Genomic DNA, 57,671 nt, shown 5'->3' with positions numbered 1-57,671 from the left:
CAATATTCAGAGATTTGGTTTGCTGTAATCGTTGATTTCCTGGAGAGGACAACCTGATCAGAAGTTCTCCAAAACTTACTATCTTTTTCATCCTATCTTTATTAATCTACCATCAATTTCTTTGATACTACCACACCATCAATCTGTGCTTGAATAAGGTAGATACCTGATTTTAATTGAGCTGTATTAATTGTTATTTCATTTCCTTTAGCAGGAATTGTTTCTATCGTTCTTCCTGCAATATCCAGTAATTTCAAGTTGTCGATAGTGCTATTCCCTTTGAAGAATAATTTCACATTGCCACCTTTTGAAGGATTTGGATAAAGGAGAATTTGTTCTTTTAATTGTTCTGCTGCAATGCTTGTTGGAGGCTCTAAACTATTGAATGATCTTTCGATGGGAAGACTGAAATTATACACTCTCATATTCACACTACTGATATGCCCTCCATTATCTGGGAACTGAATGCTTACAGTATTACTTTCTTCCAATGTTTCATAGTCTAAAGGAATTTCGATCACACCAAAGAAAGATCTTCTTTGCGTTTGCAAATCACCTTGGATATTTTGAGGTACATCAACCGCTTGACCGTTTACTTTTACCGTCGGTTTTAAAGAAAGACCATGTGCCCTGCCTAAACCAATTCTAAGTTTTGCTTCACCATTCTCTACTAAATCCATTTTAGAGAAATCAAAAGTCATTGCCTCAGTTGTGATAGGTTGGTAGTATGTCGATGCAAAGTATTTTGTCTCGTCAGAAGTCTCATTCACATCTACATTTGATTTCAACTCATAGCGGATAATCATTGTAGATTCTGGTTTCAACGAAGCTTGTGCAGGTGCTACATTAAATGTATTTTCCTCCATTACAGGTTTTCCTCCGTTGCTATACAGGTGTCTAATTTTTACATTATCCACATTGTCATCTCCTAATCCCGCTACGTTTAATTCTACCAATTGATTTTCTAAGGTCAAATTATTCAGAATTACATAAGCGATATTTCCATCTACATAAGCATCTGATTGAATATCAATATTCTCAGAAATATGATCTACTCTTGTTCCTTCTACCTCAGACCAAAGCTCATAGAATTTTACCAAATCTGTATAAATCCAAGTTCCTGAAAGACTGCCCGGCTCATCTTCTCCTCTTAACAACCTCCAGTTATACGGCACATCACCCACAGTACCCCAAGTTGCTTTTAATACGACAAACGGAAGTGCTTTGGCAATGGTGTTGGTTCTGTCCATAAAAGTCATCAACATTGAATTCGTTGAAACTAAATAGTACCAATCTCTTTCCGAAGACCACTGCTTGTTCATCATAGAATGCACTTGAGCTCCGTATTCTGATACTAAAGTCGGTTTTACTACCCCAAACTTATCATAACTTGCATGATCCATCATGTCCAAGGTTGCTTCTAGGTTACTTCCTTTTCTCATGATTCTTTTATTCTGGAATGTCGGCCAGTCGTAAAGGTGAATTGACCAGAAGTCCATATTTTCACCCGCCATATCCATAAACTTGTTCCAGCGCTTCTCCCATCTTTGGAAGTTATCGTAATCAAAGTTCGGAAAGGCCGTTGTAAATCCACCTACTTTTTGGGTGGGGTTTACCTTCTTCACCTCTTTGGCAATGGTGTTGTGATATTTAAAGATTTTCTCTAACCCTTCATCTGTTTCACCGCAGTCTTCACAACCAAACATTTCATAAACCGGCTCGTTGATCACCTCAAAATATTCTGGGGCAATCTCTGATCCTGAACCGTAAAACTCTTTGATAAAATGAGCACAATATTCACCTGTAGCCGTACCAAATGGCTCGTCTTCTGTATCTGCTTGAGAAAATGCCCATCCTTTGTTGGTCAATTTACCGTCAGGCCAGAATGGATGGTATTGAGTGGCTAAAATGTGCGTTTTATTGCGATCAGCATAACTATAATACGCCGAATTGTTTAAGTAATTATTTCGATGTTTCTCCCCTTCTATTCGTACTTCATCCAAGTTCACAAAACCAGGACGGTTAGGATCTTCATTTAATACTGAATTGATGTTCCAAGTAATATTTCCTGTATTTCTACCAAAGTATACATTCTTCTTATTCATGAAATCATCTTTGATATCAGACGGGCTAGAACTTCCATACCTTGTCCAATCGTTTTCACGAATACCGGCGTGAACACCAATAAATTTTTCTCTTTCAAAAGTAGACACTTCCCCCACTGTATGCTTCACATTAAAGTTGACATCTACTTTTGATGTCTGTGCCAACAGTGGAATGGATAGTAAGGATAATATTGTAAAAGTAATATATCTCATATTGTTCATTTGCGTTAGAAGTTGATTGAGGAAGTGGTTAAAGCTGAGTTTAGGTATAACTGTGATTTTTTTAATGAAGAATTAAGAATGTAGAATGAAGAAAAGTGGATCGTGTTGTGGACCTTAGAATGGTTTTTATAGTGGTTCGGTGGACGTTGCAATGCAACGTCCCTACTACCAATCTTAAAGGATATTCTACCAAAATTGTAGGGAAGCTGTATTACAACATCCACTGAACCCAACAAGGACCACCTTTTCTACATTCTTAATTCTTCATTCTTCATTCTACATTCAAAATGCCCTATCTAGTAGCCTTTGTCTTTTTCGACGTTTGCTCATTTTTGGCAGTATGAGATGTTTTTCTCTTACCATGGAAACGTCTGATATGTTGGTAATCATATGAAACATAACGGTGCGTAAGACCCCATCCGAAAATTGAGAAAGGCTCGTCACTATTTAAGCTTCTGTTCAAGCCCATTGCGTGAGGTGCACCTGGAATTACCGCTTGAATGTTGAAGTTGATACCGTCGTTGGCATATTGTACTGTTCCTTTTTCAGGTCCGTCTGTTGTGATCAATGACATGATACCGTCTTTGTATTTGAATACACAGATTTCGTGACCTGAATTTGAGATAGGGTTATATTTTGATTTCACATAAGGTCCTAACGGATTGTCAGCAATCGCTACACCATGACGGATTTGACGACCACCGAAAGTGATTGCTTCACCCATTTGCTCACCTTTGTAGTATAAATAGAATTTACCTTTGTAAGGGATGATACATGGATCGTGTACTTTATGGCTATCGAAATCACCCTTCTTTTCTACTAAGAAACGGTTTTGCTCCGTACCTTTCCAAACACCATTATCAGCTGGGCTAAGGATTGGCTCTTCTAATTTTTCCCAAGGTCCGTAAGGTGAATCTGCGTACGCTAAACCTACTTGGTTTTTCGTTCTTACGTTATAAGGAGATTTGATTGTTTGGTAACATAAGTAGTATTTTCCTTCGTACTCCATTACTTCAGGAGTGAATACCGAACGGTCATCAAAAGTACCTTTTTCACCTCTTGCTACAGAAAGTCCTTCTTCTTTCCATGTCCATCCATCTGTAGAAGTAGCATGCCAGATATCACAACGGTCCCAAGGGAATACTTTTTCGTTTTCAACATCTCCGCCAAAACCTTGTGTTTTACCTATTGATTTTGAGTAATAAACATGGTATTTTCCATCGATATAAAGTAATGCAGATGGGTCACGTCTTACTACACCTTCTTCGTAAGCCAAGTCACCTTTTAGATCATGAACAGAAAACTCTCCAAACCACTCGTTTGTCAATGAATCTGGCCAAGCCAATGCTCTTTTAGATGCTGCACTTAAATGATTAGGATCTGTAATACCTAAGAAGTCTAATTTTTCTTTTGAGATTTCTACTTTTTCTTCACTTACTTCAGTGTTAGGAGCTGTAGACTTTGAACATGATGAAGCCATTACTGCTCCAATCAAAAATGTTCCTGCAATATTTTTAAATAAGTTCATTCCTTTTAATAATAAAATAATTCAATACTAACTGCGATAATTTATGTTGATTTGTTTGAAAGCAATTGGTGAAGCCTCTCAATTTTGAAGTCAAAAGACTTCGCCAATGCTTAGCCACGAGAGATAAGTACCCGCGACTGTTTAGTTTATATTTCTATTTAAATAAGACTATTTCCGAAAGCAATTACTGTAATACCCAAAACCATGCAAGAAAGTCCTACATATAAAGAAGTTTTGGCTTGTTTTGGTGCTTCCAACCATTCTTTTGTGATCAAACCACCTACAATAGCTACACCTACAGAAACTGTATTAAAAATGGCATAACCTACTGTACCTCCGTTTTGACCTAATCTGAATGCTGCATAAGCGAATAATGCTGAAGCGGCAAAGTTGAAAATACCCATTACAGTTGTAAGGATTGTATTTCTTGGCAATTGAGAAGTTACGAAATTTCCCCAAAGGCTCTTTTTTGTCAGTTGATAAATGAAGTAAGTAGCGATTGATAAACCACCAAAGATGTAAATGATGTACATTACCACAATAGCACTTACCCACTCTGCATTTCCGTTGGCTACTACAGCATCTCTGATTACCCCACCGCCTACTGTGTTGGCGTAGTTAAAACCTGTTGCTAAAAGACCACCGATCACTGCAATTGCAATACCTTTGATCATGTTATCACTTTTCACTTCAGATTCTTTATCACTTTCCTGCTGCTTCAAAATACCTGCTCTACCATTGCTCATGACACCGATCAATACAATCAAGATGCCTACCATGATAGTACCAAATACATGCAATTCAGGAATTCCATCAATCATAAATGGAATGAGTGAGCCAATCAGAATAATGGTTCCTATAAACAGTGAAAATCCTAGTGAAAGACCAATGTAGTTGATGGCTTTACCCCACATCATCACACCAATTCCCCAAAGGAAACTTGCGATACCCATCCCTAACAATACGTTCGTTGGGATAGCACCTAATATTTCACCAAAATTATCTACCATAAAGTAGGCTGCAATATTTGGTATAATGAAGGTATTGATCATAAAGAACAATCCCCATGTATTTTCAAATTCAAATTCTTTTGTAAACTTCTCTGGAAGGGCATATAAACCCAACATCAGTCCTGCAAAAATGGACCATAAAACTCCTTCGATCATGACGATAAAAAATTAAGTAATAATTAATTAAACTGAAAAATAGTAGTGCTTTCATAAGGGGCATCTGGAGTAGTGAATACTCTTGGTGCTCCTTCAATATTCGGCCCGTTTGGATACCTGTGCGTTTCACAGCAAAAGGCTTTGTAACGGCCAAACTGATCTCCTGATTCTCTTTTTAAGGCATCAGAAGTAAAATATCCTGTGTAGAATAACATCCCTGGCTCTGTGGTGTGAATCTCTAATGTCACTCCTGTTTCTTCGTGATTGAAAGATGCTACTTCACGTAAACTGCTCTCTTCATCAAACAGGAAATAATGTTCACAGCCTGTCTCCAGTTCTTGAAAAACTTCACCAAGGGCTCTGCCATTTTTAAAGTCTAAAACACTGTTCTCAACTCCCTCAATATCACCGACAGGGACATTGGTTTCGTCTGATTTTAGGTAACGGTCAGCGTTAATTCTTGCTGTATGCTTTTCAATTGTTTCTTTAAAACCTGATAAATTGAAATAAGTATGGTTGGTAAATGAAAGTGGTGTTTTCTGATCGGTTGTAGCATGATAAGCTATTTCCAATGCATTTTCAAACGATAATGTGAAGGTCACTTGAACGGTTACATTACCTGGAAAACCTTCTTCCATATGTTCACTTTTTCTTTGGAACGTAATGGAATCAGCTACATCTGAACTTACCTGATTCACACACTCCCAAATTTGTTTATCAAACCCCACTGTTCCACCATGCAAATGATTTGGACCATCATTCGTTACTAATGTATATTCCTTTCCTTCTATTTGAAATTTCCCGTCTTTAATTCTTGAAGCAAAACGCCCCACAGTACATCCAAAATAAGGAGCATTGGCCTTGTATTCTTCAGACAAATACCCTTCTAACTGATCAAAGCCGCAGGCTACTTCTGTAAAAGTTCCATTTTTATTGGGCACTTTTATGGAGGTAATTGTTGCCCCTAATGTCATTATTTTGACATTCATTCCGTTTTTGTTTTCCATCTCATATTGACGGACTTTGTAGTCTTCGAATACTCCGAATAGTTTTTCTTTGATCATGTTGTTTGTACTTTGTGGTGTTCAGCTGATTTTTCCAAGAATCAACTGTCTAATTCATTTCAATCATTTAACGCTAGGCTAGAATTTGTAGGATAAGGTGAGAATTACATTCTGATTCGATAGATTAAAAGTCTTTTTATCTATTTGCGTTATGTTTTCGTCATCAGAGATCAATTCACCCGACTCTGTATAGCTTCTCGAATGGTATTTTGATTCTCCTTTTAATACACTAAAAGCGGGTATCATTTCCACTCCCATAATAAGGTCTTCAAAAATGTAGTAATTAAACCCAAATACAAATCCTATTGAAGTAGTATAGCCTTCGTAATAAAGATCCGTCTTCCTATAATGCATCAATGCACTTGAATTGTTGCTATGATCATATCGAAAACCTATATCTAACCCATATCTTAATTCAAGCTTTTTTCCAATACTTTTTCTAAACTCCTTACCAATAGCAATTTTAAATGAAGTTGCTTTAGTATCTTTGATCAATGAATCTTCATGATGTTGATCATTAACTGAAAAAGCTCCTAAAGTATTAAATCTCCACATCGAGCGATTATGACCAATTTTATAAGATATACCAAATTGGTTACTCGTATCGTAGATAATACCTACTTCTTGTCTTCTTTCTTTTGTCTGTGATACGCCTTCTTGTGCATAAGAAGATGTATAAACTATAAAAATTGTAAGTAATAAGATTAGTCGTTTCATTGCTATTGGTTTAGTTTAGATTATGTTATTATTCAGCCCATGTGTCAGTTTTGCGGACAAACACATGGGGCTGCCCCTACGCGGGTTGTCCTATTGTTTCTACTTCATATGAAGCTAATTTTTCCCAGTCGAATGTTACTCCTGTTCCTGGCTCATCTGATGCTACAGCTCTGAAGTTTTCTACAACCAATGGACGAGTCGTGTACTCATCTATCGGGAAGCTATGTACTTCTAACCATCCTGAATTTTCTTGAGAAGAAACAAGGCTAACATGCAATTCCTGCATACCGTGTGAACATACAGGGATATTGTTTTCTTTGGCTAATTTTGCCGCTCTTAACCATCCTGTTACACCGCCACAGTTAGAGGCATCGGGCTGTACAAAAGACAGTTTTGATTGCTCCATTGCATATTCAAATTCATGAATAGTATGAAGGTTTTCACCCATGGCTAATGGTACTCCTGTCTTTTCTGTGATTTCAGCGTATCCTTTGTAGTTATCAGGAATGATAGGCTCTTCAAACCAAGTGATGTTGTAAGGCTTGAATCTTTCCGCACATTCAATGGCTTTTTCTACTGTCATTGAATAATTGGCATCTACCATAAATGTGATGTCATCACCAATAAACTCTCTGACTGCTTTGATTCTTTCTATATCTTCATCAAGGTTTTCTCTACCGATTTTGATCTTCACCGCACTGAAACCTTTGTCCATATACGACTGCATATTTTTCAGAAGTTTCTCAATCGGGAACATCAAATCAATACCGCCACAGTAAGCTTTGCATGTGTTATTGACACCGCCAGCCATTTTCCAAAGTGGTTGCTCAGAAGCTTTTCCTTTGATATCCCAAAGGGCAATATCGATAGCTGAAATAGCGAAAGAGGCAATTCCTCCTCTACCCACATAGTGGATGTGCCACTCCATAAAATCATAGATTTCATCGATCTGAGTAGCGTCTTTTCCTACTAAAGCAGGGCCAAGATCATAATCCAGCATTGCTTTGATCGCTCTGCCACCTTTACCGCCTGTATATGTATAACCTGTACCTTCCATTCCGTTTTCAAGCGTAATGGTCGATGTTACTAATTCAAAATGTGTATGATCACCGTGTTTGGCATCTGAAAGTACCTCTGGAAGAGGTACCTCAAATAACCTGTTTTTCACACTAATTATTGTAGTCTCCATGTCCGTAGTCACCAATTAATATTTTACGTAGAATGTTTTCTTCTCCATGTACTGCTCGAAGCCATATTTTCCATCTTCTCCACCTGTTCCACTTAGTTTGTAACCATTGTGGAAACCTTGGTGCTGCTCACCATGACCTCTGTTGACATAAATTTCACCAAACTCCAAGTCCTCATTCAATTGCATGATTGTTTTGATGTCTTGAGTGAAAACCATCGCCGCTAAACCAAACTCACAGTCGTTAGCGAATTCTACTACTTGATCAAATTCTTTAAATTTCAATACAGGTAAGATCGGTCCGAAAGCTTCTTCGTGTACCACTGTCATGTCTTGCGTTACGTCAGTGATTACTGTTGGCTCAAACCAGAATCCTTTTTCAAACTCACTTCCTGATGGCTTACCACCACCGTGAGCAATTGTTGCTCCTTCTTCAATTGACTTCGCCACTAAGTGCTCCATGTTTTTGATCTCAGAAGCGTTTACTTTTGGACCCATTGTAGAAGCCGCATCTAATGGATTACCTACCTTGATGTTTTTCACTTTTTCCATGAATTTCTCCATGAATGCTTCATAGATATCCTCGTGTACATACATTCTTTCATTACATGTACATACCTGACCGCAGTTATCAAAACGTGAATGGAAACACGCGTCTACCGCTTGGTCAATGTCCGCATCAGCAAATACAATAGCAGGTGCTTTTCCACCCAATTCTAACTGTACGTGTGCTAAATGCTCTGAAGCTGTTTTGAAGATCGACTGACCTGCAGGCGTTGAACCTGTCATTGTTACCATCTTCGTGATCGGGCTTGCTACCAATGCATTACCCAATACTCTACCTTTACCCGTCACAATGTTGATCAAACCTGCTGGGATACCTACTTTTTCTGCTAGGAAACCTAATTCCAAAGTAGCCAAAGGTGTTTCTTGTGTTGGCTTTACAACAATGGCATTTCCCGCTACTAATGCCGGCCCAATCTTTCTACCAGCCAAAGCTAGCGGGAAGTTCCATGCTGTTATCGCCACTATCACACCACGAGGGATTTTTTGAATCCAAATTTGTTCTTTTGGATTGTTCGAAGGGATGATATCGCCTTCAATATGTCTAGCCCAGTCGCATGCATATTCGATGAAAGTAGCCGTTACTTCCACTTCCATTTCTGCCACTGATAATAATTTTCCTTGCTCTCTTGTTAGTAGATTAGAAAGGTAAGGTTTGTTGGCACGAATCTCTGCCGCAAACTTTCTTAATAAGTTGGCTCTTTCAATAGCAGGTACTTTCTTCCATGCTTTTTGTGCATTCTCTGCTGCTTCCAATGCAAGATTTGCTTCATGCTCATCTCCCATTTGTACCTTACCTACTACTGCTTCATCAATAGGGCTGATCACGTCTTCAGTTTGTCCTGAAGAGGCTTCAATCCACTCACCATTGATGAATAATTTATATTCTTTTACTTCAGTTTCTGTAATCGTCTGCATAGTTTTATATTTTAGGTATTAAAAAAAATACTAAGAAAAGAGGGTGTTTCGTGCATCATTTTGAAAAGTAATGATGCACGAAAAACTAAGTTATTAACGGCCCATCCAGCCACCATCTACTAGCATAATGCTACCGTGCATATACGCTGCTGCTTCTGATGCTAAGAATACTACTGGACCTGCAAAATCTTCTGGATCTCCCCAACGTGCCGCTGGAATTCTTGATAGAATAGAAGCTGATCTTTCAGGATCGTTTCTTAATGCCTCTGTGTTGTCAGTGCTGATATAACCTGGAGCAATTGCGTTTACGTTAACCCCTTTGCTGGCCCACTCATTGGCAAACGCCATTGTCAACTGACCTACTGCACCTTTACTTGCAGCATAACCTGGCACTGTGATACCACCTTGGAACGTCAATAATGAAGCTGTGAAAATCACTTTACCTTCACCTCTTGCTACCATTTCTTTACCAATTTCTCTTGTAAGGATAAATTGAGCATTTTGATTTACTTCAATTACTGTATCCCACATTTCATCCGGATGCTCTGCTGCAGGTGTTCTTAAAATTGTACCAGCATTGTTTACTAAAATATCAATTTGCGGATGGTTAGCTTTTACTGTAAGAATGAATTCGTATAAGGCTTTTCTATCTGAAAAATCACATTGGTAAGCTTTGAATTTTCTTCCTGTTGCTTCTACTGCTTGCTGTACGTCACTTCCTTCTAACTCTAATGATGCAGATACGCCAATAATATCAGCTCCTGCTTCAGCAAGACCTACTGCCATTGCTTTACCAATTCCTCTTTTACAGCCTGTTACTAATGCTACTTTATTTTGTACTCCGAATTTGTTTAAAATGCTCATGATATTTCTTTCCGATGTTTGATATTTTTTTAATTCGGGCAGACACGTTGGCCCACCCATTAGATATTAATTGTCGTTACACTTAATTAGGTATTTCATCCCTTCTGGATTTTGATCGATTTCATCAAATACCGCTTGGATATTGTCTAATGAATCTACTTTTGTAATCAGTTGCTCGAATGGAACGAAACCTGAATCTGCAATTCTGATCGCCTCTTCGTAATCGTCTTCTTCGTATAATCTTGCTCCTAATAATTCGATTTCTGACCAGAAGAATTTGAATAAATCCACTTGCTTTTGCTCACCTCCGTGAATGGCTACCATCACAATTCTACCTCTTACATTCACAACTTCAGTCATTGTTTGAACACCTGGTGCTGAACCTGATACTTCAAATGCACAGTCGATCATTTTCTCTCCTGTCAACTCTGAAATTCTTTCTGAAAGGTTTTCTTTTGCTGGGTTGATGGTTGTGAAACCTAACTCATTCAGCATTGAAAGACGTGTTTCATTTACTTCAGAAATGTATACGTTCGCTCCTTTCTCCTTTAAAACATAACCGATCAATGTTCCGATAGGGCCACCGCCAATTACTAAGCAATTTTCACCTTTCTCTACTCTACCAATTTTCACATCATGACATGCTACTGCCAATGGCTCAATAAATGCACCGTGCATTAAGCTCAATTGCTCTGGTAATTTATGTAAAGTGTAAGCCGGTACAGTCCAAGAGTTTTGGAAAGCTCCACTTGAATCAATACCAATGAATTTCAAGTTTTTACCTACGTGCTTGAAACCTTTATCAAATGGATGCTCATCACCGAAGTGCAATGGTCTTACGGCAACTTTATCCCCAACTTTCACATTTTCTACACCTTCTCCCACTTCCGCTACTACTGCTGAAGCTTCATGACCAACCGTTTGAGGTGGTGCCACTCTTTGGTCCATTACACCATGGAAAATATGAACATCTGTTCCACATACTCCACAATAGGCTACATCTAATCTTACTTCTCCTTTACCTGGAGCAATTTGTTTTCCTTCACCTACGCTTATCTTCCCTTTCGATTCATAAAATGCTGCTTTCATCGTTTCTTTTAGTTTAATTCTGCTAATACTTCTTCACTATTCTCTTTTTCAGTACTAATTGTCAGTAGTACTTTGTCGGCATCCAATCCGTCAACCGTAGCTTTGATTTCTACTTTTCCTTTCTCTTCCGTAGACTGCAATACCAGTAATGCTCTACCTTGATCTGTTTCAATTTTTCTAGAAACGTGAGGTTGTACATTCGTATTTGCTCCATTATCTACACCCAATGCTCTCAGGTAAGAAGGGGTTTCGAAATCAATCACTTTCTCTAAATGTTTGACTGGATTTCCGTTTTTGTCCACTAACTGGGCTACTACGTGAGCCACATCATATTGATTATTTACAAGGACTTTTTTATCTATAGAAAGTTGTACCGCTACAGGTTCTCCCGCTGTGATGATTTCAGTAGTAAAAGGCTTACCATCTTTTTTACCAACAGCTGTCAATGTACCCGCTTCAAACGGCACTCCCCATTTATAAATATGATCTTCAAATTCTTCTAACTTTCTCGTTCCTAAACTTTTCCCATTCAATAACAACTCAATCTCCTCTGCATTAGAATACAATTCAACACTGATCATTTCCCCTTTTTCATAGTTCCAGTGGTTGTTCACGTCATGCCATTCCCAAAGGGCTGTTTTCCATTTCTCAGGGTTCTTCGCCACCATTCTTCCTGTTTTCTTATCGATCTTATTGATTGATTTAGAAAGCTTTTGTGTAGCGATATAAGTATGAGGTCTTTCATCCCAAAGCGTTTTGATCATATGGTAAGATGGCTTCGTGAAACCTGCAAAATCAACCATACCTGCATCATTTCCTTTATTAGGCCAAGGTGCTCTGATTTCTCCTAGGTAATTAATACCTGTCCAGAAGAAAGTACCTGCAATAAATGGTCTGTCCATAATGGCTTTCCACTCATGATATTGCGCCAAGTTCTCCGTACACATAATCACTTTATCAGGGTAGTTTTCATGGCCATAATCATACAACACTCTTCTATAGCTATACCCTACAATATCTAACGACTTACCATAATCTGTTTCATGAGAAGCAGAAGGTAAAATACAATTGGCAATTACCGGACGAGTAGTATCCATCTCTTTTGTCCATTGAACTAACTTTCTAGCGGTAGAACCAATGTTATGTTCCTGTCTAGGAAGTGTAGCCAATTGTTGCTGAATCTCCTTTCTTGAGTGAGGAGGCTTCGACCAGAAATAATTACCTTTCCAGTTCATATTATTAAAGAAACCAGTGGCTTGAGAAATACGAGGGTACGTCCACTCGATCTCGTTACCAATACTCCATTGGAATACAGAAGGATGATTTCTGTGTGATAAAATCACTGCTTTCAAGTCACTTTCCGCATAATCCTGGAAGTAGTTGGTATAACCTTCCGTTTCATTATTTCTTGATTTCTCTTTTTGATTCCAACGCTTGTCTTTTGGATAATCCCACTCATCGAAGAATTCATCTTGTACTAAGAATCCCATTTCATCACATAAATCCAAAAACTCATTTGAAGCAGGGTTGTGTGCAATTCTGATGGCATTACAACCACCTTCTTTCAACACTTCCAATCTTCTTCTCCACACATCTTTTGGCACAGCAGTACCCACTAAACCAGCATCATGGTGAAGGCAGACTCCTTTAATTTTCATATTTTGTCCGTTCAAGAAAAACCCAGAGTCTGCCTTAAAAGCAATACTTCTTACACCAAAATTGTTTGTCAGTTCGTCTGTTGTGTTATTATCACTAATTAGCTTCGTTTTTACTGTATATAAGTATGGATCGTCTACATCCCATAAGTTTGGTTCGTTTAGTTTAACCGTTTGAATTACCAATCTATTATTGTCCGCTTTTACAGTTTCGTTCGTTGCGATTTCTGCAACTTTATTTCCTTTATGATCTAAGATTTCATGGATTAATTTAACCTCTTTTGATTCCGAATAACCATTATTTACATCCGTTTCAATGATTACTTCTGCTAGTTGATCGTTAATGATGTTGGTTTTGATAAAAGTACCCCATACTGGCACATGTAATTTGTCTGTTACTATCAGTTCTACATTTCTGTAGATACCTGCACCTGTATACCATCTGCTATCCGCAAAACTGCTGTGATTTACTTTCACCCACAGTTCATTTTTTCCATCTTTCTTTAAGTAAGGCGTTAAGTCATAATGGAAAGGTGAGTAACCATAAGGGTGGAAACCTAATTTGTTACCATTCAGATAAACCTCAGAGTTGTTGTATACACCGTCAAAAAGAATAGAGGCCGTTTGGTTAGATGCCAAAGACAAATCAAATTGTTTTTTGTACCATCCGATACCACCACCATAAATATATCCTGTTGCAGGGGCAAACTCGTGGTTTGCTGAGTCATATTGATTTCCGATAACCCAGTCATGAGGAAGTCTCACTTTTTCCCAAGAAGTCACAGGGATTTTATCCGCCTTTAAATCCGACTGACCAGTATCTAAAAGTGCAAATTGCCAATCAAAATTAAAATCCGATTCCCTTTGTACTTCCGGGGCTTCTGCTTGACATCCTAAAATGACAAAGGCCAAAATATAATACACAAAGTTTTTCATTAGTTCCTATCCATTTTCTGTATAATATCTACACTATTTATTGTACGACATTATTTATGTTCATCCTTTATTTTTCTTTTTAGAATAAGAGGTTGCCGTCGGGCTAGCCATCAGGCAACCTCCATTATTTATTCAAACCTATCTCTACCAAGTAGGAAACTGCTGTAAAAAAACATGCAAAATACAGTGGGTTTCCTCTTTGAAATTATGGTCTTAAGTTTACTTCTCTAACAGAAATGTTATCCATATAAATTGACAACGGATCAGTATTCGCAGGGTTAAATGGTCTGAAGATTAATCTATAATCACCATCTGCTTTAGGTGTATAATATGTACATCTTACGTACATCCACTCACCTACTACTGTTTCTGTTGTGAAGTTAAATCGATCAGCTGCCCAGTCAATTGCAGGATTACCAAAGTAAACTAGCATTGATGGTACTTCTGGCGCTGCATCGTTGATGTTTTCTACACCGCTTTCCACTTTAATCATCATACCCAACTCGTATGATTTACCAACTTCCAATGTGAAATTTTGGTTGTGACTAAAGATGGCTCCACCTTCAGCTTCCATTACTAATTTTCCTGATTTACCGCCATGGTAAGCTTCATTATCAACAACATTAAGCGTATACTGTGCCCATTGACCACCCCATTGTTGATCAGGCCAATCAGTATCAAGAGAATTTTCAAAACTATGATCAAACGGTGCCGCTTCTAATATATTCGTGTTTGGTCTATGCACTAGTAGCTTGTCCGTAAATTCATCAGCTGCTACAAAGTCAGTTGACTGTAAAATACCACCTTGGTAAGTAACCGTAACTACATCATCATCATAAATTGTTGCATCATCTAAAGCGATCAATACAATATTACCTGCTGATGGATCTACTGCCGCAGTTAAAACTGAAGGATTAATATCAACACCTCTTCCTTCGTTTGTTAAGTGTACTGAGAAAGTTGAAGGATCAACAGACGCTGGCTCAATTTCTCTAGAGTAATCCAATGCAATGAAACCATTTTTCTGGTATACATCTGTCAACAATACTGGATCACTTGAAGGAACTACATTGATTGCATTGATAAAGTTTAATGTATCAATTCCTTGAGGTCTTGGTCTGTCTCCTAATACGGTTGTTGAGTAAGTACCCAATTTTTTGTATTGAACGATTGTCTCTGCTGCTGTTCCATCTGCAATCTCTGCTTCGATGTAAGTCACAGCCTCTGGTTCACCTCCACCAAAGTTGTAAACAATTCTTGCAGGCTCACCAATAGCAGTCAAAGTATATTTGACCATTCTACCCGCTTGAACCTCATTCGTTTTCGTCAAATCCAATTCATCACCCGTTGTACCGTCAGGGAAATAGAAGTGTGCTTTTACTTGTAATCTTAAAGAATCTACAACGTTGATTACAATTGCTGTATCCAATGATGCTTCTCTTTGCGTGTTTCCGTCATAAGCCGCTCCAGCAAATTGCTGTGATAAGTTTACTTCTTTGATGCCCGCTTCATTGAATTGAATATGAACCAAGTCGTTTGTAGAAGTTACATCTGTAGACCCTTCAACATGTGCTCCTTCTGGCAAAGTCCATGTTCTGTTTACAATACCTTTTGATGCATCTGTAAAGGTCATTGAACCGCCTACTTGCACTCTGTTACCAAACTGGTACTCAGAAGTGTAAATCACTTGATGATTTGGTTCTACACCTGGTGCTTCCCACTCTTTTGTACATCCGAAAATGGAAAGTAGTGCAAGTAATAATATATAATTAATTTTTTTCATTTCTTCTTTGTTAGGATAGACTATAATAAATCTGGATTCGTTTGAACTTCATTTGCTGGCAATGGATAGTACTTGTGTACTGTCTCATTATATTTCGCCGCTTGTTCTACGAAGTTCTGGATAATGTAAGCCCCGATGTATAAAGGTGGCTGTCCCAAAATTGTCTCAGCATTGTCTAATCTCCACTGCTCGTCTACAGCTCTTCTGTCCAATGCCTCGCCAATGATTCCCCATCTTCTTAAATCTTTCCATCTGTGTCCTTCAAATGAAAGTTCGATTGGTCGCTCTACGTAACGGATGTGCTCTCTTACTGACTCCTGAGATGGTGCCACTAATGGATGAGGAGCTCCTGTTACTTCCTTACTGATATTCAACTTAGGGAAAGTTCCGCCATTGTTATCCATGTAATCTTGTAAAGTATATACACCTGCTCTTTCTCTTATCATATCAATGTAAGTGATAGCGTCAGTGAAGTTTCCAAGCTCATTCAGTGCTTCAGCATACATTAATAATACATCTGCATATCTGATCAATCTGAAATTGATTGGAGAAGTTTGACCGTTGTTTTCCAAGTTAGAGATACCTGTATTCCATCTTGTAAACTTCTTCACATAACCTGAGTGACCACCACCCATTGGGTAAGTATCGCCGTTGTCTTCTTCCCAAACTCTGTTGAAGTAAGTACCGTAGAAACGTGGTACTAAGATAGAGTTTGTCAATCTTTGAGAGTGTGTTTCACCTGCAGCGTTGATTGGGTGTGAAGGATCTACTTCATCACTCAATAACATCTCATGTAAATATTGAGAAGGAGTCACTACGTTGAAACCACCTGCTGTAAGGATATGTGTAAATGAATGCTCTAAACTTGATGCTTCTGAAGGCGTTACGTTACCACCTGCAATGTTGTCTACCCAATCTCTGTTACTTGATGGAGGTAAAACTGAAGTAGAGTAATTTACTTCAAAAATAGATTCTGAATTATGCTCACCTGCTTCGTCAAAGTTATTTCCAAAAACGGGTCTTAATGCATAGATATTACTGTCTACTACTTTCTTGAATTCAGCTGCTGCTTCTGACCATTTTCCATCATATAAGTAAGCTTTACCTAATAATGAAACTGCTGTACCCCAAGTTACACGACCTGCCTCCATGTTGCTCCATGAAGTTGGAAGATGCTCAGTGGCAAACTGTAAATCTGGAACTACCACTTGTGAGATTACGTCCGCTCTAGGATTGAACTTCTTGTTCAAGCTGTCAGAGTTTGCATAATACTTTGTATTAATTACAGCTCCATTAAAGTTGTTCGCTAACTCGAAGTAGTAAAATGCTCTCAATGTTCTTGCCTGCGCAGCCACTTCAAACTTCTCTTCTTCAGGCATATCCACATCTTCACCCTCAATGAAAGTGATGATTTGGTTCGCTCTGTTCACACCGATATACAATTCAGCCCATTTATTTTGGATCATTGGGTCACTGCTTGTATAGTTGAACAGCTTGTAAGTGGTATATGAAGGATACCAAGTATCACATTTCGCCAAATCCGTCAATGCCATTTCATTGGCAGTTCTAAATCCTGAGACTGTGTTGAACTGCAACGCCGCATAAGCAGTATTTAAAGCGTAATCAAAATGCTCTGAATTTTTCCAGAATGTTTCTGGAGTCAACGCATTTACGTTCGTTTGTGATAAAAACTCGTCCTCGTTACATCCTATGAGTAAGATAGAAGATAATAACGTAATCAGACTATATTTTATAAATTTCATTGAATCTTAATTTAATTTCCTAACTAAAAGTTAAACTTCACACCACCCAAGAATCTTCTTGTAATTGGGTAACTACCTCTGTCTACACCTCTCATGTAAAGACCGTCTCCACCAACTTCAGGGTCATATCCTTTATAACCAGTGATTGTGAATGGATTCTGTGCAGTTACGTAGAATCTTAATCTATTAATCTTGTTATTAAATAATTTGCTTGGTAATGTGTAACCCAAAGTGATGTTTCTGATACGTAAATAAGAACCATCTTCTAGGAAGAAATCAGAGTAAGATTTTGTGTTCGGGTGTTCCGAGTTTGATCTTGCTGCTGGAATATCTGAGTCAGGGTTAGCCGGTGACCAAGCGTATTGCATATCTTTATGTCTACCCATACCATAAGCGTAAAGGTTAGCACCGTTATAAATTTTAGCACCATGTGAGTAATACATCTGAACAAACAAATCAAATCCTTTGTATGAAGCGTTGATACCCATACCCATGTTGAACTTCGCTTGTCCTGAACCTGCATACAACCTATCGTTATCATCAATTACACCATCTCCGTTTACATCACGATACATCATATCACCCATCTCTGCTTCTACACCTGGCAAGCTTTCATTATAAGCTTTCAATTGCTCTTCTGTTTTGATCACTCCCATGCTTTCTAACAAGAAGAATGAACCTGCTGGGTAACCTTTCTTCAAGAAAGTGGTGTGATCTTGGAATCCTGATCTAGTTTGAACTGGAATACCACCTCTGAATGCAAATCCTTCAACACCATTCAAGTCTGTCACTTCGTTTACATTTCTAGCAAAAGTATAGTTCACACTCCATTGGAAACCATTTTCATGAAGGTGCTTATAACCAATTGCTATCTCATGACCTCTGTTCACCATGTTACCTGCATTTACAAGAACTGAAGTATATGGAGTTGCGTTTCCACCTGCTGGCTCTGTTACTGAAGTACCGAATGATGGTGGAATTGTTTGATCCAATAACATATCCTCCTTACTGTTCACATAGAAATCATATGAGAATGAAAGACGATCGTTTAAGAAGCTTAAATCAACACCAACGTTTCTCGATACTGTTGTTTCCCACTTCAAATCTGGATTCACATATCTTCTGAAGATAGCACCTGTTGCTAATCTTTCGTTTTGTCCTAAACCAAAAGTGTAATCAACACCGCTTTCAATTCTTGGCATAAACGAGTAAGGTGCAATGTTTTGATTACCCACTTGACCAAAACTACCACGAATCTTAAATGCGTTCACAATTTCGCCGATTGATGAATTCTTGAAGAAAGATTCCTCACTAACATTCCAACCTGCTGAAGCACCATAGAAAGTACCGTATCTGTTATCCTTTGAGAAGTTTGAAGAGCCATCGTTTCTTACCGATAACGACACTAAATAACGGTTATCATAGTTATATTGTGCTCTAAACATCTTACCTACCAAAGTATTTGTTGATACATATTGCTGTGGTAAGAAAGCCACTGAACCTGCACTCAATACTTTTGTTTGGTTATCTAATAAACCTTCCGTTAATACGCTTCTTGTCTCATTGTTGTACTCTTCAAATGAATATACTGCTGTTAAGCCCAATGTGTGACGGCCGAAAGTTTTATTGTATGAAAGGATATTTTCAAAAGTTGTAGAACTAGAAAGATAATTGTTGATTGTCATTCTTGATTCCATCTGCGAAGCACCTGCTGCTAATGTTCCATCTTGTCTGTAGATCAATAACTGAGGCTGGAAGAATACGTTTTCAGAAGAGTAAGTATTTCTACCAAAACTCGCTTTATATCTTAATCCATCAACGATTTCATATTCTAAAGCTAATGCCAAGTTTGTTGACATTACATCCGTGTTGTTCTCGTTTGAAAGTTGCGTAGCTAAGTAACCAAAGTTCTCAACTTGCTCTGTTTCAACCACTAAACCATTACCACCTACTTGTGTATTTTGATTTAAAGCGGGTACCCAAGGCTTTTGAGCAATTGCTAATTCATACAATCCCCAAGGCTCCTGCTCTCTTTTCTCATCTGTAATACCCAATGAAGCGAAAGCTTTGAATTTACCTTGTGTATACTCACCATTCATACGTGTAGTAAAACGCTCAAATCCTGAGTTGATCAATACACCGTCTTGGTTGAAGTAGTTGGTAGAAACATTAAATTTCAAATGCTCAGAACCTCCAGAAACACCTAAGTTGTAAGATTGGATCGATGCATTGTTGTTTTGTACATCACTTACATAATCTGAATCATTGTATCCAGCATTAGGGTTGAATAAGTACAAATTCTGCATACCGCCTTCTGCAGTGATTCTGTTGTGATCTACATACAACTGCTCTTGGTGATTGTTTAGAGGAGTGTTTGAAGTAATGTTTTGAATACCTGCATAAGCTGAGAAATCTACTGAAAGTTTTCCTTGCTCACCTCTTTTTGTTGTAATCAAAATTACACCACCTGCTGCTCTTGTACCGTAAACTGATGCTGCTGCACCATCTTTTAGTACATCAATACTTTTAATTTGCTCTGGTGCAATGTTTGGGTTGCCTTGGAATGGAATACCATCCACAATGTACAGTGGACCACCTGCTGATTTAGCAGATACTACACCACGAATTTGAATGTTAGCCTCAGCACCAGGACGACCTGAACTTGCTTGAACATCCACACCTGCGATCTGACCTTGTAATGATTCTCCAAGATCTGAAGTTGGCACTTTCAAGATGTCTTCTGATTTTACTGACCCTACTGAACCTGTAATCTCTTTCTTCTTTTGAGTACCATAACCGATGACAACCACCTCATCTAAAGCTTCAACATCTACCATTAATTTAACGACGATGTTGTTTTGGTTGGTTACTAAAATTACTTGATCCTGATAACCGATGTAACTTACTCGAATCGACTCACCAGAATTGACAGCCAATGAAAATTCACCGTCAAAGTTAGTTGTTGTACCTTTGCTAGTTGTTTGAATAACGATATTCACCCCTGGGATTGGCTCACCTGTTTCAGTGTCCATCACTTTCCCTTTCAAAACATTCTGCTCAACTTCTTGTGCTATACTTTCTATGTTAAAAGCAGTTAGTACAAAACAAGTCAGAATGAATTGTAAAATAAGATAAGCTTTACTCATACTTGTAAAAGTTAATTAAAGATTAAAGAGCTAGTCAGCTTTTCATTTCATTTCAAATAATATTTGCGACTGGCTAAATAAAAATTATAAGTGTCTGCGAAACCTTTAACAAATATGGGAGTTTATAAATTTATTTGCTCTATATTTGACTAGATCAAAACTGTACAAATGCAATTTATTGTAAACGTAACTCAACAATTTTCTAAACATATAATACATAACTAACTTATTATCAATAATATAATTATTACAGAAACATTACTTTTTATGAATTATGACTAGACAAATATTACTTATTTTATTTACAATTTTAATTGGTAAAATTTCGATTTTTGGTGGGGTTTTTCAAAATAACAATTCCTCCCCCTTAAAAGATGGGAATAAAAATGAGGGTGTTCAGGAAAAATTGAGTGTAAATTTTACACAAAAAATTTATCAAGAAGCAGAGGCCTTAAAATTCCTTCAACCGGACAGTGCAATCTCTTTATATCAGTACGCAATTTCCGAATCTATAAAAACTCAAGACAGTGTTTTATGGGTAAAATCCTTGACAAGTTTGTCTTATTTATATGCACATAATGGCAGCTTCGGTCATGCATACGATGGATACTGGAGTGCACTCTCTCTGGCCAATCAATTAGAGGATGATCTTTTGAGAGTACATATCTATAATGGGCTTGGCTGGCTCTATAGTTTTTATGAACGTAACAAACTCTCTAATGAATATTTCGATCAGGCCATTTCAATCCTCAAGCAAAATAAAAGTATCGACCGCTATATTTTAGTCGATAATTATTATGCAAAAGCAACGATTGCAAGGAAAAGCGGAGACATAGAACAGGCACGTGCCTACCTTGATACTTGTATCCTTGAAAAGAAAAATATTATTGAAGTCAATCAAGAAAGAAATGATAACAGTTTTATAGAGGCGGAGTACGTTTATTTATTATATGAAGATGAGGAATATAATAAAGCATTGGAACGTCTTCTTCCTTTAGATAATTTCTTTACGAGATACCAACACAGTTACCTTGTCATCTTCCATTATTTTATTGGTAATGTTTATAAGAAAAAAGGGCAACTCAAAGAAAGTGAAAAGTATTACCACAGTGCTCTTCAAGCAGGAACACAACATAAAAGCCACTCTGACCTCCTTCCTATCATAAATAATGAGCTGTCAAAGGTGAAATTGCAAATGGGCAAAACAAAGGAAGCCTATGAGTACCTTCTAAAGTCAAAGCAACTTAACGAAAAACAATACGGCAGTAGAAGCAACACCAATAAAAAGTTTCTTGAAATCAAGGATCAATACAGAAAGGAACAGGAACATCAGCAAGAGGTATTGAGAGAACAAGAACTGGAAAGACTGAAACAGGAAAGTAAAATCAATTACCTTAGAAATATTATATTCTACATTACGATCACTGCTTTAGTGCTCGTTGTATTTTTTGTATATAGAAACCTTCGCAATAAATATAAGGCTGACAAAAAGTTCTTTATTGAGAAACAAAAAATGGAGGAAGAGAAAATCAAAGAGGTACTTGAAATCAAGAATAAGGAACTCACTGCCTCTGTGCTTCAAATTATTCAACATGAAGAAACGCTTGCTGATATTAAAAAGGAATTGACGGAATTGAAAAAAGATCCTGATGCCAACCAAATCAATAAGCTTTCTAAAAAAATCAACCTCAACACCAATAACAACTGGAAAGAGTTTGAAGCTCGTTTTGTAGAAGTAAATGGCAACTTCTATAAGGAGCTCCATGAGAAATTCCCTAAACTCACGCAAGGGGACCAGAAAATCTGTGCATTGATCAAACTGAATTTTGATAGTAAAGGCATGGCAAAACTATTAGGCATCTCTACTGAGTCTGTACACACCACAAGATATAGGTTGCGCAAGAAGCTAGGGCTGTCCAGACAGGATAACTTGGAAGAGTTTATTTCTAATATTGGATAGTTTTTTAAGAGTTAAGAATTAAGAGTTAAGAGAAGTGGTTCGTGTTGTGGCCTGTAAGGTCGTTTTTACTGTTCATTAAAAATTGTAATATAACATCTCTACATTTTTGGTAGAATATCATTTATAATGGATACCTTTCGTTGTAGGGATGTTGCATTGCAACGTCCACCGAACCACCATAAAAAAACTTTTAGAACTACAAGGCGGCCCATTTTTTTTTCATTCTTCCCTCTTTACTCTTCCCTAAAAAACATTTCTTTACTTCTTTCCAAGTACTCAAAGTGTATTTTACCAAAAATTGGAAGTAGACTGTAAGTGTCCGTCCACGCACCACAACACGAACCACTTCTCTTCATTCTTAACTCTTCCCTTTCCCTCTCGTAAACAGCTATTTTTTCTGACTGTAATTCCCAAGAAACTACTAGACAAAATCTGAACACCCGCAAAAAACTATGGTATTTCAATAGATTCCAACTCAACAGATTATTATATTACTTCTAGCCCTGTATCTGTTTTTTTACTTTCGAAACTAGACTTTTCGGACTACTATAAATGAAATGACATGAAAGCTTCAAAAATCCTTTTCATTCTCTTTATTATGCTCCCTCTTTTTTCAATTGGGCAATCGACAGAGGTGAAAGTCATGATGGACACTAAATATTCAGTGAGTGAGTATGCTGAATTCGATAGAAAGAAATATATCGTATTGCATTCCACTCAAATGGAAAACGACTTCCAGGGCCTTGATTCATTACAGCATTACATTATTAATGATCTTGATGTGTATTTGGGCAGAAATAATGGGATCATGGGTGGAGTGATGCACCGTTCTACAGAAAATCCTGAGAAGAAAGGATATGTTGATCCTGACTATATGAAAAAAGCAGGAAAGAAATATAGGCTGAATATCTACGGAAAGAAGGGAAAAAATACGCATCAGTATGAATCGCATGTGGATGAAATGGCAGGCGGACAAGTGCACTATTTCTGGACTGGGCATTCTTCTAACGAAAAAGATCCAGAAAATGCATGGAACATTCAAGGTGGTGACGCTATTGGTGATTTTATGGGACAGTTTATCAATGAGTTTTATAGAAATGAAGGAGAACCCGTTACAAAAGGACCTTTAAGGCCAAAATATGTAGAGGTGATCAATGAGCCACTTTATGAATTGATTGATGGAGTAAAAGAAGAAAGTGACAGAAAACCAGTGAAAGAGATTTTCCAGTTTCACAATGATGCTTCCGTTGCTTTTAAAAAACATAATAAAGATGTGATGATTGGTGGATATACAGCCGCTTTTCCGTTTTTTGATGACCGTAATTTTGAGCAATGGAATGAACGCATGAAACTCTTCTATGATATGTCAGGAGAGCATATGGACTTTATCTCGATTCACCTTTATGATTTCAACAAGCATCACTTAGGTGACAACGATCCTAGTACTTTTGACGGTCCTATCAACTATACAGGTGGACGTATTGAGGCGACTTTGGATATGATGGAGGCTTACAGCTTAGCAAAATATGGAAAGGTGATTCCACTATTGATTTCTGAATATGGCGGGCGCGATCACTCTACTGAGTGGAAACCTTGGTTTGCAGAAAGAGATTGGGATTTTATGAAATCAATGAGCCCTATGATGATGCAGTTTATGCAACGTCCGGATCATATTCTGAAAGCGATACCTTTTATGATTCCGAAAGCGGAATGGGGACGTAAAAAGAATCCTTATCCATGGAGATTATTGAGACAAGAGTTTGAATTGGAAGGTGAGAGTAAAAAGTGGGTTTTCACGGAGCAAATCAAATTTTATGAGCTTTGGTCTGAAGTTAAAGGCAAGAGACTACAAACTACTACGCCAAATGCAAACCTTTTAACCGACGCATACAAAGACGGTAAAACTGTGTATGTGATTGTGAGTAATCTTAAAAGAAGCAAGCAGAATGTACACCTTAATACATTAGGAATCAAAGAAGAGCAAATCAAAGCGGTTAGTGTCAAACAATTATACCTGAAAGAGCATCAGCCTACGTTGAGCAATTCATCTATTTCTTTTCAGGAGGAATTAGAACTTAAAAGCGAAGCAACGGCTATTATTAAACTTGAATTGAAGCAAGATGCTGATCTGATAAAAGAGGTGGCTGAACAAAAATATTACTCGGATCAGATTTTAAAGGAAATCAAAGCCGACAAAAAAATGGTTTATGATTTAAATGGTATTAATACAGAAGGTATCGCTCAAGTAGAACTCCGTATTGGTATGGGAAGACCGCACCAAACTACTGCATTTCCTAAAGTAACAATCAATGGAAAACCGTTACAATATACCAAGGAAATCCAAGGACAATCTCAAAATCTTAGAGCACAGTTTTTTACGCTTATCACTGTCGATGTTCCAAAGGATAGCATCAAGAAGAAAAATAAAATTGAAATCACTTACCCCGATAGCGGTGGTCATGTGAGTAGTGTTGCTTTAAAAGTAATACAAAAGAAAGAAGTAGTGAAGTAAAGATATTTTCATTTTCATCAGAAAAGTCGTTGTGGTTTTTAGTAATCGCAACGACTTTGTTTTATAATTCCAATGCCTTTGTAACGAAGAGAGAGACACCCATCACACCAAAAATAAGTCCCCAGTATTGCATTTTGATCCAGAAGAAAGTATGAATCATATTTCTGATAATCACCTTTTTACCTGTCACTTTATCATGCACTACATGTTCTTCAGATTTGTTCCATCTTTTACCCATAATTCCAGAAAAAAGGGCTGTGATAATTAGGCTCAATACTATTTTGTAGTCTGTTTCAATAGATTGTGGTAATGCGAGTGTAAGAAGAATTATACTTCCTATAAAAACGAATATGGAGAGGATTCCTCTACCGGACCAGATTAACATTGCGGATAATTTTAATTGCTATTTATTTCGGTTTAAAGTCTTTGTCGGATACTGTTTAATGTTACAGAATTTATTCCAAAAAAGAGCGCTGTAGTCTTTAATAGTGTTAAATTTTAACAGAATTCATATTACAAATAAAACTGCTCATTTCTTCACATAAATCTATCAAATGTGTACGTTTTCCTATTTACCCCCTTTTTTCAAGAAATAATTTCACATAAAATAAACTGTATCAATAGTTTATAAGAGCGTGTTTGAATTTAATAAATTGCTTTATAGCTCACATTTTACAGTGAATCATGGCTTAAGGTCAGCTAGACATTATTTAGAATTGTTAACTAATGAAAAATCCTTCTGCAGTCTCATCATTCAAATTATAAGACTGCAGAAGAACAAATTGCATAACTGACTAAAGACTTTTTGTCGCTTTATTGACCAAATATTCTACACGGCGAGGAACCAATCCTTCAAACTTCGACCACTTTGCTTTTTCTATAGTTTCCAATTCTAGCCTCATTCCTTTAGCATCAACTAGCAAGACCACCGTATTCAATACAAAGTTGGTCTCTATTGGATCTTTACATTGATCTAAAATATCAAGAATTAAAGGTTTAGGATCAACAGCATCAGTCAGCCCTAAAAACTCTGTAGCACGAGTACGTACCAATAAGTCAGGGTCTTGTACAGCCATTTGTTTTGCTATGTCATAGAACTCGGATGCCTCTTTTCCATATGCACTGCAATTGATCAAAGCCCAGTAACGTTCCATTGCTTCTTCTGAAGCTAACGCCTTTTGGATCTTCTTTTTCGCCTTTTTATACGGTAGAAGTTGCACATCGGCAAGATCTATCAACTTATTAATTTGAGCTTTATTTTCTTTACCAAATGCTACGCCATCACCACTGCTTAATTTCAAGAAAGTAGGCTCGGGGAAGAAAGAAAGATCGGGCATTCCTTTTACTCTGTCTTGCATTATTTTTCTCATTTCCAATAACACCTTCTTATAAGCAGGATCATTAGCTAAATTATTCACTTCGTGCGGATCATTTTCTAAATCATACAATTGCTCAGGCAAACGTGCTCTATAGAAAGCCTCTTGAACTTCATCTAATTCTCCTTTCTTTGCCATGTCTCTCCATTCTCTGAAAGCCGGTTGCTTGTAACGGTAGAAATTATGCAATCCATCAAAATTAAACGGCTGATAGCTTCTCCAGTAACTGAACTTTCCTTTGCGTAGAAAACGCACCATATCATATTTTTCATCAAAACGGTCTGCATAACCAAAAGCCTCATCTCTTTTGTTCAGTTCTTCTAATTTCACATTATCACCTAAAAACGGCTGACCATCAATCTGTTCTGGAATTGGAAGTCCTGCAAGATTCAATACTGTTGCCGACAAATCAATAAATTCCACAAAACCATCAATTCGTGATCCTTTTGGTGCAGGAGCTAAATGTTTCCAGTTTTCAGGAACATAGACAACCATAGCCACTTGCAAGCCATCATTGTGTGCATATCCTTTTCCCCCAGGAAGTACCCCTCCATGATCACCATAATGAAAAATAAACGTATCATCCAACAAACCGTCCTCTTCCAATTGCTTCACAATACTGCCAATTTTTTTATCTACATGATGGTTCAATGAGATGTACTGTGCATGCTTCTCTCTAAATAGTGGCGTATCTGGATGATAAGGAAATAATTCAACGTTGGCGGTAGCACTAATATCTTCTACATGTGATTTCAAAGGGCCAAACATCTGACTTTCATGCGTGTCATAAAAATTTTGAACATGAAAGAAAGGTTGATCCGGTTTTCTATTTCTAAAAGTAGCCTTCTTTGAACTTTCGTCCCATACCCCTTTTACTTCCTCTTTTGTAAAATTATAATCCTGCTTGCTGTTGTTTGTGGTATAATAACCCGCTTCTCTTAAATATTTAGGGAACATTTTCAACCCCTGAGGCATATGTACTTTTTGCTGAGGACGGTGGAAATGTACGCCTGTTTTTGGAGCGTAAACACCAGAGATAATTGTACTTCTTGCTGCCGAACATACAGGAGCATTAGAATAAGCATGATTAAACACCAATCCACCTTCTGCTAATTTTTCAACATTAGGCATGGGTGCTCCATGTTCAGGATTATATAATCTATACCAATTGGCGGAGTTGTCTTCAGATGTAATCCAAACAATATTAGGACGTTTTTGCTGTGCAAATACATTGGCTTGAATACAGATTACCAAGAGTAAAAACAGTCCTTTGTAATTCAATTTCATTTCTTTTAAGAGTTTGTAGTCATTAAGTATCACTTCGAGGTCAAAAATAATAAATTCTCACCTTTGAAAAGGAGGTGTATTCTTCAAATGAATGGTGGCAAATTATTCGATTTTAAATTTTTCCTAAAGATGAATTGAAATACAAGCCTGCGTATCATCAAAATCTATATTAATATAAAAACAATCAATTTTACAAATACCCAATCCCGCCGTATGTTTGTATCGTAATCAATCGGAAAGCGGTTGAGTTAAACAGATAACAAACATCAATCAAAAAATAGATACACTATGTCACAAATCGGAAAACAAGTAGTAGATTTTAAAGTACAATCTTTCGAAAACAACGACTTCAAAACAGTTACTAAAGAAGATATTTTAGGGAAATGGTCCATATTCTTCTTCTACCCTGCCGACTTCACTTTTGTATGTCCTACGGAACTAGAAGACCTTGCTAACCTTTATGAAGATTTCAAAGCTACTGGTACTGAAATTTACTCTGTTTCTACAGATACTCACTTTGTGCACAAAGCATGGCACGACACTTCTGAAACAATCAAAAAAATCAACTACCCAATGCTTGCAGACCCAACAGGGGTACTTTCAAGAGGTTTTGAAGTAATGATTGAAGAAGATGGAATGGCGGAAAGAGGTACTTTCATTGTGAATCCTGAAGGTGAAATCGTTTCTTATGAAGTTGTTGCTGGTAATGTAGGAAGAAACGCTGAGGAGTTATTGAGAAAATTGAAAGCACTTCAATTTGTGGCTGAAAATCCTGCTGAAGTTTGCCCAGCAAAATGGAAAGAAGGGAATGATACATTGAAACCAAGCATCGATCTTGTAGGATTGATCTAAAAATATGCATACGCACCCTAGCTTTAAAACATTAGTTATATTTATACAATAGTTTGCTTTAAGTACAAATTCAAAATTATCTAATACTAATTCTATTTATTGTTTTGCGATTACTTCCTTCAAAAAACTTTTAATAGAACCACTATTAATACGTTTTTTAGCGTTGTTCTCACAAAAAATAAATTAGAATTAACTATGATTTATTTTTGACTTAGTACTTAACAAAAAAATCCTATCTTTTTTAGATAGGATTTTTGGGTTAGTAAAAAAAACTGTATCAATATTATGACACAGCTTTTACGTATTACATATACCTTTCTCAATTGTTAAATAATCATTTTACTCTACAAATTAATGCACTCGGTATTAAGTTTATTATCCTCTTGTCAATTGTAAATAGTTTAGTTTTTGAGAGTTTACTACTTAAATGAATTAGATAAGTAATCACATCATCATTTTCCAAAAATTAATCAAATATGAATGTATTTTTTTATTGAAATGACCTATTCAAAATAAATATGATAAAGTAAAATTATCTTAGATGATGTATTCAACTCTAAACATTATTTATTGACCTTACATTAATAAGTCTTTCCTTGATTAATTAGTAATACAAATGTATTCTCTTGGGATTAATGAAAGTCTTAATCCCTATTAATATCATAAAAACGACCTTCTATTCTTCATAAGTTCTTGATCTTATCACCCTATTTTATAAAGTAACTGATATCTCCTTCAGTAATTTCCTTTAAATCAATTACGGCTGTCTCATCAAACTTAGTTTGGAAATTATTTTGATATTCTTGAACAGACTTTTCAATTAGATTCTCCTTATTTTCATTTCTATAAGCTCTGCAACGAATAATCAACGCCTCTTCACTTACAGTATCTAACTTCGATAACACATCAGCAGTTATTAAAGCATTTTGAACTGAAATATTTTGATGATGGTGATAATAAAAATTTAAAATAAGTTCATTCAACTTGAAAATAATTTCATTTCGATAATTCTCAAACCATTCTAAATTCATATTAGACAAAATCCCTCCTTCTTCAATTAAATCATTTAACTGATGGATTTCTTCTATACCAAATACTTTTTTCTTTAAGATTTTCTGGAGTTCTTTCCAATCACAAAAGACGTTCTTCTCTAACTCTATAGACCACTTATAAGCCTTCTTGTCAATAGTAACATGACTTAATTTACTTAAAGTTTTTCTAAGTTTCGAGAGGTTCACCAATCGATTATTATTGGCATTTTTAGTAGTTTTTTTAGGCCAGAAAGCCAGATTAAATTCTTCTGTAGTGATACCGTTGTCCGTTTCTGTTTTTATAAGTAACAATAGTAGTATTTCTTTTTGTAAAGGAGATAATTCACTAGTGATAACTTCCTTTTTGTTACTGATAATTTTAAAAGCACTTAAGGTTAATATTGCGTTTTTATCTTTTGATAATGAAAGAAACGGTTCTGATTTATCCTTCTTTTCCTGGACATTAGTCACTTCTAAATATTCTTTTTTGACCTCTATGGGTTCACCTTTTATTCTGACCAAAAGAAAAATAAGAATCAAAATTCCCGCAACAAAAAAGAGCATAAAGATGGTACTATTCACCCATGCCATTTCCTTTTCAGGTGAACTAATCTCAGGTATATGTGATAGAACAGGTGTTCCTATCTTGTACACTCTCACCTCAGAAGTCCTATTCTCAGGATCATAATAAGACAAGACAGTGAGAAGAGTATGTTCATTTTGGTTATAATAGAGTTCAGCTTTGCTATTGATGTCTTTAAATGTAAAAGGAATTGAGGTTTGAACCTTTTCTACATTTAAAGTCTGTGTAGAAATCTTATATAATGAAAGAGAAGTATTTAACTTCTGACTATCAAATCCTAATGCATAAATAATAGTATCCAGTTGAATTAAATTATCACAGAAAACAATATTATCTTCTAACTGTAATTCTTTTTCTTGGAGAAGGTTTATAGTATCCCCCTTTAATGAAAATTTTGAGAGTGTTTTTATTGAAGAAGCATTATTCCACTGATTTCCATCCTCAGAACCATATCCTCCCAATACATAAAACTGATGATTACTAGAATTGCTAATTGCAGAAAGGTATCTTGGTGTTAATGGTTCTTTATTTATCAATTCTTTAAATTCACCATCCTTCAATCGTATAAATTGACTCTGATAACGATAATGTCCATACCCTCCAAAAAAGAGAAAAGACGAGTCACCATCAAAATAACTTCTAGAATGATGTAGGTATTTTTCGCTTTCAGGATAGGGCGGTAACTGTGTTTCCCATTTTCTTTTATTAAAGTCAAAATAAGACATCACATTGTGTTCTAGATAATATAACCCAATCTTGTCTTTGATTGGGTTATATAACATCCGAGTATCACTCACTATTGATAGAGGTTCATCTAGATCAAAGTTTTTTTGTTGAGAATGAATTCTTAAATGATAGATTTTCAATCCTTCATTAAAAGCGACAAATAACTTATTTCCATTCAACGTATAAGAAACTCTTCCATTGAAATTTAAATTCGTTACATTCTCCCATTTTGAATGTTTATTAATAGTCCATTTTGGATTTTTAATTCTCCCTTTTACACCTCTGATTTTATCATTGACCACCTCTCCACTATTTTCATCAAATTCCCATCGATGGGTGATTTGATTATTTCTTGCAAGAGTTATACTGTTCAAGTTCATAGGTAAAATATCATAAGACAACTCATCTTTGAAATTGACAAGCCCCATCAACAATTTTAATTTTTCTATGACTTCAAGTCCAGAGATATTGATCGTAGCCAGCGTATTATTCTCATGCTCAATACTAATATCTTTATTGACTTGATCAATTACTAAATGGAAAACTGTATTCTGGTAAGGTTGAATTTTACAGTTGAAAGCTTTTTGTTTATCCCCTACCATCAATAAGAAATTATTCTTCTCACTGGGAACATGTAATAGATCAATCTTTGTTTTTTGGTCATCAAAACAACGGATCAAATAACCAAAGCTATCCTCAAATTGATTTAGAGTGGAAAAATGAATACTTATTCTAGTCTGTAGATCTATATTTAAAAACCCTTTATCTGGAATTTCTAAACCAGAAAAGTTTCTCCAATCTTTACTTATATCAGTTTCGTGAAATAGAAGTCCTTTCGCATCTTTCTGACCATACGTCGTGAATGTGGAGAATACAATTAAAAGTAAGCTTATATAGTATTTGATCTTTATCATGTTAAAAAAATGTGGTAAAAAGGTTATGATCACATCTTTCAAAAAATTTAACCATCAGACAAATATAAAATGCATTACTTAGAAAAAGTATATATATTCAACCATTAAGTATTTTTATTCTAAAATCATAGGACAAGTTGATCTGAAAAATAATGTTGCTAAATATTTCAATTTATCTCTTTTAGTCTATTTTCGTTAGGTCTTGTAAAGTAATTCACCAAATGATTTTGCTTGTTGGAATTTTCAATTTCTTAAACTGTGAAGTGGTTAAAGGATTATACGTTAGATTAATTTTCTCAAGATGTTTCAGTTTTGAAAGATCAACCAAAAAATTAAGGTTTTTCCTTGATACATCTATTGTTAGTGCATTAAAAGATTCATCAAAATCAACTCCTTCCCAATGTTCTAGAGGTATCTTTTGTGACCAGTTTAATTTCCCCGTATTTCTTAAAGACATCAATTCCAATGCATTAATATCTTTATTAATAGGGATTACTTTACAACGATATTCATAATATAAGTAATTTTTTATTTTCAGATCGGGTACTACAACTTTACAAGTATATTTACCCTCCTCCGCGAAGGATACTGTATTATTTTCTTTATCACAAGACAATGGACTTTTTGAATTACTGTCAAGTATCCAATCAAATTGGATCGATAAATCAAAAGGAAGAGCAATTAATGCAGTATCAAGAGCATTACAAAAAGTCAAATTTTTAATTACTTTTTGGTTGGATATGTTGATTCTTCTTAAAGAAAGATTTTGAGAAGGTTTGATTTTTTTTAACTCATAAATATCAAGTGCATTATTATCTAAGACACATTCATCTCTTATATAAAAGTCTTCGAAAAAATCATAGGGAATATACTTTATCTTATTTCCACTTAAGTTAAGATACACTAAGGTTGAATTCCCATTATCATCTTTGATCACAGATTCTGAATAGGAATTTTTAGTGATTTGAGATGGAAACCTTTGAAAAAGGTTCTCTCTTAAATTGATAAACTCCAAACGTTTAAGTTGCTCAAAAGATTGGGGAAGTTCTGTTAATCCGCCACCTGGAAAAATATTGATCATAACAAGGCGGTCCATATCTCCAAAGTTTTGAGGTAACGTCTTAATAGAATGAGGAGGTAGTTTAAAATTCGACAAATTAAATTTTAGAACTCTCTGTTTTGAAAGATCTTTAGTTGAATTAGTATACCTTCTAAATCCTAACTTAGATACAAAATCATAATTATCTATTCCTCCGGGGACCTCGGGCAATTCCTCCATGGGTTTTAAGAAACCATTTTCATCTGTAATATCTTTAAATTTGAAAAGTCTTCCCATTTCTTGCCAACCATTTTCTGTCGTTTTGGAGGATATCCCATTGGATCTATATTTATCAAAATAGGGTCTGATCTCTTCATTTTCAGGGTCCAGGTAAAAAGCCACTAAAACCCAATAATCTTTTGTTTTATTCTGCCCATAACTACTTTGTGTATAGGTCAACAAAACGATAATAACGAACAAAGTGTATTTCATAATAGTACGCATTATTGAAGATGTATTTATTAGAATTTCTTTTAAATACTATCTTTATTTCTGTTATAATTAAGTGATGATGTATAAGCTTTTGGATTGGAGATAACATGATTGACTTTACCTGATCTTTAATTTAAATTTTCATGTTCAGTATATACTCACCGTGCTAAATCCAATAGTTTAGCTTGTGCAATTGTATTCATTTCATTAAAAACTTTGGCAAGAAAAAGCTTGAGTAAAACTTGATGATCACTCTTCTTTAGATCACTTTTCTTATACTGCTAAATAGAACCTTTTACTTAATGGTCAAAGGCTAAGTACTGTGACAGAAGAAAAGGGATGATTTTAGTTTAATATTTTTTATTCTAATCGAGGCAGGTTTGTAGAGCATAGCCTTAGTTACGCGATAAAAACCTAACGAAGAGTAGGATAAAAAAGATAAGATAAAATGTACCTTTCCTTTTGTCACAGTACTTAAGTACTAGGACAGATGTAAACGAGTGTTTCGTACACCATAGTTAAAACTATGGGTAAGTGATACAACAATCTAAACAAGACTAAAGTCTTGAAGATTGATAACGTAATCATCACTTTAGTGTTGGTGGAGTCAGTATCACCTGCCCATGACTTCAGTCATGGTGCACGATAGTATTGTTCCATTTCTTTTGTCTTAGTACTTATTCATTCATTTACCAAAGTATTCTTTGAGTTATACTTTAATATCTTTCATTTCTTTATGTGATTTAAAATAGCTGTCCTCTAGGTATCTATTTATTCGGAATTTAAAAACAGCCAGCCTAATATTTAACATAAAAGACTGACTGTTGATGCCATAACAATTAAAGTGTTATTTAATTTTTGATCACTTTAAAGGACTTGCTGAATCCATTATAATTGATTTTTAAAATGTTTACTCCTTTAGGTAAAGAAGAAATATCTATCGCATTATTATTATAAATTGTATTCAGAAGTAACTTACCATTTACATCAAAAATAGAGATTGTAAGTGCTGTTACAGGCTGTTTCAAATCAAGATTAATATAGTTTTGTGCAGGATTAGGATAAACATTGACTTCCAATGCTTCTAAAACATCTACAGCAAGAACTTCATCTTCTTTGATTGTGATTGGAGCAGAAGTAACCTCAAAGTCGATGATTTGAGAGTGATTTACTGTTATAGTATATGTCCCTTCTTCCGTTACCTCATACGTTGTCGCATTGGCTCCTTCTATCATTTCATCCCCTTTATACCACTGGAATGTATCACCTCCTAGCTGATCAATATCAGACACTGAGATAGTATAAGGCAATTTCACCTCTTTACTTTCTGTTTCACCCAGTACAATATTCTGTGATGTATAATTTACAGCAATATTCGTGTCATCAATCAAAGGTTTCACTTTTAGGATTTCTGTGAAATTCAATTCATTGTTTGAGATATCTAAAGAAGTAAGTGCTGAAAGCTTAGTAAGGTCAGTCATTATTGTCAAGCCTTTACCTTGTAAATCTAAAGCTGTTAAATCATTATCTGCATTCATTGTCACACCTTCCCATGTTGAAAGTGCTTTTTCAGCATCCCAAATTAATTGACCTGGATTTGCCAATGACAACACCAATAATGCATCCTTTACAGGCTTCACTTTATCAATCACAGTTACACTCAATGATGTAAACGAAAGATCTGATAAATCACTGTGCATTACTTTTACTGTATATACTCCTTCCTCAATAGCTTCATAAGTGCTTGCTCTCGCTCCCTCAATCTTTTCACTTCCTTTGTACCATTGATAAGAATTTCCTCCCAAACTAGCCATATCTGCTACCATGATTGTGTATGGTAATTGAACAGGCAATGTTTGTTCCTCACCAAAAGATATATTTTGAGCAGTATAATCAACAGTTACATTTGCATTATCTATAAAGCTTTTCACCTTCAAAATCTCAGCGAAATTCAACTTGTTTTTAGAAATATCTATAGTTACAAGAGTAGTCAATTCAGATAGGTCTGTCAATTGTGTCAAACCTTTACCTTGTAAATCTAAAGCTATTAAATCTGCTGTTTCACTCATTGTCACTCCTTCCCATGTAGAAATTGATGTTTGAGCATCCCAATTCAATTGACCCGAATTAGCATCTGATAAGGCTAATAATACCGATTGGATTGGTTTCACTTTATCTACAACTGTTACCCCTGCAGAAGTAAATGAAAGTTCCGGTAAGTCTGTATGAGCTACTTTTACTGTGAAAACCCCTTCTTCTGTTGCATCATAAGTAGTCGAATTTGCACCATCAATTATTGCTTCATCTTTATACCATTGATATGAATTCCCTTCCAAAGAAGAAATATCATTTATTGAAATTGTATAAGGTAATTGAGTTGATACAGTTTGTGCTTCACCTAAAGTGATATTTTGAGCAGTATAATCAACAGTTACATTTGCATTATCTATGAAGCTTTTCACCTTCAAAATCTCAGCAAAGTTAAATTGGTTATTTGATAAATTCAGTGAAGCCAACGCTGATAAGTTGGAAAGATCCGTCAATTCAAGAAGTGCCTTTCCTGATACATCTACTGCTGTCACTTTATTTAAATCATTGATTACAACACCTTCCCATTGAGTAACAACAATCTCATCACGCCAATCTAATTGATCTGAATTTGCATTCGCCAAAGCTAATAAAACTGTTTCGTCTTCTGAGAGTACTTTTGTAACAGTAATTTTTTCCGAAGTAAATGAAAGGTCTGGTAAATCAGAGTGAGATATCATTAAAGAATACACACCAGCTTCTGAAATACTTAGTGTTTCATTTGTTTCATCCTCAATAGCTTCTTCTACTTTAATCCATTGGTAAGTATTTCCTCCTACAACAGCAATATCTTCAACAGAAATAGTTGCTGGCAATTCTAAATCAACTGTTTTTTCTTCTCCTACTTTAATCATTTGCCCCGTGTAATTAACAGTGACCTCAGGAGCATCTATCATATCTTTTACTGTCAGAATCTCTCCAAATGATAACTTATTGTTTGAAATATTTAAAGAAGTGAGCGAAGTTAACAAAGAAAGGTCTGTCAGTTTCGTCAGTTCCTTACCCGATACATCCAAACTTCTTATCTCACTATTTTCCAACGCTATACCTTCCCATTGTACTAGTGGAAGTGCGTTGTCCCAATTTAAATCAGATGAGTTTGCTGTTTTTAAAGCCAATAAAATCTCTTTTGTTTCCTTAAATTTATCTGATAATGTGATTTTCTCAGATGTGAAAGATAGGTTGGCTATTGAAGCATTTGAGACTTCTACTTCATAAACTCCCTCTTTACTTGCTTCATAAGTAGAAGCAGTTGCACCTTCAATCGCTTCTTGGTTTTTAAACCATTGATAAGTATCTCCTCCTAAAGTTTCTAAACCAACAATGTTGATGGTGTAAGGGAAAATTACTACTTCTGATTTTTCCTCTCCTACTGCAATGTTCTGATTTAAATACTTTACAGTCATATTTTGATCGTCCATCAAAGTCTTTACTTTGCGAAGTTCTTCAAAATTTAATTTGTTATCAGAGACATTCAAAGATGTTAGGTCTGCTAATAAATTAAGATCTGTCAATTGCATTAAATCTTTTCCTGCCACATTTACGGCTGTTACTTTATTTTGATCATCAACTGAAACACCTTCCCACTTTGTCACTACTAAAGCATCACTCCAGTTTAATTTTCCATCATTGGCATTAGCCAACGTTAATAATACTGTTTCATCTGCAGATAATACTTTTGTTACTGTTATAAGCTCTGAAGTAAAAGTCAACTCCGGTAAATCAGTGTGGGATATCACTAAAGAATATGCTCCTGCATCTATGATTTTCAAAGTTTCATTCGTTGCTTCAGCAATAACATTCTCCTCTTTTTTCCACTGATATGTATTTCCAGCAACAACGTCTTTATTCTCTACAGCTAGAACAGCTGGCAATTCTAAATTTATTGCTTTAGCTACACCCAAAGTAATGTTCTGTTTCGAATAACTTACAGAAGTAGATGGATTGTCAATAAGGGCCTTAATTTTTAATACTTCCGTAAATGGTAAACTATTATTCGTAATATCCAATGCCGAAAGTGATGTCAATGCTGATAAATCAGGTAATTGTGTAAGACCTTTGCCTGCTAAATTTAATGCTACTACTTTATTACCTTCATCGAAAGTCACACCTTCCCAATCTTCTAAAGGTATCGATGTACTCCAATTAAATTTACCAGGATTTGCATCAGAAAGCTCCAATAAAAGATCAACCTCTGTAGAGGAAGCAATTGATTTAATTGTAATCGTGAAAGGAATGTTGACTCCTGCTGTAAGATCCGGATCTTGAGAAAGTATTCTTGTCAGTTCAAGGTTTCTTGTTTGACATACATATTCTCCTGTTTCAGAAATTGTAATTGAACGACCATCTGCAGTAGCAGAAGCAGGTAAACTCAGCCATTTATATTCGGTGCCTTCCACATGATGACGATCTGGAATGGTATAAGTCATACCACCCGATATATCACCATAAAAATGAACCTCCTCTTCTAACTCTTGAGCTCCAATTCCTCTTACTCTAGTACTCTTTTCTGTTAAAAAAAGAAACTTATTAAGTTCACCGTATGAAAACGCATTCTTTGATAGATAAATAGCACCTTTGATATACATCCCTTCACTATTAAAAATAGCACTTGGAATATTTTTCATACGTGGTGATTGAGTTTCAAGGTTCAATACATTCAATCCTGACATTCCATTATCAGGGTCTTTTATTGTTGATTCTGAAAAAGTTGTTCTTGAAATTTGAGAAGGAAAATACTCAAAACTGTTTCCTTTCAAATCAATGGTCTGCAATTTTGTTAAGGTTGCAAAGGATTCAGGTAAAATCGATATACCACCATGGTTCTTAAGAGTAAAAGTGATTAACTCTGTAAGGTTACCAATGTTAGTAGGTAGTTGTTTAATACTTTTTGAAGGGAGGCTAAAAGTGGCAAGTTCAAATTTCGTGATTCTTTGATCTTCATCTTCACCAGAGGTTGCATTTCCTAATCCCAATTTTCCTACAAAGTCATAAGTGTCAATGAAGTCACTAACATCAGGAAGTTGATCTGCAGGCAGGACTTCACCTTCTGCATTAAATATTTGTTCAGGAGTGTAGATTTCTGAAAATTCTTCCCACCCACTTTTCACAACAGATTCAGGTAGACCTTTATTTTCATTTCTGTAAGCATCAAAAGCAGATTGTGCCTCGCTGTTTGCTGGATTGAGGTAGAGTGCTACCATTGTCCAATAGTCTCCAGTCTTATCTTGTGCATAGATAAGCTGATTAAACAGTGTAAATACTGTTAGTATAAGTAAATTCTTTTTCATTATTGAGGTTGTTAATTTTTAAAAAAGCAAGTATTTAATTCTCTCCCTCTTATCTTTTCTTTTGCGCTATGTTGACTTTTAAAAAGATAGTAAGTAGACTTCTCTAAAAAGTAATTCTAAAGTAGAAATGCTGTATTAATACTTGAATTAATAGGGGTTAATTACGCATGACACGACAGGTTATTCCTTGAATAAGACATCAATTAGAGACTTATTCTAATCTTCAGCATTTCACATTACACCTAATTCATTTAGGTTACTTTCTATTTTCATCAAAATAAAAAGACACCACAATTCACTGACGTACAACACAATAAAATTTTTATTAATTTATTTTATTAATGCTTTAAGGTTTTCATTATGACTTCTATTAATACCCATTTCATATGTTTGAAGTATTAATGATACTTCAACTTTGAGACAAAAATGAAATGGAAAATTACGACAATCACATATAGCTACCTCCATCTTTAAATAATTATTATTGACGGGTATACTCCCTCAATAACAAAAAAATGCTGTCTGAAATTTAAGGCAACTTATAAGGGAACTACTCGTTTTTACATACTCACTAAGAGTATTGTAAATTGAGTATAAGGCAAACCTGAATGAGTAATTGATGATAGCTTTTCATTATTGACCACAAAATAACACATTCAAATATCGGGTGTTTGACAACTAATTTAATAGAGACAAAAAGAGACTGTTTATGTTAGGAAATCATCTGCTCATTAACTTGTTTTTGGTCAATAATACCTCTTATTATAATTCTTGAATTGTAAATAAAACGAGTGATAATCTTTTTATTAAGATTTCACTTGTTTTTTCATAATTAATTTGAAATGGAAAATCCAATACACAAATAAAAAATTCCATTTGTTCTTCGCACACTGTAAACTAAATTATCGTCAACTTTCTATCGGCATTTCTGAAAGCTTTTTATACTCTACTTTCAATCTTCCTTCTTCTTCATTTTTGTCTTGAAGCAAAAAATTCAAGGCTTAGAAGTCAAAAGCTAAATTCCATTTCTCTCGCCTAAATGATTTTAAACTCGCTAAAGCTCAAACAGGAATATCATTTTTAACGGCTCAATACATGAAATTCTTAACGCTTTTCCCTTCAAGGCCGGGGAAGCACTACTCAATGAATAGAGTAGAAAGCCCACTGGCGCGAATGTTAAGCGTTAGCATCATTCGTGTCCTAGAGATCATCAGAAATCTCCTGATTTCTAAATGATATAAATAAGATTACAATGTATTTAATTATGCAGGCAGGATAATAAGGGGATATTGCCCCCCTTTACAATGACAAAATAACTTACTACTTTTCTCTATTTTTCTTAAGTTATTTTATATGCTTAGATAGGATAAATAGTTGATTCTCTTCTTCTAATCTACCATTATTATGGCTTATTAAAGTTTGCTTAAAGAGGGGAAAAAGTCGACTTGGCGTGAAATGACATTATGATTATAATTCTGAGATTTTAAGTACTTATTAGGGAATAAGAACAAGTATTTCACTTTTTGCTAACGATTATATACTTTAACATAAAAGTAAAATACAAGTTCTACTTCCTTATTCATTATTATTACAGATTCACCAAAAATTAATATGGTGTATATTAAGTCAAAAAGTAGTAAATTATATTATTTACGCCCTATTCCAAAGTTATATGCTTATATAAAAGTTTATTCAGGTGCTTTATAATAGAATTGTAGCCACACATCATTGAAGAATAAGGACGATTATCTATTTCATTTTGACTTTTCAGTTTCCACTCTCAAAATTTTCCACTTTGCTAAATCATTGTTCTTTATTGAAGAGACCAAACAGATCTCTCCTCTTTTATTTATTGCCAATCGACAATTTCTGTTATTACTTCTTTCGGCAACGTTTTCAATATAAAAGTACCCCTCTTTTTCGATTATTTCCCACTGAACCAGTTTTTGTATATTTTTAGTTTCCGTAAGAAATACATCTTTACCATTTGCTTTTGATTTTAAACGGCATTTTTCATTTAATTTTTTATTACCGACAATGTCAAGATAATATAAATCCTTCTCAATAGGTATTAAAGACCATTCTTGAAACTCATCCTTAGTATTTTTCTGTATTAATTTCAATTCTTTTTGATGCTTTTTTGTACCTAAGCTTTCTGTATCTCTAGAATAATTTTGGATAAAAGTTCTTGGACCATTGGCAAAGATAAATTGACCCACTGGCAAAGTTTTTCCTTTCTTTTCAAAACCTGACCAAAGAATATTATTCAAATCAGCTGAGGTATTTGAATGGATCGTTATTTTATGAAAACCCTTCTTCAAACCAACAACTCCATATTTCATTTTATGGTCTTCCGTTAAGATTACTTTATCATCAATGATCACCTCTGACTTAATATTTCCCTTTCTATAAAAGGTATGATAACCATCGTTATCTACAGAAAGGTAACCACTGAATGAAACCTTACCTTTTTGAGATTTGATAGGCTTAGGAACTTGAACTTTACCTACAAATTTATTTTCACCATTATAATTCATGATAGCACCGACTTGTAGATCTGTTTTATCTTCCCCTTCCAAAAAATCTTTGATAAATGTTGGCTCCACCTTTGACTTATGGGCATTCATATGCTGGTAAGCCATTAATTCAGTATACACTCCCTCATCACCACAATACTCCATCCACTGATAAAGCTCTTGAAGTAATTTTTCTTTTATTTTCTTGTATTTAGGATCATCAGCCAGGTCCTTAAGGTTATCAGGATCGTCGTCAACATCGTAGAGTTCTACCTTTGGTCTATACTGATACTTATGAACTAACTTTGCTGCATGTTTATCTGTTTCAGCCTTCTCCAGCCATGACCTCCATATTTTACCACCTATTACTCCGTTTTGGAATGCACGTTCTGGAGAGGTATTTAGTATACAACGGTAATGTCCGTCAGTAACCGCCCTCACTCCATAATAATCACTTCCTTGTATCACACCTCTGGTTGTTTGCACACTAAAAGAATATTTTTTCCCTTTATTAGAAGGATCTTTAAAAATAGGAATGATATTGTGCCCATCTAATTCTTTTGAAGGTGTACCTCCTGCTGCAGTGATAAAAGTAGGTACAATATCATTATAATCTACTAATGCATCAGTTTCTACTCCTTCTTGGATAACACCCGGCCACTTCGCTATAAAAGAAGAATGAACTCCATCTTCATAGCAAGTCCATTTTGATAATGGAAAAGAGTTGCCTTGTTCCCCTAAAAAAACAAAGAGTGAATTGTCTGTAAAATTATATTTATCTAAGTACTGAGATAATGAATCTACCTGAGCATCCATATAGTTTACTTCTGCTAGGTACTTAGAGTACATTTCTCTTGTTACCTCAGTATCCGCCATATTCTTTTTTAATTTTAAAGACTTTGGTGGAAACAAAGAAGGATCTCCCACATTCCAAGGTCCATGGGGTTGGTGAGAGCAAATAATTAAACAGAAAGGCTCTTTTGATGTTTTGACTTCTTCTAAGAATGGTTTTATATTATTAATATCAATGAACTTACTACTCGTATCAAGAAATTCAAAAGGATAATTTTCTGATGGACCGATATGTCTTTTCCCTAAAAAAGCAACTCGATAACCTAAAGGCTTTAGATAATGAGGTAAACTTTTAATTTCTTGATTTGAAAAAGTATGATTAGGGTAAGCTCCTGAGCGTACTGGGTAAACCCCATTGAACAAGTTATGCCTGGTTGGAGAACACATTGGAGCAGCTTGATAGCACTTATTAAATTTCATCCCTTCACTTGCCATTTTATCCAACGTAGGGGTTAGTGAATTAGGACTTCCATAGGTTCCCAAATCACGGTAAGTACAGTCATCTGCTAAAAATAGTACTAAATTAGGTTTTTTATCTTGACCTAAAGCAGTTAATGATAGTAATGATATACAATATAAAATTGCTAATGCCTTTTTCATACTTTTATTGTTTTGGTACCCACAATCAGATATTATGGGAACTTTCTTTTTTTAAGTAAAATTCTATATTAAAAAAGTCAACTCTTTTGAAGAAGAAAAGTCTTCTGATGCCACTGATCAAAAAAGTTGTAACGTAAATAAAACTGGATACTATTAATAAAAAACTTAATCAAGTATAATTTGCAATTATTCCTTTATTCCAATGGCTTATTCTTTCTTGTTAAAAAGAATGGGGAACACTTTTCTAAAAAAATAAAATATTAAAAATTAAGTTTAAATAATTGTCATATATCATTGCATTAATGCTCAAAAAGACTCCTAAGGTCTAAATTTCATCACTTTACATTCCATCTTATTTTAATTAATAATATCTATTAACCTCTATTAATTCAAGTGTTAATACAACAATTATATCTTCAATGTGAGTAATTTTTCAGTAGGACTTATTAAAAAAGTACTTACTTAATTTTTACTATAAATGATATATATGAATTATTAGCTTTACATTTTTTTTAGGTACAAGTATGGAAAAATATTTTTTACTATTGATAATCATGATAAGTATAAATCACGATATCAGCTTACTTCACAAAGTAGAACTTTCCTGTGGAAATATCCTACAAAAACTATTCATTGTAGAGATATTGAAACATTCTGATGCATGAAAGTCAAAGTAGTATTGCCCGAAACCAAATGAAACTGCTAACAAATATTCGGTGATAAATGCTTATTACACCGAGTTTTGGACTAACATAATTTCAAGTAAAAGTACAATTTTTATTGAAATGAATAGAATAAAATTTAGCATCCAAACGAGCATACTATTTCAATACAACTCTCAATTAATATAAAAACTCATTTGGTCCTCATCTGCTTTCTGAATAATATTGTATGATCAACTAATTCACTGGACAAAGGCTGGAAACATACAATCAAAAAGCTGAAGAGGACCTACTGATAATTTTTTGATTTTTAATGAAATTAATGATGAAAAGATACTTACTTATATTAGGACTAACTCTTGTGCTAGGACATGCTACTCATGCTCAGGACAAAACAGGTGATTATTGGACTATGGTGGCACTTTATCTAAATCCTGCTAATAGTGAAGCACAAAGTGTATTTAATTCCTATAGAAATGAAAATAAAGGTCTACCTGAATCTGTTGTGAAAAGTGGGTGGGAAGAATTTTCAGAAATCTACACACCTGAACAAATTTTTAATGCTGATGGAGAAGTCTTATCAGCGGATCAACTGCCAAATGTGAGTGACTTCATTGAAGACTATGACTTTGTAGGAAAATTGGGATTAGGTGGAGCTACATCAGGAAGTGATGGGAATCAAAGAATTACAAAATTTGATTTAACTACATTTAGTCTCCCGTCAGAAAGTATCAAGAAACTCCCTTCCAACATAGGAAACCTTACTGCACTCACACTATTCAATATCAGAAATCAAAGAGGAATAACTACTTTACCTGAGTCCTTTGCAACATTAACGAAAGTACATTCCATTAATATAAAAGGAAATGGTTTTGAATACTTTCCCCCTCAAATTTCAAGAACAACGATTTCAGAATCACCCGTTAAAGATCCCAATAATGGTGCTCTAGGATTTAGTTTATTCAATATTGAAACACAATCACCACGAATGAAAAATATTCCAAGTGCAATATTTAATGGTGATGATATCTATATAAGAGATGCGATATACCTTGCATCCAATGCTTTTTCATATGGTGAAGTCAGTAAATTTTTGACTTTAACAGAAAATAGTGCGAGAGTAAGAGGCATGGGGGCACAAAGGGTAGATGAGGTTGTTCGTTTTTATGGTGATATATCAGGTGGTATGACTTACACTATTTCAGATCGTCATCATGTGGAAGGCACCGAATATAAATGGATAAACTTACCTGCTTCAGCTTCTGCAAATGGACGTTCTATTACATTTTCTGAAACAGGAGTTTATGCCTCTCAGACAAGAAACCTTGAGCTTAGTAGAACACTTTCACATGATCCTGACCTTACAGAAGGTATTAATATTCCTTTTTACATTACTATACAAACAGTTGATACTTCATCTGAAATCGACGCACTATTAGCTCTTGCTTCAGTCAATAATAACAATTTGAACTGGAATAAATCTTTAGCTTTAGAAGAATGGGAAGGTGTGACTTTTGATGAAAAAAATAAAGTTGCTACATTGAATTTAGCAGGTAAAGGTCTTACACAATTAATCGATTTATCTGTATTAACATCACTCACTACATTTGATATTTCTAACAATAGCCTAACATTTACTGAAATTTTAAAAGTAAAAGATATCATTAATAATCCGGCTGTCAACGTTAGTTATTCACAACAAAAGATTACTGTAGGAATACCTAAAGATGTTAATTTAGAATTACCAGCCACGCTTGTTATTGATGATAAAGATATTGTAGGTGGAAACGCTTTCCAATGGAAGAAAGGGGGCGAAATTATTGCTGAGGCAACAAATGAAACATTGATTATTACTGAAGAAGGTGATTATTCTCTAGAGATATCCCATACTGATTTACCCGAACTTACTTTTACCTCTGAAACTATCAGCGTCTTAACCAAAATACTTTCTCCAGATGAAAAAACACTGTTAGTACTCGCCAAAGCAAATGAAGGAAAATTAAATTGGAGTTTTGATTTGGTAGTTACTGAATGGGAAGGCGTTACTATAAATGAACAAAATGAAGTTACTGCCATAACTATAGCTGGTAAAGGTATTTCTCAATTAATTGACCTTTCATCTCTAACTGAACTGAAGTCCCTTGATATTTCCAATAATGCTCTAAATTTCACAGAGTTGATGAAAATGAAAGACTTTATTGATGAGCAAGGTTTTTCAATTCAGTATGTTCCACAAAATGTGGCCTTAAATGATGTTGAAACTGCTAGTGTTGAATTTCCTTATACATTGACCATTGATCAGATCAATGAATTGGGTGCTGATACCTACCAATGGTTCAAAGATGGAATACTAATTGAAAATTCTAATAATACCAGCCTTGAGGTAACCTCTGAAGGAGTTTATAAAGTTGAAGTTACTAATTCTGAAATTCCTAATCTCTCATTTACTTCTGAAGAAATTACTATTGTAGATAAAACAATAATCGATGTGCTTACTGCTTTATCTACTGCTAATCCTGATAAACTAGAATGGGACGACCCTGCCAAATATTTTGAATGGGAAGGACTAACATTTGAAGAGGGGTCTATTACCGCTATAGATATTTCTGCAAAAGGACTGACGAAGTTGACAGACCTTTCATCACTCAGATCACTTCAAGCTGTAAATATTTCTAATAATGAGCTGAATTTTACAGAAATTTTGAAGATAAAGGAACTGATTAAAAATCAGGATATCAGTGTCAATTATTTAAATCAGAACTTCATATTTGATGAAGACAAGATTATAGGAATAGATTTTCCTTATTCATTATCAGCTGATAATATTGCCTCTGTAGGGGGAGACCTCTTTCAATGGTATAATGGTGAAGAAATAATAGAAAATGCTAGTGAAATCTCTTTTGAGGTGAAAGAAGGTGGTGTTTATAGTGTAGTTATTTCCCACTCTGAGGTGCCTGGTCTCACCTTTACTTCTAGTAAATATACCCTCAAAAGTAAGCTGATTATTTTACAGGAAACACTTCTTACATTAGCCTCTGCCAACCCAGATAAATTAAACTGGAGCGAAACTCTACCTATTGATCAGTGGGAAGGAATAACTCTAGAGGGAGATAATCTGACGGGACTGAATCTAAGAGGAAAAGGTTTATCGAACTTAATAGATCTTTCATTATTTACTGAACTTTCCACTATAGATATTTCTGACAATAAATTCACTTTTATAGAGCTTCTCAAAGTAAAAGAATTCATTGACAATCAAGAAGTCACAGTCAATTATTCAGGCCAAAGTGTTACTTTTGGTAATGCTGAAACCCTTGAAGAACAACTTCCTTCTACTTTTAGTATCGATGGAACGGCATTTATAGGAGGTGATACTTACCAATGGTACAAAGATGACCTTCCATTGAGTAACGAAAATTCTATTTCTGTAACTATTACAGACGGTGGTAATTATACTCTTCTGATATCAAATAAACAATTACCAAACACCTCTTTCCTTTCTGAGGTTGTCACTATAAATAAAGTACTATCAGATGACGAAGAAGCTTTACTTGCAGTAGCCGACGCTAATCCTGGGCAACTTAATTGGAGTGAAGATCTAATCATTACTGCATGGGAAGGTGTGACGATTGATGAGCAAAATAAAGTTACAAACCTGAATATTTCGGGAAAGAATATTTCTATTCTAGCAGATCTTTCAGCCTTAACTGCACTTTCAAGTATGGATCTCTCCAATAACTCACTAAACTTTACAGAGTTATTAAAAGTGAAAGATTTTATTCATAATGAAGAGGTAAATGTCAGCTATCTTTCCCAAGATTTAGTATTGAATGAAGATATGGTGCTAAATGAGGTATTTCCTTATACGCTTTCCTTTGATAATTTGACGGCCACGGGTGCTGATACATTCTCTTGGTATAAAGATGGAGAGAAGATTGAAGGAAATACTATTGCCACACTTAACGTAGATGTAGAAGGAACATATAAATTAGAAATTTCTAATACAGAAATTCCCGGTCTTACCTTTACCTCAGGGAATATTTCAATAATGAATAAATCATTGCTTAATGTTCTTCTAGCACTATCGAACGCCAATGCCGGCTTGTTAAACTGGAATGAAAATGTTCATTATTTTGAATGGGAGGAACTTACTTTTATAGATGGTCACCTCACTGAATTAAATCTTTCGGGTAAAGATTTAACAACACTTATAGACCTTTCTCTACTTACAAATCTTACTTCACTTGATCTTTCTAATAATGCTTTAACCTTTACCGAATTATTGAAAGTGATAGATATTATCAATGATGATAACACAACAGTCAAATACTTAGGTCAAAATATTTCTATAGGCGAAAATCAGACGATTGACGTTATACTTCCCTATACTATTACATTCGAAGGTCTAACAGAAATTGGAGGAGACACATATAAGTGGTACAGAAACGGAAAAGAAGAAGAAGATGCTTTTGATAGTAAACATGAAGTTTCTAGAATAGGAAATTATAAAGTAGAGGTTACAAATTCTGAAATTCCTGATCTTGTGATTACAACAAATACGATCTCATTACAAAAAAGAAATCAAGCGGTAATGGATGCACTACTAGCATTGTCTCAAGCCAACCCTGATCTCTTAGACTGGCATCAAGATATAACCTATTTTAAATGGGAAGGGACTACTTTTAAAGGAGCAAATCTTATAGAATTAGACCTTTCAGCTAAAAGCTTAAAAAAACTTACTGATTTATCAGCATTAAATAAGTTAATCAGTCTGGATGTTTCTAATAATGCTCTTAATTTCTCTGAACTACTTAAGGTAAAAGAGATGATTGAAAATGAAGAAGTCAGTGTAAACTACAGTGAGCAACATATTCAGGTGGGTAAAACGGAGACCATAGCTTTATTCCCTCCATATATGCTTTCTTTTGAAGAATTGGACAGCATAAAAGGCACAAAATATCAATGGTACAAAGATGAAGAACCTATTGAAGGTGGAATCAATACCTATTATGATGTTAATGAGGTGGGAGACTATAAAATGGTAATCATGCATCATGAACTTCCTGATCTGACTTTCACTTCAGAAACAGTTACGTTTAAGATTGACGATCCTCTTTCAACAGATCATTTGGATCCTCTAGCCTTCAGTTCTTACCCCAATCCTACTCAAGGAATTGTATACCTTAACTTTCAAAAAAACACCCCTTCAGGTATTCAATTTTCAGTGTTCAATGCCATTGGAAAACAAATGCTCAAGGGTAGTTATCATAAAAAAGGAATTGATCTAACTGCGTTCCCGTCTGGCATCTATTATATCAATGTAACGATTGAGAACAGCAGTAAAACTATAAAAGTGATCAAAAAATAGAATTCATTTATTCATTTAAGCTACTGAAAATTCGTTTAGTAGTATATAAAAGTAAAGGATTAGGTTTATAACTTAATCCTTTTTTATTTCTTAGATTTTCGTCTAGTAATACAGTTTCTATTAAAAAGTAAAATGGATATGTAATTAGCTTATCATTAAGCAGTACATCCATCGGCATTGAAGGGAAAAGCGTTAAGAATTTCATGTATTGAGCCGTTAAAAATGATTTTCTTGTTTGAGCTTTAGCGAGTTTAAAATCATTTAGGCGAAAGGAATGGAATTTAGCTTTTGACTTCAATGCCTTGAATTTTTGCTTCGTTTTGTTTCAAGACAAAATGAAGAAGAAGGAAGATTGAAAGTATAGCAATGAAAGCTTGTAGAAATTTAGACTAAAAAAGCCACCGTAAAACTACAACGTCTACAGATGTATTTTACGGTGGCAAATATATTATCTATTTTAATATCCTTACAAGACTTGATCTAAATCAAAAACAAATTCTTCTCCATAACTTTCCATATATTTTCTTTGGAACTCAGACATCACTCTCTCCACTCCCTCAGTATCTCCTTGACTATTCATCACTTTGCATCGGATTAAAATTCCTTCCTCACTTAAGTTGTCAAGTAACAATAATAAATTTGCAATCTTATTAGCGTGATAAGGAGTAAGTTTGTCTTGATTCTGCTTATAAAAAGATAACAGCAGTTCGTTTATCTTATATATTAATTCATTTCTGGTACTTTCAAACCATTCAAGATGCAAATCACCCAATACGCCATCTTTACCAATAATTTTTGATAAAATATCAATGGTTTCAAGGCTAATTTCATCGCTATTCAGCAATTCATGGAAAAGTTTCCAATCAGAGAAAATTTCTTCAGAAAGGCTAATTTTCCATTTATTTTCTTCTTTCGAAATTGTTATTTCATCTAGTTGGGCTAACGTTTTTCTTAATTTCGAAAGGTTGACCAAACGGTTATTATTAGCACTTTTCTTTGATTTATCAAACCAGAAAACATTATTGAACTGATCTGTAGTTAATCCTTTTTCTTTATCAGTCTTAAATAATAATAATAAGATAATATCTCTCTGTAAAGGAGATAATTCATGTGTGATGTCTTTCCCTTCTTTACTCACAATCTTAAAACTATTAAGAATATAAATGGCATTATGCTTTGTCAATAAGTCATCTTTCTTTTTACTGAAAGTATTCTGAAGTGTTAGATGCTGTATGGGTTCTTTTTTCTCCTGAACCACTTCCTCCTTTTTCACTTTTGAAAGAGGTACATCTTTAACTTCTAGTTTCTTCTCTATCTGATTATTTTTCCTTTTTCCTATAAATATAACCCCAACAACAGCCATTAATACAACAATAAAACCTATGATAAAAGTGAAAGAATTGGTTTCTTCAATAGGTTCTTCATCAGGTAATGGTATAACAGGAAAATCAATTTGATAAATAGAGATGTCAGTGTTATCGTATTTTGAATTATAATATGATGATATCACAATTAACTTTTGCAATGACTCCACATAACTCATCTTTGCCTGACTGAATATATCTTTAAATGTGAATGGAATGGAATCACCTAAAATAGAAAAAGAGGCAGTAGTAGGATCAATACTGATCAACTGTAAATTGGTATGAAAATCATCCATATCAAATGCTAATGCATAGAGTGAAGAATCTTGATTGATTGAATGTAATTTCCCGAAAAACGCATAACTTTTATCAAACCCAATTGGTACTATCGTATCAACCTTCACTTGATTTTCAACGATAGAAGCTGCTATTAATTCTTTCATGATATGAGGTTTATTCCATTGGTCACCATCTTCAGAACCAAAGCCTCCAAGAAGATAAAATGAATTATTTTCTACGTCTGACATGGCAGAAAGATAACGTGGCATTATAGGTTGATCTATCGTTAATTTTCTAAACTCTTTTCCCTCTCTGATATGAAAATCGTTGCTGTACTTATAATGTCCATAACCACCAAAAAATAATTGGGAATTTGTGCCTTTGATATCAGAATAAACATGGTGCAAATATTTTTCACCAATCAAATAATCTGTAAGCTGTTTTTCCCATTGATTCTTATTCTTATCAAAAAAAGTAACTACACTATTTTCAATGTAATATAGTCCTACCTGCTTTCGCTCTTTATCATACAATAATTTTGTATCAATAACCATTTTCATGGGTTTGTCAGAATAGTCGAAAACCGTATTTATACTTTTCTTGAAATCAATTTCATACAATTTATCAGCGGTGGAAAGAAATAGTTTGCCATTATCATCAAAATCATAGTAAGCCTTTCCTTTTACATTAAAAGTGGCCATCTTATCCCAGTGTGAATTATGATTCTTGAGCCACCTCGGATTAGTAATATTACCTTCTAATCCCTCTTTTTTATCATAAGCTATTGTGCCTTGATTTTCATCAAAATCCCATTCATGTTTTAGCTTTTCAGTATTGTAAATGGCAATTTTATAGAGATTAAAAGAACATATATCTTGAGAGAAAATACCTTCATAATCCAAAACCCCAAAAAATAATTTCAATTGCTCTAATGAATATTTTTTTGGAAACGCTACACTCGCTAAGATATCCTCATCTTTGTAGAGCACAATTCTGTTGTCGATGGAATTCAACGTAAGTTTCAGTTCAAATAAATCATTCAAATCCCCTTTGAGACTAAATGGCACCTGTTTGTTGCCAACAGCCAAAATAAAATTCTCTTTGTTCGATTTATTTGGTACTTGAAGGATGTCAATATTGAATCTTTGCTTTGTGAATATTCTGAATAAATACCCAAACTTAGCTTCTTCTGAATTATTAAGTTTTAATTGAAAACGAATACTACTTAGGAGACCAAGCTTAATAAAGTTTTCATTACGTGATGGAATCTCTAGACTAGAATTATTCTCCCAACTTTTATATAAACCATAATTAGAAAAATGTAATCCGTTATTTAGGTTTCCTATGGTAGCCTCGTTTGCCAGAATTGAATGACAGGTTAATAAATATATAAAATAAAGAAGTAATTTTTTGATCATATTCACTTAGAGTTGCAGTCGTTTATGTGAAAAAATAAGCCCATAAACCATTTCAAGAATATTGTTTTAAACAGTTCAAAAGGTTTTGATTAAAGTCTAATTTTAATAAACAGAACTTTATATTTAATCAATAATCTTGGCTTACATAGTAAGTACTAACCTACTATTGAAATAAAAAACACACTAAATAAAAAATTAGGTCAGCAAGAAGTTTATGATTTATTCCATTTATTAAACAAACTTACTAAACTCTTCTGCTTCATGTCAAGTTCATGTAAATAAATATTTACAAACCTCTTTATTGTCATTTACCTAACGTCATCAAACTCATCTTAAATAGTTTATTAATCAATGAAAAAACTATTAGTTATATTTTATCTCGCCCTTACTAACCCAATTTTAGTGATTAACTATTTTTCTTTATACGTGTCTTTAGGTACTTCACTCTGAGTGGAACCAACCCTTCAAATTTAGCCCAATGGGCATTGTTCAGAGTTTGCAGATCAATCTCCATCCCTTTAGCATCTACTAAAAGTACCACAGTATTCAATATAAAATTAGTTTCAACAGGGTCTTTACACTGATCTAAAACACTTAATATTAACGACTTAGGATCAGTAGCTCCTGTAAGACCTAAAAACTCTACTGCACGTGTACGAACTAATAAGTCGGCGTCTGAAAGAGCCATTTCTTTTGCTATTTTATAAAAAGAGGATGCTTCCTGTCCATATGTACTTAAATTTATTAAAGCCCAATAACGTTCCATTGCATCCTTTGATTCCAATGCTTTTTGAATACCTTTCTTCGCTTTTTTGAAAGGTAAAAGCTGAAGGTCTGCAATGTCTACCAACTTATTAATTCTTATCTGATTTTCTTTACCGAAAGCTACACCGTCTCCAGAACTTAATTTTAAAAATGAGGGTTCTGGTAAAAATGATAAATCAGGGAGGCCTTTTACACGCTTTTGCATAATACTTCTCATTTCCAACAACACACTTTTATATGACGGATCATTGGCTAAATTATTGATCTCGTGAGGATCTTTTTCTAAATCATATAACTGTTCAGGCAAACGTGGTCTGTAAAAAGCTGACTGCACATCTTGAAGTTTTCCTTTTTGTGCCAAATCTCTCCACTCTTTGAACGCAGGTTGTTTATAACGGTAAAAATTATGAAGACCATCAAAGTTAAAAGGCTGATAACTTCTCCAATAACTGTATTTCCCTTTTCTTAAAAAGCGAACCATATCATATTTTTCATCAAAACGATCTGCATAACCAAAAGCTTCATCTCTTTGATTAAGATCCTCTAATGTTACACCTTTCCCAAGAAAAGGCTTTCCGTCTATCTGTTCCGGAATAGGAAGTCCTGCAAGGTTTAAAACTGTTGCTGATAGATCAATAAACTCAACAAAACCATCTATTCTTGAGCCCTTAGGAGCAGGGACAAGATGTTTCCAATTCTCAGGTACATACACTACCATTGCTACTTGAAGTCCGTCATTATGTGCATATCCCTTTCCTCCAGGGAGTACTCCTCCATGATCGCCATAGTGGAAAATAAAAGTATCCTCAAGCAACCCATCCTCTTCCAGTTGTTTCACAATACTACCTATTCTCTTATCTACATGATGGTTTAAAGAAATATACTGGGCATACTTTTTCCTAAACAATTTTGTATCTGGGTGATAAGGAAATAAGTCAACATTTTCAGCATTACTGATGTTCTCCACATTTTTATTCAACGGACCAAACAATTTACTCTCATGTGTGTCCATGAAGTTTTGTACATGAAAAAAAGGCTGATTGGGTTTCCTATTTCTGAAAGTGGCTTTTTTTGAACTTTCATCCCAAACACCTTTAACTTCTTGCTTCGTGAAGTTATAATCCTGCTTACTGTTGTTTGTTGTATAATACCCTGCTTCTCTCAAGTATTTGGGAAACATTTTCAACCCTTTGGGCATGTGTACTTTCTCTTGTGGACGGTGAAAGTGAACACCTGTTTTGGGTGCATAAACACCAGAAATAATTGTACTTCTAGCCGCAGAACAAACCGGTGCATTGGAATAAGCATGATTAAAAACCAATCCATTTTCTGCCAGTTTTTCAACATTGGGCATAGGAGCACCATGCTTTGGATTATACAATCTGTACCAGTTTGCTGAGTTATCTTCAGTGGTGATCCAGACTACGTTTGGTCTTTTCTGCTGTGCAAATACTGAGAAATGCAGACACAATGTAATTAACAACAAAAGACCTTTTATGTAATTCGATTTCATTTCTTTTTTGATTTTTAAAGTACTGAGTCGCAATTCAATTAATGTACGGCAAAAACACCCTCAAAATAAGGGTGCCTTTTAGTACTAAATTTACTAGTTAAAATGCAGTGAATAATAGTCAAAACTGAAAAATATCAGTGTATATTCTGCTCTTACTCGTTCTTTGCCAAACTTATCTTTAGATCTCCTGCTGATGGAGGAGCATCACTAGGACTAATTCCCCAATTGTAATTTGCTTTTGGTCCCATTACTAATTCTAGCTTACCGCCATTTGCTATTTCACTATGAGGGAACCAAGGTTTATTCCAGTCTTTACCGTTTAACGTAGCTGATTGAATGTATTTATTTTCTTCCGAAAGGTTTGTAGCTTCAATCGTAAACACACTGCCATTACCTAACTTTATAGAAACTTCATCAAAAAACGGTGTACCAATATTATATGATGGCATACCTGCTGTAACAGGATAGAAGCCCATTTGAGAAAAGGCTACAAATGCTGACATTCCACCGCCATCTTCATCTCCAGGTATTCCCATCAGATCATTTCTAAACCACATACGTACCAACTGCTTAATACGCTTCTGACTTTTCCATGGCTGTCCAGCATAATTGTATAAATAAGGAATATGTAAAGAAGGCTCATTGGCCATTGAGAATTGCCCAACGTTTCCTGAGTGATCAGGCAACTGAGCAAAGAAAGCATATTTACTTCTTCCCAAGGGTTCATTAAAAGTAGCATCAAGATTTTTAATAAACTGTTTTTCTCCACCCATTAAAGAGATAAGGTCTGCAACATTATGAGGAACATCCCAGCGATAAACCCAAGCATTATTTTCACCATAATAATCTCTGGCTCCCATACCCCCTGAAAACTTATAATCAAACGGTTCTATGAAATTCCCATTTTTATCTTTTGGATGGAAAAAACCTGTTTCTGTATTAAAAACTTTTCGGTAATTCAATGACCTATTGAAGAAATAGTGGCTCTCTTGTTCTTTACCTAACATCTTGGCAATTTCTGATAAACACCATTCATCATATACAGTTCCTAAAGTAACCGCAATAGGCTGTCTTTTTTCATGATGATGTACCTCTGGTACTGTTTCTTTTTCACCAATAGCCAAAGCAGGAAAATATCCATTTTCTTTATAAAAAACATCTAATTCTCCAGCTTTATCCCATGACCAAGGTGCTAATGTTTTCTCTGTAATAGCATTCTTACAAGCTTCATACGCCTTTTCTAAATCAAAACCATCCAAACCTTTTGCAGCGGCATCCAAAACAGTTGCTACACCATGATTAGAGTTCATTCTTCTACTATCTCCCATTACTTCTGGGAAAGTTGGCATCCAAAAGTTAGGCATCTGCTCAGCCATTCTGATGTATGAATTGAGAATGTCTTTCTCTAACTTTTTCTCCGTCAATATTCTCAATGGATGTGTGGCACGGTAGGTATCCCATATCCAATCATCTGTATAAAAAGGTGTTCCGTTATCTCTATGTATATTCCCATCGAAAGCACTGAAATAAAATCCATCTTCAGAAATACAAACAGGGCGCTCGTAGGTTCTATAAAGTGAAGTATAAAACAACTTAAGATCCTCTTGATTTTTTCCTGAAATCTTAATTTTAGACAACACATTGTTCCATTTTTGTTTACCATCAGCTCTTAAGTCAGCCATGGATTTTCCTTTCAATTCTCTTTCAAGGTTTTTCTTCGCTTGTTCACAACTGATAAAAGAGACTCCATATTTAACTTTCAGTTGTTCGGTTTCTTTACTAAAAGTAAGTGCGGCACATTTATTTTTACCTTCTGACGTATGCAGAGTTGTATTTATTTTCCCATTTTCCAATATACCAAAGCTTTCGGCAAGCTCTTCTGTTTCAAGGTATATGTATACTTTTGTATTATTTTTTGTAACTTCATTGTCTACCAGTTGATAACCATAAATACTGTTGCTTTCGATTTTTATCTCACCAGATTTATTATTGATCATCAATACTTTATCACCTTGTTTTTTAAAGTCAAAAATATACACACCAGATTGATGGGATAATCCATAAGCTACATTTATAGCCTCTTCATCTAGGTAGACATCATAACTGTAAGGTGTAATTTTCTCCTGATCGTAACTATAATGTACTACTGAAGAAAGTTCATCACTTAAATAAGATGGACTGATTGTAAATGCGGACTCACCTCTATGGCTTGTCGTTACTGTAGGCAATCCTTTTATTTTATCTGAAGTAAAATCAGCCCTTTCAGGAATCACTCTCAACATACTGTTCGGTAAATGTACAGTGGGGAAAGTAGGTACAAGTAAATGACTAATATTGCCTAGATAAGGATTGACATAATCTACCGGTGAGGTATCCTCCTTGTGTATTATTTCTTCTTGGCTCCCGATGCGTCCAGCACACCCCATTAAGCCTAACAATAAAATTAAAATATATTTTTGCATTACATTATAATATTAACTACTGTAAATGTTTTTGTTTTAGTTTTTTCGAAGCCTCTTTGGTCAATTTCAAATAAAAATCGGATGGTAAACCCTCATAATTTGAAAACTGTAAATCTCCTTTCACTGGTTGATTTGTACACTTAAAAATCGATGTACCTTCATCTACTTCATCAAACATGGCGATATAAAGCATTTTCGCTCCGGCGTCAATTGAAGTATTCAATAAGGTATTATAAAAAGCTCCTTTTTTTCGTGGGATATGATTAAGCGGAGCTTGCTCTCTCTCATAGGCACTCAAGTTATGCCAACTAAAGCCTGGGTAAGCAATGGGTACATAATCCACATTATTTTCCTTACACCATGCAATATCTTTTTCTACTATTTTTCTATATCTTTTTTCGAGATTAGGATTTTTTGAATTGAACCTTCCTACCATCCAAGGTAGAATTATATCAGCCTGCTTGATATAATTATGAAAATTATCTGCTTTTATACAATCGGCACCTTGCTCTCTCCAATAAGTGGGAATTCCCATCATTAAAGCACAACCTCCATATTCAGGATCATTCTTGAAAAAATCAATTAGCTTCTGTAATTGAATCTGTTCCAAAGAATAAGTCCGGTCAGGGAAACCAATGCCCCAAATGGCTACCAAAGGTTTATTATTATGATACAGATAGCTTTGTTTCTTTCCTCTATTTGTAATTTTCAGGCTATCTACAAGCATTTTCCAGTCATTGATAATCACATCACAGTTTTGAACCTTTGCATTCATCCCTGATAAATCATACATCACTGCAATCGCTCTTTTTTCTTTTTCTGCAGCATTGACCGCGTTGCGTAAAACGTTGGTCATGGTTATACTTTTCTTTTTATTTTTTACGTCCCCATAAAAACGTTGCATAAATGGGTAATGGATGATTTAGGTTGATTCTTTGTTATATGTATATGAGACATTACAAAGAAATACGTTGTCCTCACTGTGAAGGCAACGATATAGTGAAAAATGGTCATAG

General features: G+C 34.9%; 28 protein-coding genes (1 of these 28 running past the window's edge). 4 read left to right on the top strand and 24 right to left on the bottom strand.

The features are described 5' to 3' along the window. The 14 genes from HHU12_RS17105 to HHU12_RS17040 all read right to left on the bottom strand — a co-directional run. Positions 1-91, bottom strand: the start of a protein-coding gene (locus tag HHU12_RS17105) for a sugar kinase (RefSeq protein WP_169657965.1). The gene continues 908 nt to the left of window position 1, outside the view; only the first 91 of its 999 coding nucleotides appear in the window; its start codon is at positions 89-91; its stop codon lies off the left edge, out of view. A gap of 10 nt (positions 92-101) precedes the next feature. Further along, positions 102-2,327: a T9SS type A sorting domain-containing protein gene (locus HHU12_RS17100; RefSeq protein ID WP_169657964.1), complete on the bottom strand. Its 2,226-nt coding sequence runs from the start codon at positions 2,325-2,327 to the stop codon at positions 102-104. 292 nt (positions 2,328-2,619) lie between these two features. Continuing rightward, on the bottom strand, positions 2,620-3,855 hold the full coding sequence (locus tag HHU12_RS17095) for a glycoside hydrolase family 117 protein (RefSeq protein WP_169657963.1): 1,236 nt from the start codon (positions 3,853-3,855) through the stop codon (positions 2,620-2,622). Between the two features lie 158 nt (positions 3,856-4,013). After that, positions 4,014-5,021, bottom strand: coding sequence for an L-rhamnose/proton symporter RhaT (locus HHU12_RS17090; RefSeq protein WP_169657962.1), 1,008 nt, complete (start codon positions 5,019-5,021; stop codon positions 4,014-4,016). Positions 5,022-5,044: 23 nt separating this feature from the next. Then, on the bottom strand, positions 5,045-6,085 hold the full coding sequence (locus tag HHU12_RS17085; protein WP_169657961.1) for an aldose epimerase family protein: 1,041 nt from the start codon (positions 6,083-6,085) through the stop codon (positions 5,045-5,047). Between the two features lie 78 nt (positions 6,086-6,163). Then, entirely contained in the window at positions 6,164-6,802 is a 639-nt protein-coding gene (locus HHU12_RS17080) for a hypothetical protein (RefSeq protein WP_169657960.1), read from the bottom strand. Between the two features lie 76 nt (positions 6,803-6,878). Next, positions 6,879-7,991 (bottom strand): mandelate racemase/muconate lactonizing enzyme family protein, encoded by a 1,113-nt coding sequence (locus tag HHU12_RS17075; RefSeq protein WP_169657959.1) that lies wholly within the window; start codon positions 7,989-7,991, stop codon positions 6,879-6,881. A 15-nt stretch (positions 7,992-8,006) separates the two neighbouring features. Next, the gene (gene aldA / locus HHU12_RS17070) at positions 8,007-9,470 is read right to left on the bottom strand and encodes an aldehyde dehydrogenase (protein ID WP_169657958.1); all 1,464 of its coding nucleotides are present in this window, start codon (positions 9,468-9,470) and stop codon (positions 8,007-8,009) included. Between the two features lie 93 nt (positions 9,471-9,563). Beyond that, positions 9,564-10,334, bottom strand: a complete 771-nt coding sequence (locus HHU12_RS17065; RefSeq protein ID WP_169657957.1) for an SDR family NAD(P)-dependent oxidoreductase — start codon at positions 10,332-10,334, stop codon at positions 9,564-9,566. Positions 10,335-10,400: 66 nt separating this feature from the next. Further along, positions 10,401-11,423: a zinc-dependent alcohol dehydrogenase gene (locus tag HHU12_RS17060; protein WP_169657956.1), complete on the bottom strand. Its 1,023-nt coding sequence runs from the start codon at positions 11,421-11,423 to the stop codon at positions 10,401-10,403. Positions 11,424-11,431: 8 nt separating this feature from the next. Next, entirely contained in the window at positions 11,432-14,014 is a 2,583-nt protein-coding gene (locus HHU12_RS17055; protein WP_169657955.1) for a glycoside hydrolase family 2 TIM barrel-domain containing protein, read from the bottom strand. A gap of 205 nt (positions 14,015-14,219) precedes the next feature. After that, entirely contained in the window at positions 14,220-15,797 is a 1,578-nt protein-coding gene (locus HHU12_RS17050; protein WP_169657954.1) for a hypothetical protein, read from the bottom strand. Positions 15,798-15,817: 20 nt separating this feature from the next. Continuing rightward, complete coding sequence (locus HHU12_RS17045) at positions 15,818-17,560, bottom strand: RagB/SusD family nutrient uptake outer membrane protein (protein ID WP_169657953.1); 1,743 nt, start codon at positions 17,558-17,560, stop codon at positions 15,818-15,820. 23 nt (positions 17,561-17,583) lie between these two features. After that, on the bottom strand, positions 17,584-20,706 hold the full coding sequence (locus HHU12_RS17040) for a SusC/RagA family TonB-linked outer membrane protein (RefSeq protein ID WP_169657952.1): 3,123 nt from the start codon (positions 20,704-20,706) through the stop codon (positions 17,584-17,586). Between the two features lie 274 nt (positions 20,707-20,980). Here HHU12_RS17040 and HHU12_RS17035 point away from each other — a divergent pair, with 274 nt between their 5' ends. Beyond that, complete coding sequence (locus HHU12_RS17035; RefSeq protein WP_169657951.1) at positions 20,981-22,666, top strand: tetratricopeptide repeat protein; 1,686 nt, start codon at positions 20,981-20,983, stop codon at positions 22,664-22,666. Positions 22,667-23,228: 562 nt separating this feature from the next. Next, the gene (locus HHU12_RS17030) at positions 23,229-25,178 is read left to right on the top strand and encodes a beta-agarase (RefSeq protein WP_169657950.1); all 1,950 of its coding nucleotides are present in this window, start codon (positions 23,229-23,231) and stop codon (positions 25,176-25,178) included. A 61-nt stretch (positions 25,179-25,239) separates the two neighbouring features. Here HHU12_RS17030 and HHU12_RS17025 read toward each other — a convergent pair whose 3' ends face one another. Then, complete coding sequence (locus tag HHU12_RS17025; RefSeq protein ID WP_169657949.1) at positions 25,240-25,563, bottom strand: hypothetical protein; 324 nt, start codon at positions 25,561-25,563, stop codon at positions 25,240-25,242. Between the two features lie 409 nt (positions 25,564-25,972). After that, positions 25,973-27,841, bottom strand: coding sequence for a sulfatase family protein (locus tag HHU12_RS17020; protein WP_169657948.1), 1,869 nt, complete (start codon positions 27,839-27,841; stop codon positions 25,973-25,975). A gap of 288 nt (positions 27,842-28,129) precedes the next feature. Between HHU12_RS17020 and ahpC the strand changes: the two genes are divergently transcribed. Next, entirely contained in the window at positions 28,130-28,693 is a 564-nt protein-coding gene (ahpC, locus tag HHU12_RS17015; RefSeq protein ID WP_169657947.1) for an alkyl hydroperoxide reductase subunit C, read from the top strand. A 707-nt stretch (positions 28,694-29,400) separates the two neighbouring features. On the opposite strand, the gene HHU12_RS17010 is transcribed toward ahpC, so the two are convergent. The 4 genes from HHU12_RS17010 to HHU12_RS16995 all read right to left on the bottom strand — a co-directional run bounded on the left by HHU12_RS17010 (position 29,401) and on the right by HHU12_RS16995 (position 42,824). Next, positions 29,401-31,947 carry a hypothetical protein gene (locus tag HHU12_RS17010; protein WP_169657946.1) on the bottom strand — a complete coding sequence of 849 codons (2,547 nt, stop codon included), beginning with the start codon at positions 31,945-31,947 and terminating at the stop codon, positions 29,401-29,403. A 214-nt stretch (positions 31,948-32,161) separates the two neighbouring features. Beyond that, positions 32,162-33,478, bottom strand: a complete 1,317-nt coding sequence (locus HHU12_RS17005; RefSeq protein ID WP_169657945.1) for a leucine-rich repeat domain-containing protein — start codon at positions 33,476-33,478, stop codon at positions 32,162-32,164. Between the two features lie 851 nt (positions 33,479-34,329). Continuing rightward, a complete protein-coding gene (locus tag HHU12_RS17000; RefSeq protein ID WP_169657944.1) occupies positions 34,330-38,856 on the bottom strand; it encodes a T9SS type A sorting domain-containing protein in 4,527 nt (1,508 codons plus the stop codon). A 1,754-nt stretch (positions 38,857-40,610) separates the two neighbouring features. Then, a complete protein-coding gene (locus HHU12_RS16995) occupies positions 40,611-42,824 on the bottom strand; it encodes a sulfatase family protein (RefSeq protein ID WP_169657943.1) in 2,214 nt (737 codons plus the stop codon). A 987-nt stretch (positions 42,825-43,811) separates the two neighbouring features. On the opposite strand from HHU12_RS16995, the gene HHU12_RS16990 reads away from it, so the two are divergent. Then, the gene (locus HHU12_RS16990; protein ID WP_169657942.1) at positions 43,812-48,854 is read left to right on the top strand and encodes a T9SS type A sorting domain-containing protein; all 5,043 of its coding nucleotides are present in this window, start codon (positions 43,812-43,814) and stop codon (positions 48,852-48,854) included. A 466-nt stretch (positions 48,855-49,320) separates the two neighbouring features. Here HHU12_RS16990 and HHU12_RS16980 read toward each other — a convergent pair whose 3' ends face one another. From HHU12_RS16980 to HHU12_RS16965, 4 genes are all read right to left on the bottom strand, one after another. Continuing rightward, positions 49,321-51,915, bottom strand: coding sequence for a hypothetical protein (locus HHU12_RS16980; protein ID WP_169657940.1), 2,595 nt, complete (start codon positions 51,913-51,915; stop codon positions 49,321-49,323). A 406-nt stretch (positions 51,916-52,321) separates the two neighbouring features. Continuing rightward, positions 52,322-54,193 (bottom strand): sulfatase family protein, encoded by a 1,872-nt coding sequence (locus HHU12_RS16975; RefSeq protein WP_169657939.1) that lies wholly within the window; start codon positions 54,191-54,193, stop codon positions 52,322-52,324. Between the two features lie 152 nt (positions 54,194-54,345). Next, positions 54,346-56,655, bottom strand: coding sequence for a GH92 family glycosyl hydrolase (locus tag HHU12_RS16970; protein ID WP_169657938.1), 2,310 nt, complete (start codon positions 56,653-56,655; stop codon positions 54,346-54,348). Between the two features lie 16 nt (positions 56,656-56,671). Then, positions 56,672-57,511 (bottom strand): glycoside hydrolase family 71/99 protein, encoded by an 840-nt coding sequence (locus HHU12_RS16965; protein WP_169657937.1) that lies wholly within the window; start codon positions 57,509-57,511, stop codon positions 56,672-56,674. Between the last annotated feature and the right edge of the window lie 160 nt (positions 57,512-57,671).

Origin of the sequence: Flammeovirga aprica JL-4, assembly GCF_012844305.1 — a bacterium.
GTDB classification, from domain to species: Bacteria; Bacteroidota; Bacteroidia; order Cytophagales; family Flammeovirgaceae; genus Flammeovirga; species Flammeovirga aprica.
Note: the sequence above shows the minus strand (reverse complement) of the source record. Positions and strands in the feature narration are given on the sequence as shown.

Excerpts from the sequence above, each read along its gene's own strand:
- HHU12_RS17100 (WP_169657964.1), bottom strand. The coding sequence starts at position 2,327 with ATGAACAATATGAGATATATTACTTTTACAATATTATCCTTACTATCC.
- HHU12_RS17095 (WP_169657963.1), bottom strand. The coding sequence starts at position 3,855 with ATGAACTTATTTAAAAATATTGCAGGAACATTTTTGATTGGAGCAGTA.
- HHU12_RS17090 (WP_169657962.1), bottom strand. The coding sequence starts at position 5,021 with ATGATCGAAGGAGTTTTATGGTCCATTTTTGCAGGACTGATGTTGGGT.
- HHU12_RS17085 (WP_169657961.1), bottom strand. The coding sequence starts at position 6,085 with ATGATCAAAGAAAAACTATTCGGAGTATTCGAAGACTACAAAGTCCGT.
- HHU12_RS17080 (WP_169657960.1), bottom strand. The coding sequence starts at position 6,802 with ATGAAACGACTAATCTTATTACTTACAATTTTTATAGTTTATACATCT.
- HHU12_RS17075 (WP_169657959.1), bottom strand. The coding sequence starts at position 7,991 with ATGGAGACTACAATAATTAGTGTGAAAAACAGGTTATTTGAGGTACCT.
- aldA (WP_169657958.1), bottom strand. The coding sequence starts at position 9,470 with ATGCAGACGATTACAGAAACTGAAGTAAAAGAATATAAATTATTCATC.
- HHU12_RS17065 (WP_169657957.1), bottom strand. The coding sequence starts at position 10,334 with ATGAGCATTTTAAACAAATTCGGAGTACAAAATAAAGTAGCATTAGTA.
- HHU12_RS17060 (WP_169657956.1), bottom strand. The coding sequence starts at position 11,423 with ATGAAAGCAGCATTTTATGAATCGAAAGGGAAGATAAGCGTAGGTGAA.
- HHU12_RS17055 (WP_169657955.1), bottom strand. The coding sequence starts at position 14,014 with ATGAAAAACTTTGTGTATTATATTTTGGCCTTTGTCATTTTAGGATGT.
- HHU12_RS17050 (WP_169657954.1), bottom strand. The coding sequence starts at position 15,797 with ATGAAAAAAATTAATTATATATTATTACTTGCACTACTTTCCATTTTC.
- HHU12_RS17045 (WP_169657953.1), bottom strand. The coding sequence starts at position 17,560 with ATGAAATTTATAAAATATAGTCTGATTACGTTATTATCTTCTATCTTA.
- HHU12_RS17040 (WP_169657952.1), bottom strand. The coding sequence starts at position 20,706 with ATGAGTAAAGCTTATCTTATTTTACAATTCATTCTGACTTGTTTTGTA.
- HHU12_RS17035 (WP_169657951.1), top strand. The coding sequence starts at position 20,981 with ATGACTAGACAAATATTACTTATTTTATTTACAATTTTAATTGGTAAA.
- HHU12_RS17030 (WP_169657950.1), top strand. The coding sequence starts at position 23,229 with ATGAAAGCTTCAAAAATCCTTTTCATTCTCTTTATTATGCTCCCTCTT.
- HHU12_RS17025 (WP_169657949.1), bottom strand. The coding sequence starts at position 25,563 with ATGTTAATCTGGTCCGGTAGAGGAATCCTCTCCATATTCGTTTTTATA.
- HHU12_RS17020 (WP_169657948.1), bottom strand. The coding sequence starts at position 27,841 with ATGAAATTGAATTACAAAGGACTGTTTTTACTCTTGGTAATCTGTATT.
- ahpC (WP_169657947.1), top strand. The coding sequence starts at position 28,130 with ATGTCACAAATCGGAAAACAAGTAGTAGATTTTAAAGTACAATCTTTC.
- HHU12_RS17010 (WP_169657946.1), bottom strand. The coding sequence starts at position 31,947 with ATGATAAAGATCAAATACTATATAAGCTTACTTTTAATTGTATTCTCC.
- HHU12_RS17005 (WP_169657945.1), bottom strand. The coding sequence starts at position 33,478 with ATGAAATACACTTTGTTCGTTATTATCGTTTTGTTGACCTATACACAA.
- HHU12_RS17000 (WP_169657944.1), bottom strand. The coding sequence starts at position 38,856 with ATGAAAAAGAATTTACTTATACTAACAGTATTTACACTGTTTAATCAG.
- HHU12_RS16995 (WP_169657943.1), bottom strand. The coding sequence starts at position 42,824 with ATGAAAAAGGCATTAGCAATTTTATATTGTATATCATTACTATCATTA.
- HHU12_RS16990 (WP_169657942.1), top strand. The coding sequence starts at position 43,812 with ATGAAAAGATACTTACTTATATTAGGACTAACTCTTGTGCTAGGACAT.
- HHU12_RS16980 (WP_169657940.1), bottom strand. The coding sequence starts at position 51,915 with ATGATCAAAAAATTACTTCTTTATTTTATATATTTATTAACCTGTCAT.
- HHU12_RS16975 (WP_169657939.1), bottom strand. The coding sequence starts at position 54,193 with ATGAAATCGAATTACATAAAAGGTCTTTTGTTGTTAATTACATTGTGT.
- HHU12_RS16970 (WP_169657938.1), bottom strand. The coding sequence starts at position 56,655 with ATGCAAAAATATATTTTAATTTTATTGTTAGGCTTAATGGGGTGTGCT.
- HHU12_RS16965 (WP_169657937.1), bottom strand. The coding sequence starts at position 57,511 with ATGACCAACGTTTTACGCAACGCGGTCAATGCTGCAGAAAAAGAAAAA.